Origin of the sequence: Bacillus inaquosorum KCTC 13429 (assembly GCF_000332645.1) — a bacterium.
Classification (GTDB): Bacteria; Bacillota; Bacilli; order Bacillales; family Bacillaceae; genus Bacillus; species Bacillus inaquosorum.
The window spans coordinates 1-56337 of the sequence record NZ_AMXN01000002.1; the positions used below are offsets into that span (position 1 = coordinate 1).

Sequence of the window (56337 nt, forward strand, 5' to 3'; positions counted from 1 at the left end):
TCGTAAGATGTATACACAGATCCTTGGTCACTATGTAACACGCAGTTCTGAGGCAGTGTTGGCAGCTGATCAAGTGTGTTTAAGACAAAGTCTGTGTCCTGCTTATCTCCAATCGTGAAAGCAATCACTTCTCCATTGTATACATCCAATATACTGGAAAGGTACAATTGTTTCTGTCCATAAGGCAAATACGTGATATCCGTTACTAGTTTTTCAAGAGGATGATCAGACTGAAAGTTCCGATCTAATATATTATCGACCACGGCATATGGCTGCCCATTCTTCTTGCGCCTTTTCACCTTAACCCGGCACTGCCACTGATTTTTCTGCATGATACGCTGAACCGTTTTATGGTTAATACGCATTCCCTTTTTTAATATAGCTGTAATTTTTCGATATCCATATCGATACTTGTGCTCTCGGCACAACGTGCCGATTTGTTTTTTCAAATGGCACTTGGTTGTTCGAATCGATGTGTATCCCCAGCCTTATGCCACCTAACCCATGTCTGAACCTGCGTCTTATTCTTGATATTCAATTCCTGCATGATCTCTTTCATAGGCACGCCTGCCAATCTCATTTCTACAGCCTCCTGTTTGACTTCAATCGGATAACTCACTCTTGTTCCCATACAAAAAACACCTCCAAGTCTTATTTCGGATAACAACTATCCATTTTCAAACTTGAAGGTGTTTTTTATTTGTCTCATCTTATGGGGTCAGTCCCATCCGAAAGGTGTTTTTTTGTTAATCATTCACTTTGGCAACCTTGATTAATCCGTCGATTCGCTTTGATTTGCTGAAGTATGCTTTAATCTTGTCGCCTTCTTTTATATCAGACAAATCCTGATTTAATTTTTTTCCGTTGAAGATAATTTTCGTGCCGTTTTCTGCTTCTCCATGATACTCTGAACCGTCAATTTCCGTCACTTTATATTCCTCGATGGTGTATTCCTCTTCTTCCGAGGACAAGGTTTGTCCAATTGCTGTCGGAACATCCTTCAGCTCAAGATCATTTATATACATATAACCGCCTGCAAGTAAAAGCAAAAGCACTAACAGAATGGTAATCTTGGTTTTTATTCTTCCCATTTTTAAACCTCCAGCCAATATGAATCTATTCATTCATATGAGTTATTCCTTTTTTTCATGAATAAAAAACCGTAAATTCTCGTAAATTATTAATATAACGATGCATAACGGGAATATGTTTCACATTTCTGCAAAAATTTCTTTTCTATAGATATACGAATTTATGTTCTGGTTTTGGGGGATGAACGTAAAAAAGATATAAAAAAGCAGCCTCCTGTTCAGGAAGCTGCTAGATCCTAATTCGTTTTTCGCATTTCGTTAAACGGGAAGAAAACAAACTTTGACTTACCCGCAATTTGTTTTTTCGTGAAGAGGCCAAGCCCGTTTCGGCTGTCCATTGAATTCCGGCGGTTATCACCCATCACAAAATACTTGTCATCAGGCACTTTAACCGGGCCGAAATCATCGGTCAAACGGTCATAGCCATCCTGCTTCGCTCTCTTTTTATTAGCTGCCAAATAAGGCTCGTCCACCTTTTTCCCATTGATATAGAGCTGGTCGCTTTTCATTTCAACCGTATCTCCAGGCAGGCCGATAATACGTTTGACATAGTGAACATCATCCCCGTTTAAAACGACGATGTCTCCTCTATCAAACTCGCCGATATATTTGACTGTCATATTGACAAAGACCCTTTCCCTGTTATGAAGTGTAGGATACATAGAGTCACCATCAACGACATACGGCGCAAAAATAAAATTGCGAATGAGCAAAGCGAGAACGACAGCAATCACAATTGCTTTTGCCCATTCTAACATTGATTTTTTCTTCGAAACATTTTCTGATTTCAACTGATTTCCTCCAATAAACAACGGTCTTCAATTTATGTTATCACGAATCGAAAAGAAATCCTATCAGGACCATTGAAGTGATTTTACAATCTATTAATCCTCATCTTCCACCCAAATCATGCCTATCTTTTTCTTGTCGATCACAGCTAGCCCTGCATCAAATGTTGCTTGAGAAATTGGACTCCAGCAATCGTATAATACACAGAGGCATCCGAAAAGTAATGAAAGAAATAATCACATAATTTCAGCAGAGATGGGCTTAGAAGAAAGACAGCTCGTATGCTAATCTTTAGATAATATATAAAAGGTTACGAGCAGCTCTTTTCATCTACTGCATTCTATTGATCGCCCAGTCCCATGGTGCTTTAAATTGATTCACATCATGAAGGTTACTGCAATGTTTGCGGCAGCCCATTTTACAGGTGACATATCCGGCCTGCATCCCGTTTTGCTTTCAAGATATTTTAAATATCATTGAAGCTCGAAAACAAGGATCAGCCTCCAAAAAATAGATCCAATATATTGCCGGCAGTTGAAGATTCTTTATTATAAAACTCTGAGTATCCACAATTCTTACAGTAAACCACGAGAAAACGGTTATTCTGAACGTCAAACAACTTCGATAATCCCGTACCGGTTGTGGCTATTTCTTTTTGGCCCGCTTCAGTGCTTCCGCATTTTATACAGCCTTTATTGTTCATATCGTCAAGCTCCCTTTCACAACATCACGTTTGTTTTGATTTATTTTACTACAAAATACCATTTTGATGAACCATGCAACTTTAAAGTTTTCTTAAATTTTATATATGAAATCCACAGAAATAAAAGCCGATTTTGCCTGCTTAACTCGAGTGACTGGCTAAAAAAGATGCAATGATTGAAGAATCCCCCCCTTTTCGCGACATCATAAAAAACATAAGTATTTTTATCAATAAGTTTACGCTTATTGACTCTAGCAATAATACATATAAAAAATAGAGAATTTGAAAGGAGACTCCGTGAATGATTGATTATCCCATTAATATAAACAACGTTTCCGGGAACAGTGTAGTAAACGTAGGCGGCGCTTTTACGATAAGACCATTAACTGTGTCCAAATCTGTGTTTGGTTCCGGCGGCTTGAATACTGGAATTGTCATTGAGAACAATTTTGTAAGCCAGTCCAAAATGATTAACAGTCAATTTTCCGATCAGCATGTGACCAAAACATTGTAATTTCTGTCTGCTTTAAGCAGATACAAAACTCCTCGTTAACCGGATAAACGTCTTTTTATTCACCGCCTCCAGCACTCAGGCGGTTTTCTATTGGATCATTTTTTTGCAAATAAAAAAGCTCCCCCGAGATGAGGAAGCCTTTTGCTGCCTATTAGCCTTCTACGCGAACTTCTTTCATGACGTCGCCATTAGACATGTTTTTCGCGAATTCTAGTCCGCTTGTTACTTTACCGAATACAGTGTGAACACCGTTCAAATGTGGCTGAGGTTCATGTACGATGAAAAATTGGCTGCCGCCAGTGTCTTTTCCTGCGTGTGCCATAGAAAGTGCACCCGCTTCATGTGTATGCGGGTTTCCTTCTGTTTCACATTTGATTGTGTATCCTGGGCCGCCTGTGCCAGTTCCGTGAGGACATCCGCCTTGGCTGACGAAGCCTGGAATCACTCGGTGGAATGTAAGACCGTCATAAAAGCCTTCGTTCGCAAGCTTTTCAAAGTTTGCGACAGTGCCCGGTGCAGCTTCAGGGTAAAGTTCAAATTCAATTTTGTTACCGTCTTCTAATAAAAAGTAACCTGTTTTCAATTGTATGCCTACTTTCTTTATTTTAATTTTCAAAGGAGATTATGTATGATAGGTTATAGCCTGTCTCTCCTTGTCGCGGCTATTATACCACACCTTTCGGGGGAAAACGAATCTCCCGGCTTTACAAAAAATAAAAATGAAACCTTGATCTCTTTATCTCCGTCTAACCTAACGGAACTGTATTTTCATCATGATCACAGGTCCTCGCAAAGCAGCTCTATCCAGCTGCTTGTGAAATTGAAGGAGGTCAAACTGCTTTGAAAAAAATATGGATTGGAATGCTGGCAGCGGCCGTTTTGCTGCTGATGATTCCGAAAGTCAGTCTCGCGGATGCCGCAGTTGGAGATGTCATTGTAACTCTGGGTGCTGATTTATCAGAATCTGATAAACAAAAAGTGCTTGATGAGATGAATATCCCTGATAATGCCACAATGGTAACCGTGACCAATAAGGAAGAACATGAATATTTAGGAAAATATATACCGAGCGCTCAAATCGGATCAAGAGCCATTTCTTCATCGTCAATAACCATTGCCAAAAAAGGCTCTGGACTGAATGTTGAGACGCATAATATCAGCGGCATTACAGATGAAATGTACCTAAATGCCCTGATGACAGCAGGTGTTAAAGATGCGAAGGTGTATGTTACAGCACCATTTGAAGTATCTGGGACTGCGGCTTTAACTGGATTGATTAAGGCGTATGAAGTTTCTTCTGATGAAGCGATTTCGGAGGATGTGAAGCAAGTAGCTAACCAAGAGCTTGTCACGACATCAGAGCTTGGGGACAAAATCGGTAACGAAAATGCAGCTGCGCTGATAGCAAAAATCAAAGAAGAGTTTGCTAAAAACGGTGTGCCTGACAATAAAGCTGACATTGAAAAACAAGTGGACGACGCAGCTTCTGATTTAAACGTCACACTTACAGACAGCCAAAAGGATCAGCTTGTATCCTTATTCAATAAAATGAAAAATGTTGACATCGACTGGGGACAGGTCGGTGACCAGCTTGATAAAGCGAAAGATAAGATTACGAAATTCATAGAATCAGATGAAGGCAAAAACTTCATCCAGAAAGTCATTGATTTCTTCGTATCTATCTGGAATGCGATTGTTTCTATATTCAAATAAAAAAAGCGCCGAGAAATCGGCGCTTTTTTATTGCTTTACACTCGTTTTAAAGGGCAGGTCAAGTTTGACAATATCCTCGTAAGTTTCTCTTTTCACGACTAAATGAGCTTCGCCGTTTTCTACAAATACAACGGCAGGTCTCGGGATTCGATTGTAATTGTTGGCCATGCTGTATCCGTATGCGCCTGTACAAAAAACAGCAAGAAGATCGCCTTCTTTTACTTCCGGCAGGTCAATATCCCAAATTAGCATATCCCCGCTTTCACAGCATTTTCCGGCAATCGATACCGTCTTATTATGCGCTTCTCCGATACGGTTGGCTGTTGCAGCTTCATATTTAGCCTGGTAGAGTGCAGGACGAATATTGTCGTTCATGCCTCCGTCTACAGCGACATACTGGCGGACACCCGGCACTTCTTTTTGAGAGCCAACCGTATAAAGGGTTGTGCCTGCGTCTCCCACGAGAGAACGGCCCGGTTCGATCCAAATTTCCGGAATGTCAAAACCGTAACGGGCAGCATTTGCTTTCACAGCTTCGATAATTTTTTCAACGTATTCAGTAGCGTGAAGCGGTTCATCTTCCTCCGTATAACGGATGCCGAAACCTCCTCCAAGATTCAAAACCTTGGATACAAACGAGTATGAATCTCTCCACTCGTCTAGTTTTTTGAAGATTTTTTCCGCTGCTAACACAAAACCGGCCGTATCAAAAATTTGTGAGCCAATATGGCAATGGACCCCCAGCAGCTGAATGTGTTCTGATTGTAATACTCGCTCAATCGCCCGTTCAGTTTGTCCGTTATGAAGGTCGAAACCAAACTTTGAATCTTCTTGACCTGTTGTAATATAGTCATGCGTGTGCGCTTCTACTCCGGGTGTGATCCGAAGAAGAACATCGATGGAGTGTCCCGTTTCTTTACATAAGTCTTCCAAAAGCGAAATTTCATAGAAATTATCAACCACAATGCAGCCGATGTGATGCTCAAGTGCCATTCGCAGTTCTTCCCTGCTCTTGTTATTCCCATGAAAGTGGATGCGTTCTGCCGGAAAGCCTGCGGCAACAGCTGTATAAAGCTCTCCCCCGGACACGACATCTAAAGAAAGTCCCTCTTCCTCAGCGAGCTGAATCATTGCGACTGATGAGAACGCTTTGCTCGCATATGCCACCTGTGCTTTCAGCCCTGCAGTAATAAATGCCTGCTTAAAGCTTTTAGCACGCTCACGTATTAAAGCCACATCATATACGTAAAGAGGCGTTCCATATTTTCCCGCTAAATAAAGAGCGTCCACACCTCCGATTTCTAAATGCCCATGTTGATTTTGCCTGCTTGTGCCATGTAAGAACAATGTCATTCCCTCTTTCTCCGCTTATGGGTGAAAAGGACAGTTTTATCGACTGTCCCTTCATAATTAAGACATACATTATCATACTCTACAGTCAGTTTCAATGCGATTATGAATTGGTAGGTTGTCTTAAGCGATTTCTTGGGTGAACGATACTAGGTCTTACTTTTGCACCAGGTTTTGCAGTGCGGATCAGTACCTGCCACAGCGCCTTGCCGTTAAAGGGAATCAGCGGCCATAAGTACGGTGTCTGGAGAGATTTGATGCTGGCCATGGCAATAATTAGCACTGTAAATCCAATTACTAGCCCTTTTATGTGAAATATGGCAACGAGTATCATGAGAGTAAGCCGGCCCATTTTGTTCGCCAAGCTTAATTCATAACTAGGCGTCGCAAAGGTTCCAATTGCCGCAAGTGAGACGTATAGAATCACCTCTGGTGAAAACAGGCCGACTTCAATGGCAATTTGTCCAATCAGCACAGCGGCAATGATACCCATGGCTGTCGATAAAGCGGTCGGGGTATGAATGGCAGCCATTCTGAGAAACTCGATTCCTAAGTCAGCTAAGAATATCTGCAGGATGATCGGGATATGCGTATTCTTATTTAAACCGATAAATTTCATATTCTCGGGCAGCAGGTCCGGCTGCAGCACAAAGAGAAACCAGATCGGGAGAAATATAGTGGATGCAATAATACCGAAAAATCTGACCCATCTTAAAAAAGTACCGACTGCAGGCGCCTGCCTGTATTCTTCAGCATGCTGGACATGATGGAACAAAGTCGTCGGGGTGATAATTACACTCGGCGATGTATCAACCATAATGATGACATGGCCTTCAAGTACATGATTAGCCGCCACATCCGGCCTTTCTGTATAGCGGACGAGCGGATACGGGTTGTAGCCTTGTTTAATGATGAATTCCTCTACTGTTTTGTCGGCCATTGTTAATCCGTCGACATCAATGGCAGCAACTTCTTTTTCAACGATGTCAACCAGATCCGGATCTGCAATATCTTCTATATAACAAATGCTCAGATCCGTTTTTGATCGCTCACCAACCTTTGTCATCTTGATGCGAAGACGTTCGTCTCTGATCCGGCGTCTGAGAAGAGCCGTATTGACGACGATATTTTCTACAAATCCGTCTCTGGCTCCCCTGACGACCTTTTCCGTATCGGGCTCTTCAGGGTTTCTGCCCGGATAGCTTCTAACGTCAATAATAAATGCGAAGCCTGCGTCTTCAACAATGACTGCAACTAGCCCCGACAACACTTGGTCAGTCGTTTCATCCAGCGTTTTTACTTTTTCAACCTGGGCGTTAAGCAGCCTGTTTTCGACGATATCGACCAGGTTATCAGCGTCCTCTTTCCGATTGTTAATGGCAACAAGCTCTCTCATTAAATGAATGATATAGGCGGTATCAGATAATCCATTTAAATAGTAAAGCTGTATTTCCTTGTCTAAAATGTTGAGCTTGCGAACCCCTACATCATAGCTGGTTCCCATTCCGACCCGATTTTTAAAATACGCTTCATTTTTGGCTGGATTCCGATAAACCCGGATTTTCTCTTCCTTGTGACCCGGCATGATACCCGCTCCTTTCTAAAATAAACTCGACCGCTTTCATGGTGATTGGCGACCCTTTTGAGATATCGTCTTTTCTCCCCATTTTGCCGATATCCCCGATGCCGACAATAAGCGGAAGATCAAGTTTATCAAGGCAATAGACTGTGTCTCCACTCATTCTATGTTCATCAAACTCCCTTTCTCCGCCTTTATCGACGCCGTATTCTGTTATTTCTCCATTGCGGTCAATGCTTACATCAACTCTGGTCCATTCAGCCTGATGGGTTTTTGACGCGACCGCAATCACACCGAGCACTTCAATTGACGGATGGGTGGCGACATAGGTAAGAGCGGCTTCTCCCGGACCCTCTCCTTGCAGGCCTGAGTCGTCAAACATGACAAATACGGGATCATACTGCGCTGAGGTGATTAGCTTGACAAGCTCCGCGCCGCTGCGGATGGAGGGGTTCCCTTTTGATTGTGAAATACATCGTCCCCCCACTTGTCTTGCGGCGTATTCAATTGTTTTAGCGGCATACACGTCCCCGTCTGTTACCAGTATGACCTTTCGCTTTGTCGTCATGTTGACATTATCCTTTCGGTTTGAAAATAACAGCTACGAGAAAGGCGAAGAGAATGGCGGCTGAGATACCGGCAGATGTCAGCTCAAAAATCCCCATGCCGATCCCAATAAATCCGTGTATATGCGCCTGATGCATGGCACCATGCAGAAGACTGTGGCCAAAGCTGACGATCGGAACAGTGGCGCCCCCTCCGGCAAATTCAATAAATTTATCGTAAATGCCGAAACCATCTAAAATCGCTCCTATAACGACAAAGGACGTCATGACGTGGGCTGGCGTCAATTTAAATACGTCTAACAGCAGCTGGCCAACAATACAAATAGCCCCGCCGCATACAAAAGCCAAAAGGTAGTCCATGTTAAGATGCACCTCCTGCACGCTCAAATACAACCCCGTGGGCGATGGTCGGGATGGTTTCTTTTTGCTGGACCATTGTCGGGCTTAACAACGCCCCGGTCGCCACGACAAATACACGGTTTAATTTTCCTTCTCTCAGCTGCTTAAAAATGTGAGAGTAGGTAACGACCGCTGAACATGCGCAGCCGCTCCCTCCGGCAAAGACCTGCTGATCCGGCGTATAAACCAGAAGCCCGCAATCATCATGCTTTGTGCCGACCGGATAGCCATCTTCTTTTAAGATGTCTTTTACGATGGGAGATCCGACGCCGGATAGGTCACCTGTCAGGATCAGATCATAGTCATCCGCTGTCCGGTTGAGGTCTTTAAAGTGCTGCTTAATCGTATCAGCTGCAGCCGGAGCCATGGCCGATCCCATATCAAACGGATCTGTAATTCCTAAGTCAGAAACCTTTCCGACAGTCGCGCTTGTGATTTGGATATCACCCGGTGTCTGACTGATGACAACAGCTCCGCTTCCGGTTACAGTAGACGTTGCAGTGTCCGGTTTTTGGCCGCCGTATTCCGTCGGATATCGAAACTGTCTTTCCGCTGTGGCATTATGACTGCTGGTGGCAGCGAGAGCCCTCTTGGCAAACCCGCCGTCAACTAAGGCTGATGCGACAGCCACCGTTTCCATTGATGTTGAACAAGCGCCAAACATACAAAGAAACGGAATTTTCAAGTGCCTTGCCACATAATTGGCTGTCACGTTTTGATTCAGCAAGTCGCCTGCCAGCAATAGATCAATATCATCTTTTTTTAGATTACTTTTTTGAAGCGCCGCGTTTACAGCGTCTTCCATCAGCTGGCGTTCAGCCATTTCCCAGCTTTTTTGATTACAGTGCATTTCGTCATAGGTTTTATCATATAAGGAGCCGAGCGGTCCGTCTTTTTCCTTTGGCCCAGCTGCTGTTCCCGCTGAGTTGACAAATAAGGGATTTTCAAATACCCAGGTTTGCTTTCCTGTTAATTTCATTTTCTTCTCCTCCTACGACATCAGTTTCTCAAAAGCAAACCGAATCATTCCGACGATGTAAGCAGCCACAACACCAAAAACGATGACATTTCCCGCCAGTTTAAACATGTTTGTCGCTACTCCGAGCACAAACCCTTCGCTTTTATATTCAAGAGCCGCGCTTGCCATGCTGTTGGCGAAACCTGTGACCGGTACGGCTGAACCGGCGCCTGCAAACTGCCCGATTCTGTCATAGATGCCGAACCCGGTAAGCAGGGCTGATAATAATATCAGCGTTGCCGCCGTTGGATTTCCCGCTGTTTTTTCATTAAAATCAAAAAAATGGATATAAAAATTCTGCAGACCTTGCCCGATCATACAGATCAGACCGCCTACCAGAAAGGCTTTTACACAGTTCCAGACGTAAGGCGGCTTAGGCTGATACGTTTTTACTTTTGATTTGTAGTTTTCTTTTATGTTTGTCATCTTGAAACCTCCTTATGAATGATCAATAAAATATAGCCAGTGAAATAAAGATCCCGCGATTTTTCCAATCACGATGGCCATTAACAGAATAATGATTTTACTTCTGAGCCCGATTCGTTTTGCCAAAATCGGCAGGACATTTAAAACCTCTGTAAGGGCAGCCGCAAGCATTCCGACAAACACACCTGCCAGCAGCCCGACCGGTACAGCAATCCATTTTGTTAAAAAAAGATGGTTCATATGAAGCGTCTCCCATCCCCCGCAAACAGCGCCAAGAATAACAGCCGCTTCATAAGCCTGAACGAATCTCATCGTTTTGGTGAGCTGCATCAGCCGCGGAATGATCCCCATTACGGTTAAAAAAGCAACGAAGCCAGCCCCCACCGTGATGCCTCCGCCGAGCCCGACAAAAATAATGAACAATACACTAGCGATCATGCAGATCCTTTATTGTTTCTTGATTCTCATGCATGGCCACATATTGGTCGAGATCAAGCTGATAGTTAAACATCTCAACCTCCAGCGGGCTGGGCTCTTCATTAAGGCGCTTTTTAAATATGTGGTTGAAAAACACGATCATCCCAAGTCCCAAACCGATGCTGTATGGGATTTGCAGCAAATATGGATAGTCATTCCTCTCTCCAGTTATGATTTCATAAAGTGCAATATGAACATCTCTCATGCTTACATCCTCATGAAAGTTCATGATGGCAAGACACGATCCGATAAACAAAAGCAGCCAGACACCAATAAACAGAACCGTTGATATTTGCCGTTTCCGGTACTGAATTTCAACAATGGTTTCTGCTCCGCCTACCGTTTGAACATCTAGTGTCGGATCTTGTAAATGAATGGCTTTGAGGACTTGTATGATATCCAGAATTACGATATTTTTATCTTTTTCGCTCACCTGATAGAGCGGCATAGCCGAAAGTTTCTTTTTCAGCTGAAGCTGTCCTTCAATTTGCGCGGCATCTCCAACCGTGATGATATCCCCCGGATGTGCCAGCACCCTGTGGCGAAGTCGGATAAATATACGTCGTTCCATCTTTGATCACCATCTTTCGGTGGTTATATATGTAGTATGTGGTTCGATTTTGTTCTCATTCATCCGCTTGAAAAGACCATAAATTACCACGCTTTTGCACACAAAAAAGCCAGCCTGCATCGCAGACTAGCTATCCGTATGATCCATTTGAACCTTGATCTGTTTTAATATTTTCTTTTCAAGCCTGGAAACCTGAACTTGAGAGATCCCGAGCCGCTCAGCAACCTCGGACTGCGTCTGGTCTTTATAATATCTGAGATAGACGATTAGTTTTTCCCTTTCCTCCAAATCGCTGATCGCTTCTTTCAGCGCAATCTTTTCAAACCACTTTTCTTCAGAGTTGTCAGCGATTTGATCAAGCAGGGTAATCGGATCTCCGTCATTCTCATAAACGGTTTCGTGAATCGAAGACGGAGCCCTTACTGCCTCTTGAGCGAGTACGACATCTTCTGCTTCAATCTCCAAATGATCGGCGATCTCCTGCACTGTCGGCACTCTGCCCAATGTTTTTGAAAGTTCATCCTTCGCGCGCCTGATTTTGTTTCCAAGTTCTTTTAACGATCTTGACACCTTTACGGTTCCGTCATCACGGATAAAACGCTGGATTTCACCAATAATCATCGGCACTGCATACGTTGAAAACCGCACATCATAGGTTAAATCAAATTTGTCAACAGATTTTAACAGCCCGATGCAGCCGATCTGGAAGAGATCGTCAGGCTCATAGCCTCTGTTTAAAAACCGCTGTACGACTGACCAAACAAGACGCATGTTTTTTTCTATGAGGAGGTCTCTTGCCTGCTGGTCGCCATTTTGGCTTTGCTTGATTAATTCCTTTACTTCATGATCCTTCAGCTGAGCGTTTTTGCCGTTCTTCTTAACCTCCACATCCATAACAAATCTCCTTAATTACAAAGCGCTTTGCTTTTTGATAAGTGCTTTGTTAAGCGAATCGTCGTTCCCATCTCAGGCGATGAATCGATACTGACATCATCCATGAAATTTTCCATAATGGTAAAGCCCATTCCAGAGCGCTCAAGCTCAGGCTTCGTCGTAAATAAAGGCTGGCGGGCTTCTTCAAGATCTGTAATGCCCATGCCTTCATCGCGAATAGTCAAATATACGACATGATCTTCCAGCGTCACTGAAATGTAAACTTTTCCGTCACAGTTCTCTTCATATCCATGGATAATGGCATTCGTCACAGCCTCTGACACGACTGTTTTGATTTCGGTCAGTTCGTCCATTGTCGGGTCTAGCTGGGCAATAAATGAAGCAACTGTCACACGGGCGAATGATTCATTCTGGCTGAGGGCAGAGAACTCGAGATGCATTTCATTTTTCATGATGCCACCCCCAGCGTCAGCAGCGCCTGCTGCTCGGATTGTTCAAATCGGATAATTTTAAACAGACCCGACATATCAAACAGCCGTTTCACCGCAGGAGAGATAGCGCAAACGACCATTTCCCCGCCAATTTGCTTAATTTGCTTGTATCTTCCTAAAATAACGCCAAGCCCCGAGCTGTCCATAAAGGAAAGATCCTCCAGGTTCAGCACAATATGGCGAATATCATCCTTCTCCAATGATTGAGTCACTTTTTGTTTCAGGGTTTCAGCCGTATGGTGATCGAGTTCGCCTGTTAATCGAATACAAAGCACAGATTCTTTGACATGCATGTCAATTCCAAGGCTCATGCTCATTCCTCCTTGATATGATCGGATAATGAGTGTTTCGATTTCGACGGAATGAATTCCTTCACCGTGACAAAACTAGTGGTCATTCGGCATAATTACTTAAATTTTGTCCAGTCTCCCATCGTCCGCTTCAAGAATGTTATGAACCCGGCTTTCTTCATATCTTCTTTAGCAGCAACAGGACTTTCAGCAAGCACTTCTCCATCCTTTTTCAGAACGAGAGTGCCAAGCTCTTGGCCTTTTTGAATCGGAGCAGTTACATTGTCATTCATTTTGATTTCTTTTTTCACATTGTTCATATCCTCGCCTTTTTTCGTCAATATTGAAATCGGCTCAGATGTAGTGAGTTCGACAAATTTTTGTTTTCCTTTTTTGACCTTTACTTTTGCTACTGTTTCATTTCGTTTATATAAAGGATGCGTTTCATATTGACTAAAAGCGAAATCAAGCATCTTTGTCACTTGCGCGTTTCTATCTTTAGGTGTGCTCGCTCCGAACACAACCGCAATGGCCCGCATGTTTCCTTTTTTAGCTGAAGCTGTCAGACAATATTTGGCCTCTCCTGTATAGCCTGTTTTTACACCGTCTACGCCAGGATAAAATTTGATAAGCCGATTCGTATTGACAAGCCAGAACTTTTTATCTGTATTTTCGCGCAGATAATCCTCATACGTACCGGTAAACTTCGTGATTGATTCGTATTTCAATAATTCCTTAGCCATGATTGCCATGTCATAAGCAGAGCTGTAATGCCCTTCCTCGGTCAGTCCGGTCGGGTTTTTGAAGGATGTGTTTTTCAAGCCAAGCTCTTTTGCTTTTTTATTCATTTTCCTAACAAATTCTTCTTCAGAGCCGGAAATGAATTCAGCCATTGCTACGGAAGCGTCATTCCCTGAAGCGATTGCGATGCCTTTCAGCATTTCTTCGACAGTCATTTCCTCACCGGGTTCAAGGAAAATCTGTGAGCCGCCCATTGAAGCCGCATGCTCGCTCGTACGGACCTTATCACTCATTTTGATTTTGCCTTCATCTAAAGCTTCCATAATCAAAAGCATCGTCATAATTTTCGTCATGCTTGCAGGCGCCAGTCTCTCATTGCTGTTCTTGTTGTAAAGCACTTTTCCTGTGTCACGTTCTATCAGCACCGCAGACTTCGCTTCATGAGCAAGCTCCGATGTACGTTTTCCGTCTTGTTTTGCAAATGCAGACGGTGCAAATGTAAGCAGCATTATACCAATCAACAAAGTGGATAAAAGACGTTTCATCTCAAAAGCCCTCCATTTCATAATCCTTTTTATTTTTTCCAAGCGGGATGGTTTTATACCCCACTGATGGAAAATGTTTCGTATCTTTTTTGGCATAAAAAAAGAGAGCTGCGTCCATGGGACACAGCTCTCTTTTGATTTTGCTCTGATTCAATTTTTATTCGTACTGAGCGACGACCGCTTTCACAAGCTGCAAGAATCCAGCTTTTACTTTTTCCGTCACTTCCATTACTTCATCGTGGCTTAAAGGCTGATCCAAAATGCCCGCTGCTGCATTAGAGATGCAGGAAATGCCAAGGACACGCATTCCCGCATGATTCGCTACAATGACTTCCGGAACAGTAGACATACCGACAGCGTCAGAGCCCATTGTTCTTAAGAAACGGACTTCTGCCGGTGTTTCGTAAGAAGGTCCTGTCACAGCGGTATACACGCCTTTTTGAATTGGAATGTTAAGGTCTTTCGCAATCTTTTCAGCCAGTCCGGATAGGTCTTTGTCATAGGCTGACGACATATCTGGAAATCTGGCGCCGAAATCGGCTTCGTTTGGCCCGATCAGCGGGTTCGTTCCCATAAAGTTAATATGATCGGTAATGATCATTAAGTCTCCCGCACGGAATTCAGTGTTGACGCCGCCAGCAGCATTAGTTACGATCAACGCTTCCACGCCGAGCGCTTTCATCACGCGTACAGGGAAAGTGACTTTCTCCATTGAATAGCCCTCATAAAAATGAAAACGGCCCTGCATCGCAATGACGGAAACTCCTTCAAGAGTCCCAAGCACAAGCTGTCCGGCATGTCCTTCAACAGTGGATACCGGGAATTCAGGTATGTCCTCATATTTCAGCTTGACCGGATTTTCGATTTCGTCTGCCAAAATGCCAAGACCTGAGCCTAAAATAAGGCCGATCTTCGGAGATTCCGGCAGGTTTTGTTTAATAAAAGCGGCTGCACGTTCGATTCTGTCTTTCAAGAAACAGTCCCCCTATTGTAATAAAGATAAAAAGCTTTTTCCGTATTTCGGTTTAGTCGTTTGGAAATTATCAGCGATCGTTGCACCGATATCAGCAAATGTATCTGCAAGCGGCAGCATTTGCGCTTTCTTATGTTTTTTGCTGTAAGCGAGAATCGGCACGTACTCGCGTGTATGGTCAGTTCCATGATGAATCGGATCATTGCCGTGGTCGGCTGTAATGATTAACAGATCGTCTTCTTTCATTTTCTCAAACACTTCCGGAAGCCGCGCATCAAATTCTTCAAGCGCGCGTCCGTATCCTTCCGGGTCACGTCGGTGTCCGAATAAAGCATCAAAATCAACAAGGTTCGCAAAGCTCAGACCAGTAAAGTCTTCTCCCAGCGTATCAATCACCTTGTCCATTCCGTCCATATTGGAAACCGTTCTCCGTGAAGAAGTAATGCCTTCTCCGTCATAAATATCAGAAATTTTTCCGATTGAGATCACATCTAAGCCGCTGTCTTTCAATTCATTCATAACAGTGCGGTCAAACGGCTTAAGCGCATAGTCATGGCGGTTTGGCGTCCGTTTGAATTGTCCGGGCTCTCCGACGAACGGCCGTGCGATAATGCGGCCTACCATATACTTCGGATCAAGCGTCAGCTCTCTCGCCGTTTCACAAATGCGGTACAGCTCTTCAAGCGGCACAACCTCTTCGTGAGCGGCAATTTGCAGAACAGAGTCAGCAGATGTGTATACAATTAAAGCCCCTGTCTCCATGTGCTCTTGCCCAAGTTCATCCAAAATCGCTGTGCCGGAGGCCGGCTTGTTTCCGATAATTTTGCGACCAGATCTCTTTTCCAGCTCCTGAAGCAGTTCATCTGGAAAGCCTTCCGGGAACACTTTAAACGGTTTATCAATGTACAAGCCCATGATCTCCCAATGGCCGGTCATCGTATCTTTGCCGTTTGACGCTTCTTGCATTTTTCCATAATACGCAAGCGGATGTTCCGTTTTTTCTACTCCTTTGATATCTCCAATGAGACCAAGGCCGAGTTTTGCCATATTCGGCATATGTAATCCATTCATATGCTCGGCAATATGCCCGAGCGTATTTGCACCTTCGTCATTAAAGTCAGCGGCATCCGACGCTTCGCCGATTCCGACTGAATCCATTACAATTAAAAACACACGATTATATTTGTATGCAGGCATCTTGAAAGCCTCCTTTTTTTCTATACGTCTATTGTATCGCTAAGAGGTCTGACAACTCAAGTATAAACCGTTTTCATTCCCGTTGACAATGCATTCGGAAATAATGAAAAACTTCAGTATTTTCTGTCGTTCTAAACAAAAAAGCCGCAGCCACCTGCGGCTAGGCGCGCGGATGAAACTGCTTGTACACATCCTTCAGCCTTGTTTTCGTCACATGCGTATAAATTTGCGTCGTGGATATATCCGCATGGCCGAGCATTTCCTGCACCGCTCTTAAATCAGCCCCGTTCTCAAGCAGATGCGTCGCAAAGGAATGCCTGAGCGTATGCGGGGTCAGCTCTTTTTTAATCCCAGCTTCCAGCGCGATTTTCTTCAGGTTTTTCCAAAATCCCTGGCGGCTGATCTGTTTGCCGTGATGATTTAAAAAGAGAGCGTCAGACACATTGTTCTTGAGCAGTTTCCCCCTGGCTTTTGTCATATATTCCTCAATGGCAGAAGCGGCTGCTTCACCGATTGGCACAATCCGTTCTTTTCTTCCTTTCCCGAAGCAGCGGACAAAACCCATAGATAAATGAACATCTGCCGTTTTCAATTCAATCATTTCACTGACTCGTATGCCTGTCGCATAAAGCAGCTCCAGCATCGCTTTATCCCGATAGCCGAAAGGGCTCGTCAGCTTAGGCGTGTCTAATAATCGCTCGACCTCATTGAGCGCGAGCACCTTCGGAAGCGCCCGCTCGGTCTTTTGTGTTTCGATATGAACGGAAGGATCCTTGTCCGTCACCTTTTCCCTGAGCAGAAATTGGTGAAAAGAGCGAATGGATGCCAAATGCCGTGCTGAAGTCTTGCCGGATTTCCCCGAGTCCTTCAAGTGCTTTAAATATTGAATAATATGTATACGGGTTACATGATTCCAATCCGTAACATGAAGGGTTTCTGTTAAATAAAGAGAATAGCTTTTCAAGTCACGTTCATAGGATACCACCGTGTTTTGGGAAAGCCCTCTCTCTACCATGACGTAGTGGATGAAATCCTTTATTTGATCTTTCACTCTTGATCTACTCCCCGTTTTGGTAAAAAAAGATCAACCGGTCGAACCATCCGCCTTTTTCATCCTGATCCATTTCAACAACTTTTACAGCGGAGCCTTCCGGTTTATCGTACCGATGATAGTTTTCATATTCTTGATTTACCCATATCATAGCATAATAGAACAGAGCGGTAAAACCGGTAAACAGGATGAAAACCTTCAATGCATCGAGAGTTGTTTTTAGGAATCTTCCCATGTCCTAATCGATCCTTTCCCTATGGTTCCAGTTATTTAACCATATGCCAAATCAGAAAGGTTTTATACATGGAAACAGCAAAAAACCCTTTCCCCAGGAGAAAAGGTTCGCGCTCGGCACCGTCTATTCAGCATCTTTTCCGTTACAGCGGTGGCAAATGCCGTGAAACGTCAATCTATGATCTTTAATCTTAAATTTCCAATCACGTTCAATGATTTCTTCCACGTCTTCTAGTAAATCTTCTTCAATTTCATCAACGGCTCCGCACTCCATGCACACTAAGTGGTGATGAAAGTGAGCTGCACCCTCTTTACGAAGATCGTAACGGGACACGCCGTCTCCAAAGTTAATTTTATCAACGACTTTTAATTCAGTTAATAATTCAAGCGTACGGTATACTGTTGCGAGACCGATCTCAGGAGATTTCTCTTTTACGAGGAGGTATACATCTTCTGCGCTTAAATGGTCTTCTTCATTTTCAAGCAGCACTCTTACTGTCGCTTCACGCTGAGGCGTAAGTTTGTAGCTAGATGAGTGCAACTGTTTCTTAATTCGATCAATACGGTTTTCCATGTCTTTCCCTCCTACGCCGCATTCCATGACTCATTATAACAAAATACGCGCAGAGTTCCAACTATAATTATTATAAACTGATAAATAAAACGATTTTTTCTTAATAATTATTTTAAAAAAGTCTCAATGTAAGCTTTTCCATTAATACAGGAGATAAATATGCTTCAAAGAGGGATGAGATCATCGCTAAAAACAGAATGACCAGAAGCACAAAGGCATATCGCCCGAACCATTGAATCGGCGCGTCATGCAGGCTTCGTTTAACGAACAGCTGCCTGATTAACTTTAAAGAAAACGCAATCGCACACGTGCCCATAATGAGATAAGCCGGAATAAGCAGTACATTTTGCGGCAAAACGGAGACAAAGGATAAGAAAAAACCGCTGATTCCCATCTGATTGACGAGAAATCCGACAGTAAAACCGACGACGATTCCTTTTAGAAAGATCATGATAAAAATAATCGGCATCCCAATGACGGAAATCCCCAATATCCACATCAGCCCTAAATACTTTACATTATGAAAGATACTTTGCCCAAACATATCAGATGAACTTGCCTGTTTTCCATCCGAAAGCTGTCCAAAAAATTGGCTTAAATAGTAATATAAATCTTCCTTCTGGCTGATGGTCATGCTGTTGACAATAATTGCGCCAAAAATGACACCCATGAAAAACAGCACTGAGACAAATATATAAAGAGAGAGATGATCTTTGACATGTCTGAGAAACATGTCTTTATAAGAGATTTTTCGCATACCGTTTCCTCCCGTCCGTTCTAGTGATTTGATTTAATAGATTGTATGAAAGAAACGGAAAAACATGCTCTTTTTCAAAAAGAAACGATAGAGAAGGATGCTAGGCGGCTTTTGTGGGCACAAAAAAATCCTTATCATCAAATGCTGTATGATCATAAGGATTCCTATGCTTTTTCTTATTCAAAATCTCTTTTTTGCTTTTTGTCATTCTTTCATGCGTGCTGAACGATGGTGCGCCTCCTCTTGATAATAAAACATCACGTCCGCCATTTCTCAACAGATGCTCCCGCTTCTTTTTCGCTCGGCTTTTTGCCATGCTGATCACTCCCTTATTTATTTTCACAGCAATTATAGCAAAAATGAACACATGATGAGAAAAAAACAGCACCTGTTATGCCAGGTGCTGTTTGACTTCATTTATTTAACTGCTGTAAGAGCTGCGTGCTCGACCGCAGCTGCTACCTCATGATGGACTTTTGAATCAAGCGGCTGAGGGACTACATCGCCTTGTTTTGTGCAGGCTGCGATGGCCTCTGCTGCTGCGACAAGCATATCATGATTGATCTCCTTGCTTTTTGCGTTGAGCGCTCCTCTGAAAATACCCGGGAAGCCAAGCACATTATTAACAGAACGTCCGTCCGCTGCATATGCGGCGCCAGCCTGCAGCGCGGCCTCCGGTTCAATTTCCGGCTTCGGATTTGATAAAGCCAAAATCACCTGGCCAGAGCGTACAAATGCTGGTTTTATTAACCCTGGAACTCCCGTTGTTGCAACGACAATGTCACATACTTCCATGAGCTCCTCGATGCTGGAAACTGCCTGTCCGCCGTATTGTTCGAGACGGTCCATTGCTGCCTCTGATTTGTCTGTGCCGTAAACAGCTTTCACGCCATAGGCCATAAACATCCGGCAGATGGCAACGCCTGCTGCGCCCAGACCGATTTGCCCCACTTTCGCTTCTTTCAGGTCAACACCCGCACTCCTACATGCCGAGATGGCAGCTGCCAGCGTCACAACAGCTGTACCATGCTGATCATCGTGCATAACAGGGATGTTCAGCTCCTCTTTTAGGCGGTCCTCGATTTCGAAGCAATGCGGCGAGCCGATATCCTCAAGCAGGATGCCGTTAAAACCTGGAGAAATATGCTTTACCGTTTTGATGATTTCTTCAGGGTCACTCGTATCAAGCAATATCGGAATGCCGCTAATACCCGCCAGCTGATCAAATAAAGCAGCCTTTCCTTCCATGACAGGCATGCCTGCGACAGAGCCGATATTCCCAAGACCGAGAATTGCCGTTCCATCTGTCACAATCGCAACAGAGTTGCTGATCGTTGTATAAATAGAAGCTTTTTCAGGTTCTTTTTCAATCAGACGGCACACGTCTGCAACACCTGGTGTATAGACACGCCCGAGCTCTGCCAATGAGCGGATCGGCATTTTGCTTTTCATTTGGATTTTTCCGCCTTCATGTGCGGACAGGACTTCATCAGATACGGTGTGAAGCCTGATCCCTTCTCCCAGGGCCTGTACAGCCGCGATCACTTCCTGAAGCTGTTCTTCATTCTCCACTTGAACGGTAATATTCCGCATTGTGTAATTGGGTCCGACTTTTACCGTCTCCACTTCACCAATATCCCCGCCCAGAAGGCCGATTGCCGTAGCCACCCTTCCAAGATTTCCGGGAACCGAAGGCGTTTCGATCATCAGTGTCCGAATCATGTGTTTCGCTATCATTCAGTGATCCTCCCCTATTAGCCTAGTTTTTCGGCTTTAACTGTATTGTTTTTCGTATACCATATAAATTTTCCTGTATAACCATAGATAATTGCAAGACCTATTGCAACAAAACTGAGCCACATAAACGGCAGATAAGAGAAGGTAGAAACACCTAAAATACCAGCCATGTAAATACCGTTATCAGACCAAGGAACCATACCTGAAGTCAATGTTCCCCCGACCTCTGCATTACGCGACAACACTCTTCTGTCCAGATGTAATCGATCATAGCTGTCTTCCATAATCTTCGGAGTCAAAATAAGGGATACATACATCGCACAGCCGAAGATGTTCGCTAAAAACGCTACAATCAGCGTAGACAAAGTGACATTGCCCGGTGATGTTAATTTCTTTTCAAACATAGAGACAATGACTTTTAGCACTCCGAGTTTCTCAAGCAGTCCGCCAAAACCAAGGCCAAAGATAATCACGACAAGGGAACTGAGCATTCCGACAATTCCGCCGCGGTTTAACAGGCCGTTCAAAAATTCAACATCTGTTTTAATAGAAAATCCGTTGTACGCTGTAGCAATCGCATCCGCAATATTCATGCCTTGGAAAACAGCTGCCCAGATTGCGCCAAGCAAAGCACCGATTACGATAACCGGCATAGACGGCTTTTTCATCGCCAATAAAACAATAACGACGACAGCCGGGATCAGCATCCAAATATGAATGTCAAACGTATTTTGCAAAGATGATTTCAAGAATTCCACTTTGTCAAGATCAATATTTTTCCCGCCGTACATAAAGCCGGTAATTGTAAATAAAATTGCCGTAATCACATATGCAGGTATTGATAAATAAAGCATTGCTCTCACGTGGTCCAATACATCGACTTTTGATAGTGAGGAAGCCAGAACTGTACTGTCAGAGAGAGGAGACAGCTTGTCCCCGAAATAAGCGCCTGAAAGGATAGCTCCCGCCACAAGAGGAAGCGGAATTCCCAATCCTTCTCCAATTGCGATCATGGCGATGCCGGCAGTTCCGACTGTTCCCCAAGACGTTCCTGTAGCTACAGACATGATTGAACAAATAATTAACGTGGCCAGTAAAAAGATACTAGGGTGAATAAATTCTAATCCGTAATAAATCAGTGTCGGCACAACGCCTCCGGCAATCCATGTTCCAATGAGCGCCCCCACTGAAACGAGAATCAGAACGGCTTCAAGGCCGTTTGATATTCCATGCAGAATTGCATTTTGCATATCTTTATAAGAATAACCGAGTCTGATACCGAGAATCATTGCAATAAACCAGGAAATGAAGAGCGCAAGCTGTATCGGCAAGTCTAAAAAGACTGTAAACGACATGACAAGTGCTAAAAATGATCCTAGTACAATAATAATTTCGAATAGTGTTGGCAGTCTTACATCCTTCAAAAGAAGTCCCCCTTCATGTAAAAAGCTAAAACGCTTTCAATAAATAGTACAACACGTATACTATACTTCCTCATCCCTATGTTGTAAACAGCTTATTCATCCGACTATCCGGAGATGAATAAGCTGTATTTTGTTCAAATTTTATTTTTCTAATAGTTCTTTCCCTGCAATCCCTGGTTTTGTCATCTCATATGGATTTAAAATAATATCCAATTCTTCTTCTGTCAGCACATCATGCTGCAGGCAAAGATCACGGACTGATTGGCCTGTCATAATCGCTTCCCTTGCGATTCGGGCAGCCGCTTCATATCCAAGATGCGGATTTACTGCAGTGATCACTCCTGCGCTTTTTTCCACGTATTGCTTCAAGCGTTTTTCGTTGGCCTCGATGCCTTTTAAGCAATAGTCAGTGAACGAACGGAAGCCGTTGTTCATGATGCTGATGGATTGAAGCAAATTAAAGACAAGCACTGGCTCCATGACGTTCAATTCAAGCTGGCCGGCTTCAGAAGCAAGGCAGATAGTATTGTCATTTCCAATGACCTGGAACGCAATTTGGTTGATCAGCTCCGCCATCACCGGATTGACTTTGCCTGGCATAATGGATGATCCCGGCTGACGTGCTGGCAGAGTAATTTCCGCAAGTCCGGCGCGCGGGCCTGATGCCATTAAGCGAAGGTCGTTTGCGATCTTCGACATGTTCATCATGCAGACTTTTAATGCTGCTGATACCTCTGTATAGGCATCCGTATTTTGTGTGGCATCAACAAGGTGATCAGCTCCGACAAGAGGAAGCCCGCTGATATCAGCAAGGTGCTTCACAACCTGTTTGATATATTCAGGATCTGCGTTCAGGCCTGTACCGACAGCAGTTGCGCCCATGTTGACTTCATACAGATGCTGGCGCGATTGCTTGATTCGTTTGATATCACGCTCGAGAACACGGCTGTATGCTTCGAATTCCTGGCCAAGACGAATCGGAACAGCGTCTTGCAGGTGTGTCCGTCCCATTTTTATAACAGAATCAAACTCCTGTGCTTTTTGTTTGAACACACTATGCATGTCTTCCATTGTTTTCAGCAGTTTTTCCAAGAGATTCAATGTGGAAATATGAATCGCAGTCGGGAACACATCGTTTGTCGACTGTGACATATTCACATGTGTGTTTGGGCTTAAATGGATATAGTCTCCCTTTTTATGCCCCATGATTTCAAGCGCCCGGTTTCCGATAACCTCATTCGCATTCATGTTCATAGAAGTTCCGGCACCGCCCTGAATCGGATCGACGATAAACTGATCGTGCCATTTGCCTTCCAGAATCTCGTCAGCGGCTTGTACGATAGCTTGGCCAATTCCTTCATACAGCCGTTTCACGTCCATGTTGGCAAGAGCCGCAGCTTTTTTTACAATCGCCAGCGCGTTAATCATTTCTTCATGGATCTTGTATCCCGTAATCGGGAAGTTTTCAGAAGCACGGAGCGTCTGGATTCCGTAATAAACATCCGCTTCAATTTGTTTTTCCCCAAGGAAGTCTTTTTCCACGCGGTATTCTTTTTGGCCGTTTAACATAATCTTTAACCTACTTTCTCTTTGTTGGTTATGGTTTCTGACATTTTACAGGACAACGTCATCAGCAATCGGCGTTTCCATAATTCTCTTGACGACAGGAAGATCCGAAGACTGGCCGAGTGCCCACATCAATTTTGGCACGATTGCTTCTGTGTTCATATTTCTGGATCGGATAATTAAGTCTTGGTTGACTCTGCGGCCGACCTCGTAAATGCTCATGTCTTCCCCTTCTTCCAGACATTGAGTCGTGATCACGACGACGATGCCGCTTTCAATCAGCTCATTCATTTTTGACAAAATGTCTCTGCCTTCAAACGGCACGCCTCCGCTGCCATAGCTCTCAATGACAATTCCTTTGTACATGCTTTTCAGAGCATCAAACATTTCAGGCTTTAAGCCCGGATGCAGCTTCAGCAGACATACATCTGTGCATAGTGAAGTATCAACTGTGAAAGTGTCATTCTCAGGTTCCGTTACTTGTTTGTTGTATTCGATCCCGTCTTCATTGATAAAAGCGATATATGGGTAATTGATGCTTTCAAATGCGTCGTAGCTTTTCGTTCTTAATTTGATCGCACGCGTTCCTTGAATGACTCTGCCGTCAAACACAACATAAACGCCGCCCACGCCTTCACAGGCAAAGCGAATGGCGTCTGTGATATTTTTTTTGGCGTCCGTTTTTTGGAACGTGATCGGGATCTGCGAGCCAGTGATGACAATCGGTTTTTTGGCATGCTGCAGCATATACGATAATGCGGCAGATGTGTAGGCCATTGTATCTGTACCGTGAGTAATAACAAATCCGTCATAGGCATCATAATTTTCCTTAACGGCATCTGCTATTTCCACCCAGTATTCAGGCTGCATATTGGTGCTGTCTATATTCATAAGCGACTGAGTTTCCATCGTGTAATCGTTATCAAGTTTTGATACGTAACTTAATAATTCATCAGCCTTGACTCCGGGAGCCAGCCCATTTTCCCCTTCAACTGAAGCAATCGTTCCCCCAGTTGTCAACATCAATAATTTTTTCATACCATGCACCTCTTCACTGTATCTAAAGATGGGTTGCGAGAAGGTATTCGCTTTTCGCATACTTTTAATGCAATTATAGACACGGAAAATAAAATACGCAAGACATTATTATTCAATTCGCGTACACTTCCTAATACCTATATGATATAATCAGCTCAAGGTGAAAAAGGAGCGGAAGTTCATGAATCTAGATCGTTTAACTGAATTGAGAAAAAAGAAAAATTGGTCGCTTCAATATACAGCTGACCTTCTGGGTATCGCAAAAAGCACATATGCCGGCTACGAGTCAGGCTACCGCCGGCCTTCGCTTGAGGCACTTGCCATGCTGGCTGATCTCTTTGACACAACGTGTGATGAACTTTTGGGCCGCGAGAAACAAAAGCAGACTGCCCCTCAGACCATTGAATTGACCACGTGGAGCAGTCTTGACTTTCACATTTCTGTTGATGGCAAGCCGCTGAGTGAAGACGAAATCATCCAGCTGATCACCTTTATCCGGACAAAAAGAAAAGTACAGGAGGAACTGAGTTAATTTTTAACTCACGGTTTAATTTTTCCGTAAGTTCCTCCTCCTCCGGCTTTCAATTCCAGCTTTCCGGATCTCGCTTTTACAATAAGCGCCGCGGTTTTCGGCGGGACAACGCGAGCCAAATCTTCTTCTGCAGCCTCATGAAGAACAGCCATTTCTGTTCCGAAGGCTTTTTTTAGTTTGTCCAGCGTTTTCGGACCGACACCCGGAACAAATTGCAGCGGGACCTGATGAACATATCGCGGACGCGAGACGCGAACTTCAGCCTGATCACTCAATTCACGCAATCTTTCGCTGACTCCCTTGGTAAATCTGGCATTTCCGCAATTCGCGCACGCCGTTTCCCCGCTCACTGCAGGTTCTCCGCACGCTTCACAAGCCGTCTGATAATATTTCCCCAATAGCGGGTCCAAGCCGTAATTTGCGGCAATTGTTCTGTCACCCTGTCCTCTTAATGCAAGAGCAAATTCAGTAAAATCAGCTGACTGTACATATAGTTCATTATATTCTCTGCCGATTTTCCCTAACGAATGCGCATCAGAATTTGTTAAAAAAGGATACTGATTCAATTCAGATACGTGGGAAGCCATGTCTGTATCACAGCTTAGCCCAAGCTCCACCGCATCTATCATAGAGGGATCAAAAACCTCGGTTAAGCTTGATTTAACCCCTTTTCCATATAAGCTTTTATGCGGTGTAAAGATATGGGCGGGGATAAACAGCCCGCCCATTTCCTTCACTTTTTTTTGCAGGTTCAAGCCCGTTTCATATATCCGCTGGGAGCTTAAATGAATATTTTTCAGCCGCGCTGACAGCCAGTTTGAAAACTGTTTCATATCGGCCAGCGTCGGCATAAAGACGAGCACATGGATTGGCCCGCTGCAGGCTTCATCATAGATCTCCAGCTCGCTCCCCAACAAAAGAGTCGTGCTGCGGTAGCGAATCCCACCGCCGTCAAGCTCACGATATTTTCCGGATGAAATGCCTTCCTCAAGCTCCAGGATGACTTCCGGAGAATGACAGTCAATAATACCAAAAAGTTCAATCCCTTTATGTTCACTGGCTTCAACCAAAATTCGGTCCAGCGTCAGTGTTTTGGCGCCTGTTATTTTGACAGCCCTTCCCGTAAAGGTCCGGCCGATATGAATGTGCAAATCCGCGTAAATCTTTTTCATTTTTGTGCTTGGAGCGCTTCTTTCAGTTGAAGATACTGGATCGCATAGGCTGTTTTAGCATCATATACTTCACGCGATTCAACCAGCTTCAGCGCCTCTTCAAGCGTCACCTCCATCACTTCAACAAACTCGTCCTCATCAAGCTCCCGTTTTTCTTCGAGTGCAGAAAGCTCTTCAGCAAGAAACACGTGAACGATTTCATCAGCAAAGCCAGGCGAAGTATAAAACGCAGTGATTTTTGTCAGTTTTTTCGCTGTATAACCCGTCTCCTCTTCAAGCTCCCGAAGTGCCGTATACTCCGGCTCCTCTCCTTTTTCAAGCTTGCCGGCCGGAATTTCAACGATCGTCCGTTCAAGCGGCTTACGGAATTGTTTCACCATGACGATTTTCCCTTCATCCGTGACAGCTAATATCGCTACAGCTCCAGGGTGTTTCACAATTTCACGTTTACTCGCTTTGCCGTTTGGCAATTCGACGTCCTCTACATAAAGATCAATGACTTTACCTGAAAAAATTTGTTCTTTGGCAATTGTTTTTTCTTCTAATGGTTTCATTTCTCCATCTCCCGTTCTGTCTCTATATGATGCCCCATACATTTTATCATACTAGAGAAAAGGGGGCTTCTTCGTGAAAGTGCACCGTATGGCAAAAGGTGTTATCTTAGTCGGAAAAGCATGGGAGATTCGGGCGAAGTTAAAGGAGTACGGACGCACATTCCAATATGTGAAAGATTGGGTCTCTAAGCCGTAAAAGTTGAAACTTAAGCTCCTTTATATTACGGTCAATACAAAGCCTAAAAAAAGGAGTGTGCACATGAGAAAGCGCAAACTGGGTACATCTGATTTAGAAATAAGCGAAGTCGGACTCGGCTGTATGTCTCTTGGAACTGACAAAAACAAAGCTTTGTCCATTCTGGATGAAGCCATCGAGCTTGGGATCAACTATTTGGACACAGCAGATTTGTATGATCGCGGACGCAACGAAGAAATCGTCGGTGATGCGATCCAAAACAGACGCCAGGATATTATTTTGGCAACGAAAGCGGGAAACCGCTGGAATGACGAAAGCGAAGGTTGGTATTGGGACGCTTCAAAAGTTTACATAAAAGAAGCAGTAAAAAAGAGCCTTACGCGGCTGAAAACGGATTATATCGACCTTTATCAGCTTCACGGCGGCACGATAGAGGACAACATTGACGAAACAATTGAAGCGTTTGAGGAATTAAAACAAGAAGGCGTGATCCGTTACTACGGCATTTCTTCTATCCGCCCGAATGTGATCAAAGAATATGTAAAAAAATCAAACATCGTCAGTATTATGATGCAATACAGCCTGTTTGACAGACGCCCTGAGGAATGGCTTTCGCTTTTAGAGGAACATCAAATCAGCGTTGTCGCCAGAGGTCCAGTTGCCAAAGGGCTCTTAACTGAAAAACCGCTTGAACAAGCGGCGGACAGCATCAAACAAAAGGGATACCTGTCCTATTCGTTTGAGGAATTAACACATGCCCGCAAGGCGATGGAGAATGTTGCTCCCGATCTTTCCATGACAGAAAAATCACTGCAGTATCTATTAGCACAGCCGGCTGTCGCCTCAGTAATTACAGGCGCCAGTAAGATTGAGCAGTTACGGGAAAACGTTCAGGCTGCAAACGCACGGCGTTTAAGCGAAGAGGAAATCAAAGCGCTCCAATCTCATACGAAACAAGACGTTTACGAAGCGCACCGCTCATAACAGAAAAACCAGCACCCTGTATGGGTGCTGGTTTATTTATATTGATGCCAATCCATTTGGCTTTCATTAAGGAGTTCTTCAAAGCTTTTGTTTTTTTCGATCTCTTTTTTCTTTCTGATCTGTTCTGCTTTTTCTCTTTCCTGCCTCTTTTCATCCTCTTCCTTCAATTGGCTCTTCATCTCCATAAGTTTTGCTTTGATGTCGGATTGAAGGTCGTCTTTTAACTGGTGTTTGTCAGCGGATTTTTGTTTTTTCATGTACGCTTCCCCCGTGTTTTGTTTTGAGGCCAGTTTATCACGGAGCATACAGACTGAACAAGCGGACTCTCTTCTGAAAACTTTTTTGATCAGCACAGCACTATTTAGGTATAATGATTTCAAATATAAATTTCCTGTATTTAGTTGAAAGGTGCTGTGACTTTTGAAGAAAATCCTTTTGGCCATTGGCGCTCTCTTAACCGCTGTTATTGCAATCGGAGTTGTTTTTTCAAATATAATTCTGTTTATCAGGAAAAAGACAGATGAAGACATTATCAAAAGAGAGACAGACGACGGACATGATGTGTTTGAATCATTTGAACGAATGGAGAAAACCGCTTTTGTGATACCATCCGCTTACGGGTATGATATAAAAGGATACCATGTCGCACCGCATGACACACCAAACACCATCATCATCTGTCACGGGGTGACGATGAATGTGCTGAATTCTCTTAAATATATGCATTTATTTCTTGATCTTGGCTGGAATGTGATTGTTTATGACCATCGCCGGCACGGACAAAGCGGCGGAAAGACGACTAGCTACGGGTTTTATGAAAAGGATGATCTCAGCGAGGTTGTCAGCTGGGTCAAGAACAAAACAGATCATCGCGGATTGATCGGAATTCACGGCGAATCAATGGGAGCTGCGACTGCCCTGCTTTACGCTGGTGAACACTGTGATGATGGCGCTGATTTTTATATTGCCGATTGCCCATTCGCACGTTTTGATGAACAGCTTGCCTATCGGCTGAAAGCGGAATACAGGCTCCCGGCTTGGCCGCTGCTCCCCATCACCGACTTCTTTTTAAAGCTGAGGGGGGGCTATCGCGCACGCGAAGTTTCTCCGCTTGCTGTCATTGATAAAATTGAAAAACCGGTCCTCTTTATTCACAGTAAGGATGATGACTATATTCCGGTTTCTTCAACCGAACGGTTGTATGAAAAGAAACCCGGACTGAAGACGCTGTATATTGCCGAGAACGGTGAACACGCCATGTCGTATACAAAAAACCGGGACACATACCGAAAAACGGTGAAGGAGTTTTTAGATAAAATGAAAGATTCAACAGAATAAAAAAGCGAAAGGCCCCTTCGGCTCTTTCGCTTTTTCCATTTCATAAAACGTCGGTAATGCCATCCATATTTTCTCTGATCCATTCAATCGCAAGATCTATCGTTGTAAACTCCTGCGTTTCGAATGTCATTTCATCCTGCAATAGCCAAACATCTTTCTTGATGGATTCTGCTCCTCCGATTGACCAGTGGAGCAAGGTATAGGGATGGTTTTGATTCAGGAAGGATACCCACGTTTTATTCTGTGCTGTGTTCTTCATTGACTTCAGCTTTTGTTCCACGTTTCGTGTCTCCCTACTTTACTAATATGCTCATTCTGGGGCTGAGCATTTCAGCCGGGCTTTTCAGCGCCAGCGTTTTGGCTTTTTCATTGTAATCGATCGTCATTTGATCGTCAAAAAACACTTTTTGCGACGATTGGATATAAAGCGGGATGCCGTTCGTTTCCAGCTGCTCGCACTGTCCTGTTAATTCTTCTGCCAGCCAGATTGTCGGTACACCGCTTACCGCGCAGCCGCATCCTTCTGCATCGTAACGAAGCTGGGCTTTTTTTCCCGGGTTGGCGTCAAACGCCTGCTGCAGTGCCTGTTTTGCTGCATCTGTCACATGTATGTTCATAAGGTGAGACCCCCGTTTTCATCATTTTCGCTATTGTAGCATACAACGCTTCCATTCGCATTGTTTCTGCCCTCTTTCCAGCGCTTCGCATTTTCTTCTGCAGTCTTGATCCAATCATCTTTCCCTTGTATGTACTGATGGATGCTGTTCGGATGCTGGGCCGCCAGCCGTTTTTTGAGAACGGCGTATTCTTTCGCTACTTCTGGATGAGCCCGGAGATAATCTCTGAATAACAGATGCCTTTTTATTGCAGGATTCCCTTTTTCGTACATATGGACATGATGAGTGCGTTTATTTCCGCCCTTTTGGAAATAACGCCTCCCAGCTATGCCGTTTTCTCCTTTCGGTGTATAGCCGATTGACTTCATTTGTGTATCATATTGGCTCACAGCTTCAATGCTTCTGACTTCAATTAACATATCAATGATTGGCTTTGCCGCCATATCCGGTATCGATGTGCTTCCGATATGATGAACAGCAATGATCTCCGGTCCGAACACAAGCTTCAGCCGCTCCTTTTCTTCACTGAAAAGTTCCGCCCATTTTTCATTGTAGTGAATGACTTTAACATTTCTTTTCGGATACAAATAAAAGACAGACAGCAAAAGACCCTCCGTCGCTTTCACAGTTTCGACCTTCTGAAATCCCGCCTGTGTATAGAGCGACACGGCTGGTTTATTTTTCTCGGCTGTGACTACCTCGATTTTCTCAGCGTCTTCGTTTTGAGCAATGACAAATTGCAGAAGTGCTCGTCCAATCCCTTTTCTGAAACCGTCGGGATGCACAACAAGCCTGCAAATCGTTAGATGATGCATGTTTTTCTCATATGAAATGACACCGATCAGTCTGCCGTCTTTCCGATATCCCGCAAACTGTTCATGAGATGCTTGAATATCCTTTGCCTTCTCTTGTAAGGCGGGAATACCGTCAAAACCGATTAGCTCTGCTTCTTTTATGTAGGCGGGCTGCTGTACGGCAATAATCTCACGCGCTGTGATGTCTTCCTTATGCTGAAGAAATTCAATCATTCGTGATCTCCTGAAAACAGCCGCTGCCTCTCGACTTTTGTGACGCGGACTGCATACGACTCGTACCAAACGCTTTTTCCTTTTTCTTTTGCCGCTTGATGTTCAGTGTGATGCTTCCAGTGGTTAATTGCATTCATACTGTCCCAGTAGGAAACCGTTATGCCTCTTCCATCCGCTTCACGAACGCTTTCGACGCCTAAAAATCCGGGCTGACCCGCCGCAAGTGATACCATCCGTTCCGCTGTTTCTCCATATCCTGTATCATTTTCACTTTTGACAGAAGAAAAAATGACCGCATAGTAAGGAGGCTCAGGTGTTTTTGATAAAAAATCCATCATATTTCCCCCTTCATATGTTTTTGACAAACAGTACCCTGTCTTGGCCCGGGCCATCGTAGTTTGCAAACACTGAGATGCCATTTACCGTTTTGGTGCCCTTTTTAATGTCAAAACCCAATTTTGTGTGATACGCGATTGATACCTTATTCACCGGTGAAGTGACGCACTTTACCCGGGTGCAGCCTCTTTGTTTTACTGTTTCAATAAATACATCGTATAATTGTTTACCAATTTGCATTTTTCTGAAATCCGGATGCACACCGGAAAAATGGATGTATGCCGTTCCAGGGTCCGATTGCGATTGAAATCCGATTAAAAATCCGGTCATGCTGTTATGTTCAGATGTGATAAAGCTTGTGTCTTGAAAATGCTCAAAAAATAATCTCGGCAATTTTTCTTTCAGCTGTCTGCCGCCCCACCATTCATTCATTACAGACGTTACCATTTCATAATCTGAAGACGTGATTGTTCGAATATCCATTACGATTTGATCTCCCTCCGTCTGGCAAAACGAATGTCAGCTCTTTTTTCTCACAATATAAAAATTATATTTTGCCTGACTGGAATTGTAAATGCCTTCTTTCCTGTATCATACGTTTCCAGACTGCCGAGGGAACAATGTTTGATATTTTTACACATATTTCTCCCCCCCAGTGCAGGAGGGAGAGACTTCACAGCACAATATCAAGCACTTGATCAAGCTTCAGCTTATACAGCTGATCCTCGTCTCCTTTTATCCATACTGTTTTTTCAAACTCTTCATACCGGCAGATTTTTCCGGTACAGCGGACAATTTCACCGTCCTGAAAGCAGCTGACAGTGATATCCTGAGCAAACTCCATCGCGGCGCAAAGCGTTTGATTCATCTCCTCCAGCTTATCAGGATCAAGGATCGGCTTTGGCAGCTTCTGTTTATGGCGCTTTCTCTCAAGCAGGCTTTGTTTATGTTCCGGCAGAAACATCCTGCTTCCTTCCCACAGCAGGTTGCCTCTTTTTAAATGGTCGTTCATTTATAGTGACCTCCTATTTTAGCCGCACGTTCAAATGCCTGGCCTGCCGCTGTCAGTGACGCCGCCCGGATGATGGCTGTGTCGCCGAACCGGTTCTTAATGCCGTCCATCACATAGCCGAGGCTCATTTTCTTTGCATAATCCTGAAATAAATTGAGCTGCCATATGTCATCAGATGAGAGCTGAGACAGATTGACCCCGAGGCGGCGGACAGGCTTCCCGTCCCAAAACGTAAGAAACAGCCGGCATACAGCCTCATATACATCCTGCGTAGAATTAGTTGGCTCCGCCAGCTTCACTTGCCGGTTGAAGCCCGTCGGCCAATCAAAATCAGCCCCCCGGCAGCTCACTGACACCGTCTGCCCCATTACTCCGGCGTTTCGGCTTCGCCTGCACACTTCTTCACTCAGCTCCAGCAACACGACTTTGATTTCTTTGTCAAAGTGTTCGTAGTCTTTTGGGAGAGTCATTCCATGGCCAATCGCCTTTTGCCCGTCCAGAGATGAAGTTGATACAGGGGAATAGTCGATCCCGTTCGCCGTCATCCACAGCACGTGGCCGTTAATGCCCCATTTCTTTTTTAAAAGATCGAGCGGAAAAGCCGCGAGCCCGCCGATCGTACTGATGCCCATTCGGTTTAAATGATGCTTCATGCGGCTCCCGACGCCAAACATGCTGCCCACCGGAAGCGGCCACATATCAGTTTTCATATTTTCTTTCGTTAAGGTAAAAATACCGTTCTTATTCTTTTTGGCAAAATTGTCGCACGCGATTTTGGCTAGCGCTTTGTTAGGACCGATTCCGACCCGCGCATAAATGCCGATCTCCCGCATGATTCTGCCCTGAATGCTTGTCGCGATCTCCTCCGGCGTCCCAAACAGCTTCTGGCTGCCTGTAATGTCCATGAATTGTTCATCGATGGAATACGGCTCCACAAGGTCTGTATATTCCTCTAAAATGGCCGTGATTTGCAGTGATACATCAATGTACCGCTGCATACGGGGCCGGAGCACAACAGCTTCAGGGCACTTTTCCTGCGCCTCCCACAGCCGCGAAGCATTCGCCACACCCTTTTGTTTCGCCAGCGGGCAGGCAGCCAATACGACTCCGCCCCTTCTTTCAGGATCACCCGAAACAATGACGGGCCTATTTTTCAAATGTGGATTTTCCGCTTTCTCTACAGATGCATAAAACGATTGCATGTCAACGAGAAAAATCACTTTTCCTTTCATCATACACACCTCTAAAAAAGAACTTATGTTCGCTTTTTCTATTATATGCGAAAATATGTTCGTTTTATACTGGTAAATGATTCTTGTCTGACAGAAAATATGATCCAAGGGTGTGAGAGAAGAAAAACATTTAGTAGAATAAAAGCGAAGCATAAAGATAGGAGAGTCATAATGGAGAAATTTGTTGAAAAAATGATGGGGCAGGCACTGCGTCAATACGGCAGAAATGTTGCCATAGATCCGTTAAGCCCGTACGAAAAACAAAGCCTGAAAGCCGCCTTAGAAGAGAGACGGAATGAAGAACCCGATGAGGATCTGCATGCGCATATAGAAGATATCATTTATGACTATGTCACAAATCAAGGACTGTTCTCTTAAACGCTGGTCAAAAGAAAACAGAGGCGCACAGCGCCCCAATCAGACTGTCAGTTCTTTCAGCCGCTGATGCGGCTTCCCTTTGAAAACACCGCCGTGAAATAACAGGCTCAAGCGTGTCATACTGCAGAAGGGCTTGCAGAGAAAGAAAAGCAGGCTTTTCTCACGCTCCATAGATTGATATGGCCTGACAAATCCCCGGCGTAAAAATCACCCGAATGCTCCTCAAAATAAGGCCGCCGCTCCAGTTCGCGTAAATCTTGATCTCATGTCCGGCATCACTGAGCATTTCCGGAACTTGATCCACATCATGATAGGTTGACATCACTGCCTTTAATGTTTCAAACGGACCTCCGTATTCTTCCATGCCCTGCCGAATCGTTTTAAAATGTCTAGCATTCCAGCATCAATTAATATTGTCCTTTTACCCCAGATAAGCGTCAGACATATCGTCATTTTCCTTCCGAATGCTTTAACCTCAATTTCAATGATGTCCACACATGGTAAAATGTCAATAACAAAATATTTTGAATTCTCTATTGGAGAAGGGAATTTTTTCATATATGATAGGAAAAGATTCTTACATACAGGAGAGAATACGATTTATGAAGAAATGGAAAAATATCCACCCAATCAGCTGGACAATTATAATCGGAACCATTTTCGGCAGAATGGCCACATCGATGAGTATCCCTTTTTTAGCGATTTATTTAACAGCCATCCAAGGCGCATCAGCGTCCTATGCAGGGCTGGTCATTGCCGCAAGCTCATCAGTCGGCATCCTTGCAAGCTTTTACGGCGGATATATCTCGGACAAATTTGGCAGAAAAAACATGATGCTTGTGTCCATTTTCGGCTGGATGCTGGTATTTGCAGGATTTGCGGCGGCATCTCATCTCTGGGTGTTTTTTGTGGTAAACGCATTAAACGGTCTTTGCAAATCACTGTTTGAGCCAGCTTCAAAGGCTTTGCTGTCTGATATGGCAGAAGAAAAAAACAGACTACTTGTTTTTAATTTACGCTATGCAGCTATTAATATCGGCGTTGTCTTCGGACCGGTACTCGGCCTGTATTTCGGCTCATCTCAATCGACCGCACCCTTTTTGGTGCCCGCAGTCATTTACGGACTATACGGACTCGTGCTTGCCATCCAATTTAAAAAACATCCATCCTCATCAGCATCAGGCCAGTCCCGAAATATGAGCGTGCGGGAAGCATTTATGGTGACGCAAAAGGATCATCTTTTTACAATTGCTTTGGTCGGCATTACACTATGTACCTTTGGCTACTCACAATTCAGTTCAACATTTCCGCAGTATATGGCGCAGAACCCCTTGATCGGCAATGGAACGAAGCTGTACGGGTTGATGCTGACATTAAACGCAATCGTTGTGTTGGCAACGCAGTTTCCCATCGTCCATTTTGCAAAACGTTTTTCGCCGCTTCGCTCCCTGATGCTCGGTAATGTGATGGTTAGTGTCAGCATGGCCATTTTCACCATATCACACGGTGTTTCATCCCTTGTTATAATCGTGGTTACATTTACAATCGGCGAAGTGCTTTTATTCTCTATGATGGATTTGTTTGTAGACCAGATTGCAAAACCAGGATTAAAAGGCACTTATTTCGGGGCAATCGGTTTTTCACAGCTCGGAAACGTCATCGGCCCCTGGGTCGGGGGTATATGTATAGACCTATTTGGCGCTGGCCGGCCGATTTTTATTTTTTCTGTCTTGAGCGGCATCACCCTGCTCGGTCTGCCATTTTTAGCGTTTGCCTATCGGCAGATGAAAACGGAAATGACAAAACACCGGTCCGCGCTGGAAAAGCCGCTTTAAACAAAAAAACGGGAGAGAACCAATCTCTCCCGCAAAAATGAGGTGATGCACATGAATATAGGTGATGTGATGTTTCAGTTTTTCGTATTTATCGTGTTTGCCGCTGTCATCTTTGCAGCTGTTACAGGCTTCAAGTATGCGAAGAACCGAAAAGCGCAGCTGGATCGCATTGAGAAAAAGCTTAACAGCCTGCCCGAAGATCACGATTAACCACTTGGGGCAGTGAGCTCTACCTTAATCCGATCCGGCCTTTTTGAAACTCTTTATAGCCAAGTTCTTTTAAGAACCATCCCCAAAACCATCGAGACGTTTCCAAATCAGAGACATACAGTTCAATATGATGCACGATATCATACCCGCCTTACCAGCACTTCTTCAACCTTATGCCCGTCTCCCTTACGCAAAATGAGATCTGACCTGAATTTAGTCGGCAAGATATTTTCATATAAATTCGGCCGGTTGACACTCTCCCAAATCGAGGCCGCCATCTCGTCAGCCTCCTGATCAGACAAGTCTTTAAATTTATGAAAATAAGAATCGGGATTTTGAAAAGCTGTTTCCCGAAGCAGACGAAAACGCTCTAAATACCAAGTGAAAATCCGGCTTTCTTCCGCATCCACATAAATCGAAAAATCAAAGAAATCGGAAACAAAAATACGCGGATTTTCCCGGTCATCCTCCAAGGTGGGCGACTGAAGAACATTAATACCTTCAATAATCACAATATCGGCCTGTTCTACAACCTCGAACACACCTTCCTCGCGGTCATAGGTGAGATGGGAATACACCGGAGCCTTTACTCTGTCTTTTCCTGATTTTAAGTCATTCAAAAATTCGAGCAGCGCCTTTACGTCATAGCTTTCGGGAAACCCTTTTCGTGACATCATATTTTTCTTTTTCAGCTCGGCAGTAGGAAATAAAAAACCATCTGTCGTGATAAGGCTCACTTTAGGACGATCCGGCAAACGCGAAAGCAGCTTCTGCAATATCCGCGCCGTCGTGCTTTTCCCGACTGCCACACTGCCGGCGATGCCGATAATAAACGGAATTTTGGCTGAATGAGGGTGCTTTAAAAAAACATTGACATGCTTATTGCGTTCGGCCGCAGACTTAACATGCAAATGAAGCAGGCGAACAAGCGGAATATAGATCGTTTCCACTTCTTCAACAGATAGATAATCATTCAGCCCTTCCACGGCTTTTGCCTCTTCTTCAGAAACAGCAATCGACAAATGTCCCCCAAAACCAGACCAAGACTCACGATTGTGCTTTGTATATAAAGTATGTAAGTTAAGCTCTTTATTTTTCACTGTTTACACCTGACTCTCTGAAGGTTAAAACCCTTACAAAGATTGTAACGGAAAACCCTTTCACTGTCTGCTTATTTTTTCAGCAAATCCGCACCGATTCGGTTATACGCGGCCATTTCTTCTTTTGGAACCATGCTCCCTCCCGTTCCCCAGACGACATGTACGGCATGTTCCATGTTATATTTCTGACTATAACGCCTTCCCTCTTCTGTCGAAAAAAGCTGAATCGGCCCGAACATGCCGGCAAGACCAGAGGGCTCTAAATATTTATTTTCAGATACAGCCAGCATATGAAGCAAGGTATAAAGCGTATTGTCCTTTACCGTATAACAGCCGCTCAGAAGAGGTTCGATCAGCTTGCCGACAAATCCTGACGGCCTCCCTACGGCAAGCCCGTCAGCAGCCGTCCGATTATCCAGGCCGATATCCTGGACAGAAATCTTCTCGTGAAGGCCGGAATAAAGCCCCAACAGCATACACGGTGAATGAGTCGGCTCCCCGAAAAACACATGAACATGGTCTCCATATAAAAGCTTCAGCCCGAATGCCACACCACCCGGCCCTCCGCCGACGCCGCACGGCAGATACACAAACAGCGGCGTCTCAAGACTCGGTTGTATATTCATACAGTCAAGCTGGGTTTTTAATCGGCTTGCAGCAACAGCATATCCTAAGAACAGCTGACGGGAATGTTCATCATCAATGAAATAACAGAATGGATCTTGTTCCGCCTGCCGTCTCCCTTCTTTCACCGCTTCACTGTAATCTGATTCATACTCCATGACGGTGACACCCTTTTGGCGAAGGAGATCCTTTTTCCACTGCTTAGCATCGGCGGACATATGCACTGTCACACGAAACCCGAGTTTGGCACCGATGATGCCGATGCTTAACCCCAGATTTCCTGTCGAACCCACAGCAATCGAATAGCGCGAGAAAAACGCGGCAAACCGCTCTTCATGTAAGATGCGGTAATCATCGGTTTCCTGAAGCATTCCTTCTTGAAGCGCCAGCTTTTCAGCATGCTTTAATACTTCATAAATCCCGCCCCGCGCTTTAATCGATCCTGAAATCGGAAGCTCATGGTCGCACTTTAAAAGCCATCTTCCCGGAAATGGCTGCTTGTATGCCGCTTCCAGCTTTTCCTTCATATGCTGCATCTCAAAAAGCGGAGACTCGATCATTCCTTTGGCACCTTTCGTCTCAGGAAACACCTCAGCAATATAAGGAGCAAACCGCCGCAGCCTTTTTTCCGCCTCTGCTATCTCACTTTCCCACTCATCTGCATCGAATAACGGGCCCTCTTTCTTGCCCGGATTTGCCCAGAATACAGGCTCTCCATCAATCAGTTTCTGAATAAACGGATCTTTGAGCAGAACATGAAGGGCTTCTTGATTGATTGACATCCAATGGTTTCTCCCTTCCTCTATAAAAACTGCCTGTGACTATGCCAACAAACCAACTCGCTACAGGCAGTTCCATCGTTATTTTTTCATGAGTACCCGTCCTGCCAGCTTTTCAACGAGAGCTGGAAACAACTGATACAGCTTGGTGCCGGCATTCATTAAACGCGGAAGATTGATCTCCCGTTTGTTGGTTAAAATAGCAGCTGTAATTTGAGCTGCCACGTCATCAGGGTCAAGCATCCACCGGCCTACATTTTTGACGTAGTCCCCGTCTTTATCAGCAATGGAAAAAAAGTCCGTCTGAATCGGTCCCGGATTGACTGTTGTCACATAAATGCCGGTTCCCGAAAGCTCCATCCGCAAAGCGTTTGAGTAGCCGAGCACGGCATGTTTTGTCGCAGAGTAAAGACTCGACTTCGGTGTTGCAATTTTCCCTGCTTGAGAAGCGATGTTGATGATATGGCCCTTTTTTTGCTCAAGCATATGCGGAAGCACCGCTTTTGTACAGGCGATCAAGCCAAAGACATTCACATCAAACATCGCTTTCATGTCATCCAGTGTCGAGTCTAAAACCGTTTCAAATATACCGAAGCCCGCATTGTTGATCAGTACATCAACCGAGCCGATCTGATTGCGGACACGGTCGATATCCTCTAGGCGGCCGACATCCAGAGGAAAAATCTCACACTGTCCGCTCCATTCCTCGGTTATTTTCCTTTTGATTTCAATCAAACGATCCTCACGTCTTGCCGACAGCAGGACATGGGCTCCTTCAGCAGCGCATAAATATGCAATTCTTTCACCAAGCCCTCCTGAAGCGCCGGTTATCCAAATCCGCTTTCCCGCTATATGTTTCACCCATTTCACCTCTTCATTGTTCTAAAGTATGCAGTATTTCCTTCCCAATATGACGTGATGGCTTCTTCAGCCGCCAACACATCAAGATGCCCTGCCGTTTCTGACATCGTTAAAAATAATTCCTTTTCATACACAGCAGGAAAAAGCTGCTGGCAGACCTGAAAAGCAGTCATCGGCTTTTCATCCAGCATGCGCCGCACATCCTCCGTCCTGTTCCTCTGTTTGTCAAAACGCTTCTCAATCAGCGCCTGAACGCTGGTGATTGTCTCGCCGTGACCGGGAAACACGATTGTTGGATCAAGTTCAGACAGCCTTCCCAACGACCGCTGATAATCGACTAAAGGCTTTGACCTTATGTCTCCCGCTTTCGGCGCTTCCAGAATCGGGTTAGACGAGCTGTTGGCCAGCAGAAGATCGCCGCCAAGCATTCTACCGCTTTTTTCATGGAAAAGAACGATATGCGATTCAGCATGTCCAGGCATCTCCAAAACCGACCAGCCCTCAAGCCCATCAATACTCATACCTTCTCTGACTGTTTTCGTCAGGGATCTCGTACAGGAAAATGCGTACGCGGACCGAATCAGCTTTTCCGACTTCCCCGTATCAAAAGGAACACCTAATTCTGGCAGCAGCTTTTGAAAAAAACATTTTTGCCAATCCATAAAAGCCTGATCTCGGCTGATATAAGGTTCGTTAAACGGATGTCCGATCACTTCGATTTCATCAGAAAAGACATCAAGCAGGCCTGCATGATCAGCGTGATGGTGAGTCAGTACAACCTGCTCGATATCTGACATTTTCACATTTACAGCGGCAAGCTGCTCTTGAAGGGCTCTGACAGCCTCCTTTGTATTCGGCCCGGCATCGATAAGTGTCAGCGCATCGCCTTTTACTAGATACACGAGAACATCGCCGACAGCAAATGGCGTCGGGACACGGATCGCAATTACATCTGAAGTTGTCATCCTTTTGCTCCTTGTCTTCATTCATTATTCATATTTTAGCTTTTTCTCGGTCTTGTGTCATTATTGCCGAATGAGAACGGACCTTTTTGAAAAAGCTATTGACATTAGCTTGTCCACCATTGCATAATGAACAACAAACTAAAACGAGAACCATTGGAACGCTATGACGAGGAATAGTATACAAGACAATGGCCAAAGAGAGCGATATCCCCGGCTGAAAGGTATTGCGGCCCGCTTGTTTGTAGAACCTGCCCTCAGAGCGGTTAGGAAAACCTAAACGTTTCCCGCGTTACGGGATTTGAGCTGAGCATAATCTGTGCTAATGAGGGTGGTACCGCGAACCTTTTCGTCCTTTACGTGATGAAAAGGTTTTTTGTTGTTCTAATAGAAGGAGGATATCAATGAAAAAGATAGGATTTGTCGGCGCCGGGTCCATGGCAGAAGCAATGATCAACGGTATTTTGCAAAGCGGCATCACAAAACCAGAACATATCTATATCACAAACCGCTCAAATGATGAGCGTCTGATTGAATTAAAGGAAACGTACGGTGTGCGTCCATGCAGAGATAAAAATGAGTTTTTCACTCAAACCGATATCATCATCCTCGCTTTTAAACCGAAGGACGCGGCGGAAAGCATTGACAGCATCCGTTCGTATCTCAAGGACCAGCTTGTAATTTCAGTACTTGCAGGCCTTACCATTGAAGCCATTCAGCACTATTTTGGCAGAAAGCTCGCGGTCATTCGCGTCATGCCTAATACTTCAGCAGCCATCAGAAAATCAGCAACCGGATTTTCCGTAAGCGCTGAAGCAAGCCAGGATGATATCACCGCAGCAAAGGCTTTATTGGAAACAATCGGCGATGCCACACTTGTTGAGGAACAGCATCTTGATGCTGTCACGGCGATCGCCGGCAGCGGTCCGGCCTACGTGTACCGTTATATTGAGGCAATGGAAAAAGCGGCGCAGAAAGTAGGATTGGATGAGGAAACAGCAAAAGCACTCATTTTGCAGACAATGGCAGGGGCAACAGATATGCTCCTTCAAAGCGGCAAACAGCCCGCACAGCTCCGTAAGGAAATCACAAGCCCGGGAGGCACAACAGAGGCAGGTCTTCGCGCTTTACAGGACTCCCGCTTTGAAGAAGCGATTATTCACTGTATTGAAGAAACTGCTAAACGCAGCGCTGAAATCAAAAAGCAGTTTGCCGGTGCCGCCTTAGAGAGGCATTCATAGTGTAAACACAAAGACAGAAGGCACAATGCCATCTGTCTTTTGTTTTTCCTAAAACAGCTTACCGGCAGTTTCTGATTGTTTTAATAGCGCGGAGATCGTAAATGAAAGCAAGTCGGGAAGCACTTCAAAGGAATAAGGCAAATACAGTCTTTCCGTCCATTTGTGCGGGTCTTTTCCAGCCGGGCCGACATTTAAAACCGGTACATATAAAGCCTGGTCTTTGCCGCTTGGCAGCGAATATCCTCTGTTAAAGAGCGGCATATTGCTTGTGTACGCATCAACCTCCTGCTTTTCGAGCTGCAGATAGCTTAAGTCTGAAAGTCCAGGAAAATATTGAACCTCCCGTAACGCAATGCCGTATCTGTCAGCCGCATATTGCATAAGCTGGTCAGCTGTATTCCTGATCAACTGATCGTCCTTTGAAGAAACCGCCGGATAAAACGGCGGGCTGTAAAAAAGAACAATAAGCGGCGCATCCTCCTTACAAAGTGCAGCAAGCTCAGATACAATTTTCGTCGAAAAATCCCTGTCTCCAAGATCTCCCCTGTTGGCAAAGGCATAATTCAGAACCCGCTCGGTTTCAGAGTTTCCAGCACGCTTTTTCGCACGCGCGATCAGCTCATCAAATGTCAAAACAGAGACAGCACGTTCCATCGGCGTAAATGACTCAAATTGCTGAAAATCCTGTGTTTTCTTTCGAATGTTCGCAGTTATTTCCTCCGCCGCCTGTTCGGCGGTTTTAAGCAGCATCTGATGCAGTTCACTAGCCGATCGTTTCATTGACAGCACATTAAATAACGTGACAGCTGTATGCGGTGTCTGAACAGAATACGCCTCTTTCAAGTCCTTTTGCATTAAGTTTACCGGCGGCGGAGTGACTTCACCATCAACCTTTTCGCAATAATCCGCATTCAGCTCAAGCAAGCGGCTGATCTCAGATACCATTAAATTGGCATTTATTCCTGAAAACGGCTCTCCGACATGAGTTTCAATCCCCTTGCAGAAAAATCCCGCAAGCACCTTGCCAATGCTTCCTGAGTAAAAATATTGCTGCTGGTCGCCGGGAAATTTTTCAAACATCGGTTCAGCATTCAGGCAAGCTGTTAATGTGATATCATACTTTTTCTCCATTTCCTTCAGTACAGGAACCGCTTCAATCATGCCTCTTGAATTCACTTCCTCGTCAGGAACCGTAATCAACAGCAGATTGCCTTCAAATTGGCCGTTCATTGCCCGCTCCAGCATCGACAGCTGAACCGCAAGCCCTGCTTTCATATCCATCGTCCCTCTTCCGAACAGCCAGTCGCCGCTTTCAGCGTCTGTTCTCACACGCTCCGGAAGCAGCTCTTTTTTCTCTAAAAAGGAGCTCAACAGCTCAGCAGGCTTACATGCCATATGTTTGAATTCTCCATAATCCTCTATGTCCACGACATCAAAATGACTCAGCAAAAGCACTGTCTTTTTGACATTCTTCTTTTTGACAAGAGCCGTAAGAAAGGATCTGCCGTCGTCCATCGTATGAAGTATTACATCATCTGGATGTTTTTGAAAATAAGGCTTGTCCTTCAAAATAAAATAAAGATATTCTGCAAGCGCTGCCTCTCCCTTCGAACCGGTGATGCTTTCGTATTGCACAAGAGAAGTTAAAAGGGTCAGCAATTCGTCCTTCGTCTGCCAATTCATCGATTTCCGCCCCTCCTATGTATAAAAACGCTTCTAGCTTGAAAAATAAGATGATTCCCTGTCTATTATACAGAAATGTTTGACAAAAACGGATCTTTTGAGCAGTTTATATGACGTGAAAGAAATGACTTGATATAATCAATCTCTAAAAACCTTACGGGAGGCGAAAGAAATGGTCAGAAAATTATTCACACCTATTACAATTAAAGATCTGACGTTAAAAAACCGCATCGTCATGTCGCCAATGTGCATGTATTCTTCTCATGAAAAGGACGGAAAATTGACGCCGTTCCACATGGCACATTACATATCACGCGCAATCGGCCAGGTCGGACTGATTATTGTGGAGGCATCAGCGGTTAATCCTCAAGGGCGAATCACAGACCAAGACTTAGGAATTTGGAGTGACGAGCATATTGAAGGCTTTGCCAAACTGACTGAACAGGTCAAAGAACAAGGCTCAAAAATCGGTATTCAGCTTGCCCATGCCGGCCGTAAAGCAGAGCTTGAAGGAGATATTTTCGCTCCATCGGCGATTGCGTTTGACGAACAATCAGCAACACCTGTAGAAATGTCAGCAGAAAAAGTAAAAGAAACGATCCAGGAATTCAAACAAGCGGCAGCCCGCGCAAAAGAAGCCGGCTTTGATGTGATTGAAATTCATGCGGCGCACGGATACTTAATTCACGAATTTCTATCTCCGCTATCCAACCATCGTACAGATGAATACGGCGGCTCACCAGAAAACCGCTATCGTTTCTTAAGAGAAATCATCGATGAAGTCAAACAAGTATGGGACGGCCCTTTATTTGTCCGTGTATCTGCTTCTGACTATACAGACAAAGGCTTAGACATCGCCGATCACATCGGTTTTGCAAAATGGATGAAGGAGCAAGGTGTTGACTTAATTGACTGCAGCTCAGGCGCCCTTGTTCATGCAGACATTAATGTATTCCCAGGCTATCAGGTCAGCTTCGCTGAGAAAATCCGTGAACAGGCTGACATGGCAACTGGTGCTGTCGGCATGATTACAGACGGTTCAATGGCTGAAGAAATTCTGCAAAACGGACGTGCCGACCTTATCTTTATCGGCAGAGAGCTTCTGCGAGATCCATTCTTTGCAAGAACTGCTGCAAAACAGCTTAATACAGAGATTCCGGCCCCTGTTCAATACGAAAGAGGCTGGTAATGTCCAAAAGAGATATCCTCAACCGGATATCTCTTTTTTTATTTTTTAGAGAAACGATCAGCTCAGGTTCTCCGTCTCCCTAGTAGAACCAATTAGAGGAGATGACTCCAATGAACTCAGCTTGGATGGAAAAGACATATACAATTGACGGATGTGCGTTTCATACACAACACCGGAGAGGATCAAGCGGTGTAACGATTGTCTTTGAGGCCGGCTACGGTACTTCTTCTGAGACGTGGGAACCATTAATGGCGGACATTGATGATGAATTTGGCATTTTCACATATGATCGGGCAGGAATAGGGAAAAGCGGACAAAGCAGCACTAAACGAACAGCTGAACAACAGGTGAAAGAATTGGAGAGTTTGCTTAAAGCAGCAGATGTAAAACCTCCTTATTTGGCTGTTTCTCACTCATACGGAGCTGTGATCACCGGTTTATGGGCCTGCAAAAACAGGCGCGATATTATCGGCATGGTCCTCCTTGATCCAGCTTTAGGAGATTGCACAAGCTTCTCCTTTATTCCTGAAGAAATGCACAAAGCATACACAAGAAAGATGATGCTTGAGGGCACACATGCAGAATTTTCAAAAAGCCTGCAGGTTCTAAAACAACAGCAAGTCCATTTAGGAAACATGCCTCTCCTTGTGTTGTCATCAGGTGAACGGACTGAGAAATTCGCTGCTGAACAGGAGTGGCAAAACCTGCACAGCAGCATATTGTCTCTATCTAATCAAAGCGGCTGGATTCAAGCTAAAAACAGCTCGCACAACATCCATCATGATGAACCTCATATCGTTCATTTGGCTATTTATGACGTATGGTGCGCAGCGTGCCAGCAGGCCGCTCCCCTTTACCAGGCAGTCAATTAACATAAAAAAGACCGGGCTGTAAAACGCCCGGTCATTTATGTTATTTTGTTTCACGATGAAGGGTATATTTCTTTAAACGCGGTGAATATTTTTTCAGCTCTAAACGGTCTGGGTTGGTGCGTTTATTTTTTGTTGTGATGTAATTTCGGTCTCCCGTTTCAGTGCAGGCTAAAGTAACATTTACTCTCATATTAACATCTCCTTATAAAGCGTAATGATTACGTTTTATTATACAATGTAATCTCAGATTGTCAAATAAGAGTTTTTTTCAGCCACGTGGGACGTTTACCTCTAAGAAATCATACGCCGCCACGCTGTTTGGGAAAACGTCTGCCGCTTCTTTTTGAAGCTCCAGAGAGGCATCTCCCTGATATCTGGCGCTGATATGGGTTAAAATGAGCTGCTTTGCCCCGGCTTCTTTCGCTGTTACAGCTGCTTGTTCCGTTGTACTGTGAAAATAATCATAAGCAAGTTTCCTATCTTCCTTAGCAAATGTCGCTTCATGAACAAGCACATCACAATCCCTTGCAAGCTCTTTTAACTTGTCACTTACTCTCGTATCTCCGGAAAACACCACAGCCCTTCCCTTTTTAGGAGGCTCCAGAAAATCATTTCCATTGATGATGCGTCCGTCTTCAAGCTTTACCGTTTCGCCTTTTTTGATTTTTTGATACACAGGTCCGGGCGGGATGTTCATTTCCTTTAATAAATCCGCCTTTAAGGAACCAGGCACGTCTTTTTCCTGCACGCGGTATCCGAAGGCTTCCACTCCATGAATAACAGATACTGCCGTGACAATAAACTGATCGTCTTCAAACACGATTCCTTCTTCGATTTCCTTGATCACAAGCGGATATGTCAAATGGGTTTTCGTGACGGCAAGGCTTGTTTCAATAAAAGCCTTGATGCCTTTTGGCCCGTACACTGTCAGCTCGTCTTCACCGCCTTGAAAGGAGCGGCTCCCCAGAAGCCCTGGAAGCCCGTAAACATGATCGCCGTGCATGTGGGTAATGAAGATTTTTTCTATTTTACGAGGTTTAATCGTTGTATGTAAAATTTGATGCTGTGTGGCTTCCCCGCAGTCAAACAGCCATATCGAACGCCTTTCTTCAAGCAATTTTAATGCCACCGACGTTACGTTTCTCGCCTTGGCGGGAATGCCCGCTCCCGTCCCTAAAAAAAGTAATTCCACATTTCCTTCCTCCTACTAGAGCTAGTTACCTACAAGAATACAGGATCATGCGACAAATGTGAATCTTGCCTCTGAAAGGAACAATCCTTTCGTTCTAGAAACATTTTTACGGCATTCAGCAAAAAATGGGCTGAAATGTTTGCTTTCGTTGAATTTTAGATTTAAAATGAAGGAAATATACGGGGTGTACTAAAATAAAGCTTCGAATAAAGTGAGGTACTTTTAGTGAAAACAAACCAACAACCAAAAGCAGTAATTGTCATATTCGGTGCAACGGGAGATTTAGCAAAACGAAAACTGTATCCGTCTATTCACCGTTTATATCAAAACGGACAAATCGGAGAAGAGTTTGCAGTTGTAGGAGTTGGAAGAAGACCTTGGTCTAATGAAGATCTTCGCCAAACCGTTAAAACATCCATATCCTCATCTGCAGATAAACATATAGATGATTTCACGTCTCATTTTTACTATCACCCGTTTGATGTGACAAATCCTGGCTCTTATCAAGAGCTTAACGTATTGCTTAACCAGCTGGAAGATACATATCAAATTCCGAACAACAGAATGTTCTACTTGGCAATGGCTCCTGAATTCTTCGGGACAATTGCAAAAACATTAAAATCAGAAGGTGTTACAGCAACAACAGGCTGGTCCCGCCTTGTCATTGAAAAGCCGTTCGGCCATGATCTGCCAAGCGCACAGGCACTAAACAAAGAAATCCGCGAAGCGTTTACAGAAGATCAAATTTACAGAATCGACCATTATTTAGGCAAACAAATGGTTCAGAACATTGAAGTCATTCGATTTGCCAATGCGATTTTCGAACCGCTTTGGACAAACCGCTATATCTCAAATATTCAAATTACATCAAGCGAATCACTTGGCGTTGAAGACCGTGCAAGGTATTACGAAAAATCAGGCGCTCTGCGCGACATGGTGCAAAACCACATTATGCAAATGGTTGCCCTTCTTGCAATGGAGCCGCCGATCAAATTGAACACAGAAGAAATCCGAAGCGAAAAAGTGAAGGTTCTGAGAGCTCTGCGCCCTATTGCAAAAGACGAAGTGGATGAGTACTTTGTGCGCGGACAATATCAAGCCGGTGAAATTGACGGTGTATCGGTTCCTGCTTATACAGATGAGGATAATGTCGCTCCTGACTCAAATACAGAAACGTTTGTTTCAGGCAAGCTCTTGATCGACAACTTCAGATGGGCTGGTGTTCCATTCTATATCCGCACCGGAAAACGAATGAAAGAAAAGTCCACAAAAATCGTGGTTCAATTTAAGGACATTCCGATGAACCTGTACTACGGTAATGAAAACAATATGAATCCGAACTTGCTCGTCATCCATATTCAGCCTGACGAAGGCATTACGCTTTACTTAAACGCTAAAAAGCTTGGGGGGGCAGCACACGCGCAGCCAATCAAACTGGATTACTGCAGCAATTGCAATGACGAGATGAACACCCCTGAAGCATATGAAAAATTAATTCACGACTGTCTTCTTGGCGATGCAACAAACTTTGCTCACTGGGATGAAGTTGCCCTATCTTGGAGCTTTGTCGATTCCATTTCTGAAACATGGGCAGCAAACAAAACTTTGTCTCCTAACTACGAATCAGGCTCTATGGGACCGAAAGAATCAGATGATCTTTTGGCGAAAGACGGCTTGCACTGGTGGAATATATAAAACGAGAAAAGCCGAAAATGCTTATGAGCATTTTCGGCTTTTTTTGCAGCTGTCAAGACTGCCATATCCCTTAAGACATTCTTTAATAACAAAAACCCCCGAAGCCTAAAGACTTCGGGGGTTTCTATTGATCACTTCATCCATTCAGTATGGAAGATACCTTCTTTATCAGTACGCTCATAAGTATGGGCGCCAAAGTAGTCACGCTGTGCTTGGATTAGGTTTGCAGGCAGTACAGCTGTACGATAGCTATCATAGTAAGCTAATGCGCTTGAGAATGACGGCACCGGCACACCTTGGGCAACTGCAAGTGAAATCACTTGGCGAAGCGCTCCTTGGTAGCTTTCCACAATATTTTTGAAGTAGCTGTCTAGAAGCAGGTTATCAAGCTCAGGTTCGCGATCGTAAGCTTCTTTAATCTTTTGAAGGAATGCTGCACGAATGATGCAGCCGCCGCGGAAGATCATAGCGATTTCGCCATATTTCAGATTCCAGTTATATTCTTCAGAAGCAGCTTTCATTTGGGCAAATCCTTGCGCGTAAGAACAAATTTTACTCATGAACAGCGCTTTTCTGACTGCTTCAATCAGCTCTTCTTTATTTTCTGTAACAGGCTTCACTTCTGGCCCTGAAAGAATGCCGCTCGCTTTCACACGTTCTTCCTTCATAGCTGAGATAAAACGTGCGAATACAGACTCAGTAATAATCGGAAGCGGAACACCTAAGTCAAGCGCGCTTTGGCTTGTCCATTTTCCTGTTCCTTTTTGGCCTGCTTTATCAAGAATCACATCAACAAGCGGTTTGCCTGTTTCTTCGTCTTTTTTCGTAAAGATGTCAGCTGTAATCTCAATCAGGTAGCTGTCAAGCTCACCTTTATTCCATTCAGCGAAAACTTCGTGAAGCTCATCAGCTGAAAGGCCGAGCACCTGTTTCAGAATGAAGTAAGATTCAGAAATCAGCTGCATATCTCCGTATTCAATACCGTTGTGGACCATTTTCACATAATGGCCGGCACCGTCTGGACCGATATATGTGGTACAAGGTTCTCCGTCAACTTTTGCAGAAATCGCTTCAAGAATCGGCTTCACAAGCTCATGTGCTTCTTTTTGTCCGCCTGGCATGATAGAAGGCCCTTTAAGCGCTCCTTCTTCTCCGCCGGAAACGCCTGTTCCGATAAAATGAATGCCGCTTTCAGCGAGCTCTTTGTTACGGCGCTGTGTATCTTTATAGTATGTATTACCGCCGTCAATTAAAATATCATCCTTTTCTAGATGAGGAAGAAGAGATTGAATTGTCGCATCTGTTGCAGTTCCCGCTTTAACCATTAATAAGATTTTGCGCGGTGTTTCCAAGGATTGGACAAACTCTTCAATGCTGTATGTGCCAACAACATTTTTGCCTTTTGCCTCCTGCAGAAACTCCTCAGTTTTACTGCTTGATCTGTTGTAAACAGAAACAGAAAATCCCCGGCTTTCGATATTTAAAGCCAGATTTTTACCCATGACCGCAAGACCGATAACTCCGATTTGTTGTTTTGACATATTCTAACGTCCCTTCTGCAAACGTTTAATCATTTTAAAATTTAAATTAAAATAAAATGATATTTATAATAAAGAAATTACCATACTTCCACCCTTTTTTTCAAGCTATTCAACTTTTCTTTTCATCCTGAAAAAAATCTTTATTAAAGCTTGTTCCCTTCGTTTTGCTCTCCTCTTTTTTTATCTTTGCCCCTTTTCTGATCAGTTTGGAGCCGTACTTATCATTCAGCTTTTCCATCATCTGCTGAATTGGTTCATCCTTCGCATCTTCATTAAAACTGAACAAATCGAGCTGCTTATAGGCCTGCTCTTTTTCCACCAAATCAGTTCCGGTAATGCCAAGCAGCCTGACAGGATTTTTATTCCAATGTTTAAAAAAGAGGTGCTCCGCTTCTTTCATAATTTCATTTTTTTGATCGATCGGATTTTTCAGCGTGATGCTTCTCGTGATGGTTTTCCAATCTGCATATCTAATCATAATAAAAAGCTTCGAAGCCATGACTTCCTTGCGCTGTAAGCGGTCACTGACGGAAGCGGCCAGTTTTCTGAAAACGCCTAACAGCTCTTCTTCATCACTAGAATCATGTGAAAGTGTCGATGAGTTGCCGACGCTTTTAAATTCGTAAATGCGCTCCGGGTCAACTGGCGCATGGTGAATGCCATTTGCTTTATTTTTAAGGCGCGGCCCGTTGATGCCCAGCAGACGTTTCAGCGAGTGTTCATCAGCTGCCGCTAGCTCTCCAATCGTATGAATGCCGAGTCCCTTCAGCTTTTCCGCTGTCTTTTTGCCAACTCCGTGCATCTCTCCCACAGGAAGCGGCCAAAGGATATCAGGCACTTGTCTCTTTCTTAAAATCGTGATGCCAAGCGGTTTTTTCATATCTGACGCCATCTTAGCAAGAAATTTATTCGGCGCGATTCCTATGCTTGACGGAAGCAGCAGCTCTTTTTGCAGCCTGCTTTGGATTTCTTTTGCCGTCTCCAAAGCGCGGCTGCTGTATGGTGTATCAGTCATGTCCATATAGCCTTCGTCGATGGAGACAGGCTCCACCAAGTCAGTATATTCACGAAGGATGTTAAACATCGCTCTTGAAGAGCTTCTATAGCGGTCAAAGTTCGGCGGAAGAACGATGAGCTCAGGACAATTGCGCTTCGCTTCCCAAACCGGCATCGTTGTTTTAACGCCGCGCGCTCTTGCTTCGTAGCTGCATGTCACCACGATGCCCTTTCGCTCCTTTACGTTTCCGGCAACTGCGACCGGCTTCCCCCGGAGGGCCGGGTCATATGCCATTTCCACCGATGCATAGAAGCTATTCATATCAATATGGAAAATAATTCGGCCATTTCCCGGCATAAATAAAACTCCTTTTCGTTCATTAGACAACGGCTTGTACATATAGTAAAATGAAGGTATTGAATGGATGTGATTACAATGTTTGTGGAATCGATAAATGACGTTTTATTCTTAGTCGATTTTTTCACAATTATTCTTCCGACTCTGACGGCAATCGGGATTGCATTCCTCTTACGAGAGTGCCGTGCCGGCGAGCAATGGAAATCAAAACGAACAGATGAACATCAGACGGTCTTTCAAATTAACCGAACAGACTTTCTTATTATTATATATCATCGCATTACAACTTGGATACGTAAAGTCTTCCGCATGAATTCGCCTGTGAACGATGATGAAGACGCCAGTTCTCTTCTTTTATAAACCGCATTTATAAAAAGGAGGAGAACAAATTGTTAAAAACATATCAAAAACTTTTGGCTATGGGTATCTTTTTGATCGTATTATGCTCGGGCAATGCTGCATTTGCCGCGACTAATCAGGTGGGAGGCCTCAGCAACGTCGGTTTTTTCCACGACTATTTAATCGAACCGTTTTCTGCTCTGCTTAAGGGTGTTGCCGGGCTGTTTCACGGAGAATACGGACTGTCTATTATTCTCGTCACCATTATTGTGCGTGTCGTTGTACTGCCTTTGTTTGTCAATCAGTTTAAAAAACAGCGCGTGTTCCAAGAGAAAATGGCGGTTATTAAACCTCAGGTTGACAGCATTCAGGCAAAAATAAAAAAAACGAAGGACCCGGAAAAACAAAAAGAACTGCAAATGGAAATGATGAAGCTTTATCAAGAGCACAATATCAATCCGCTTGCCATGGGATGTCTCCCAATGCTGATTCAGTTTCCTATTGTGATTGGGTTTTATTACGCGATTCGCTCTACACCTGAAATTGCATCACACTCGTTTTTATGGTTCAGTTTAGGACAATCTGACATTCTCGTGTCTCTTAGTGCGGGAGCTATGTACTTTATCCAAGCCTATGTCGCTCAAAAACTGAGCGCGAAATATTCCGCTGTCCCGCAAAACCCGGCGGCGCAGCAATCTGCAAAACTGATGGTGTTCATCTTCCCTGTGATGATGACGATTTTCTCGCTTAATGTTCCGGCAGCCCTTCCGCTGTACTGGTTCACAAGCGGGCTGTTCCTGACAGTGCAAAACATCGTCCTTCAGATGACGCATCATAAAAGTAAAAAGACAGCCGGTCTTACTGAGCCGGTCAAATAATGAAACAACCCCGAGCAAAAAGCCGGGGTTGTTTTTTTGTATCTTACCACTGTCATGGCTGACGCGAAAATGGTCATCCTAAAAAACAGCCGTATCGTTTAAAAAGTATCAAATCGGGAATACCTTTACTCACATCTAAATGAAAGGAGTATAAACGTGACAGATCGCGCTGAGCAAAAAAATAGTTCTGTGCCTGAAGGAATCTGGATCATGAGGCAAACTTGGAATGATGTCTTATTTGCCCACTGGCCTGTTGATGCTTCTAACCTTCGGGCGATGATTCCGCCGGTTTTAGAATTAGATACATATAACGGACAAGCTTGGATCAGCATGCTTCCCTTTATGCTCACGAATCTGAGGGCGCGTTTTCTTCCTGCCATTCCCGGTGCGCGTGCATTTCCTGAGCTTAACCTCCGCACCTATGTCACGTATAAAGGCAAGCCCGGCATTTATTTTTTCAGCTTAGATGCTGATCATCGGCTGGCAGTCCTGGGCGCTCGCACGTTCTTTCATTTACCTTATTTTTACGCGGATATGAAAGCTGAAAAAAACGGTGATGGCATTGACTATGTCAGCAAGCGGAGAGGCGACGGAGAGGCAGCATTTCGCGCCGCATACCGGCCCATTTCAGCTCCTTTTACAGCGGAAGAGGATTCCCTCGATTATTGGCTGACGGAACGATACAGACTCTACACCACTTATCGAAACAAGCTCTATTACGAAGACATTCATCATCATCCTTGGCTTCTGCAACATGCCGAGGCCGAGTTTTCGGTCAATACGGTGGCTGAAGCGCACGATATATCATTGCCAGATTCAGACCCTTTGCTTCATTACGCTAAAAAACAGGACGTGTTATTTTGGCCGCTTAGGCAATGGCGCTGAATGCAAGAAAAAACCCGATGCGGGCAAGCGCACTCGGGTTTTCCTTTTTTATTTCGCTGCCTCTTCAATAATGGCAACAACCATTTCTGCCGTTTTAACGAGTTCTTCGATCGGCATTTTTTCATTCTTTGTATGAATTTGCTCGTAACCGACAGCAAGGTTGACCGTCGGAATGCCATGACCTGCAATAACGTTCGCGTCGCTTCCGCCGCCGCTTGTTTGCAGCTCGCTTGGCCGTCCGATTTTAGCAGCCGCTTTTTTCGCGATTTCAACTACTTGGTCGCCGTCTTGATATTTGAAGCCCGGATACATCACTTCAATTTCGACTTCTGCGCGTCCGCCCATATCAGCAGCAGCCTCTTCAAATGCAGCTTTCATTTTTTGAACCTGAGCTTCCATTTTCTCAGGAACTAAAGAGCGTGCTTCAGCAAGAATATGGACTTCGTCGCATACAATGTTTGTTTGTGTGCCGCCTTCAAACCGGCCGATATTTGCTGTTGTTTCTTCATCAATACGGCCCAATGGCATTTTTGAAATGGCTTTGCTAGCGATTGTAATCGCTGAAATGCCTTTTTCAGGTTCAACCCCGGCGTGTGCGGTTTTCCCGTATATTGCCGCTCTTACCTTCGCTTGTGTCGGCGCGGCCACAATAATATTTCCGACTTTTCCATCTGAGTCAAGGGCATAGCCGTAGGATGCCGTGATCATAGAACGGTCAAGCGCCTTTGCTCCGATCAGGCCTGATTCCTCACCTACAGTGATGATGAATTCAATCGTGCCGTGCTCAATGTTTTCTTCTTTCAGCACTTTAATCGCTTCAAACATAGCAGCCAGCCCTGCTTTATCATCAGCGCCTAAAATCGTAGTGCCGTCTGTTTTGACATAGCCTTCCTCAACAACCGGTTTTACGCCGTTTCCGGGTACAACTGTGTCCATATGAGATGTAAAATAGATCGTATCTGCTTGTTTTGTCCCTTTTAATGTGCAGATCAGGTTTCCCGCTCCGTGGCCAGTGATATCCATTGTATCGTCTTCTTTAACGTCCACACCTAAATCAGAAAATTTTTGTTTCAGCACTTTGCAGATTTCTGCTTCGTGTTTTGTTTCTGAGTCAATTTGGACAAGCTCTAAAAATTCTTCCAGCAGGCGTTTTTCATTCACCATTTGTAAGTCCCTCCATGTTAAAGCGGTATGTTACCGTGCTTTTTTTTCGGTCTCTCTTCTGTCTTATGTGCAAGCATGTGAAAAGCTTGAATCAGTCTTTTCCTTGATTCTTCCGGCAAAATGATGTCATCAACCATTCCGCAGGCCGCCGCTTTGTATGGACCGGCGTTTTGCTTTTTGTATTCAGCGGTTTTTTCGCATTTTGTCTTTTGCGGGTCGGCTGAAGCTTTTATTTCTTTTTCATACAAAATCGATGCCGCACCTTCTGAACCCATCACTGCGATTTCAGCATTCGGCCATGCAAACACAAGGTCCGCTCCGATTGCTTTGCTGTTCATAGCGACATAGGCGCCGCCATACGCTTTTCTGATAATGAGCGTGACTTTTGGGACGGTCGCTTCTGCATAGGCAAACAATAATTTTGCTCCGTGCCTGATAATTCCGTTATGCTCCTGCTGAACACCGGGCAGAAACCCCGGAACATCCTCGACAGTTAACAGCGGTATGTCAAAGGCGTCGCAAAAACGGATGAACCTCGCTGCTTTATCTGCAGCGTCAATCGTCAGGCTTCCCGCCAGATGCTTCGGCTGGCTCGCAACGATGCCGATCGTTTTTTCACCCAGCCTTGCAAACCCGATAACAATGTTTTTCGCAAAAAACGGCTGAATTTCAAAAAAAGACTGCGGATCAGCCAGCTCCTTAATTACCGTCCGCACATCATACGGTTTTGTCGTGTCAGCGGGCACGAGACGGTTTAATAACGGTCTGGAGGCCTCTTTCTCAGGTAGCGGCGCTGCTGTCTGGCCATTCAGCGGCAAATAAGACAGCAGTTTTTTCACTCCTGTCAGAACCTCCTTCTCCGTATGTCCGGAAAAGTGGGCGTTTCCGCTGACGGCATTATGTATTCCCGCTCCACCTAAACTCTCCGCATCAACCTGTTCTCCTGTCACTTTTTCAATTACCTTCGGCCCGGTAATAAACATCCGGCCGGTCTGTTCAGCCATAAATATAAAATCTGTGAGTGCCGGAGAATACACAGCGCCTCCAGCACACGGCCCTAAAATAACCGATATTTGCGGAATGACTCCGGAGTATAAGACATTTCGGTAAAATATGTGACCGTATCCATCTAATGATACCACACCCTCTTGAATTCTCGCACCACCTGAGTCATTCAGCCCTATAATCGGCGCCTTATTTTTCGCAGCCAGATCCATCAGTGCGCAGATTTTTTTGGCGTGGGTTTCGCCAAGCGCCCCGCCGAACACTGTGAAGTCTTGCGCAAATACATATACAGAGCGGCCATCAATTGTGCCGTACCCTGTCACGACTCCATCCCCTAACATACGCTGTTCTCTTGTTAACACTTGACTTTCCATGAAGGGATTCAACTCGATAAAGCTATCCTGATCAAGAAGAAACGTGATCCTTTCCCGAGCGGTGAGCTTTCCCTTTTGCCGCTGCTGAACCAGCTTTTCATGTCCTCCGCCTTGTTCTGCCTGCCTGCGTCTCGTGTATAAATGATCAATATGCTCATTCATGTTCAACGGTTTGGACTCCTTTCGGCTCGCATAGCTCTACAAGAATGCCATTTGTTTCCCGCGGAGAAAGAAATGCGATCTTTTTCCCATTAGCTCCCTGTCTTGGATACTTGTCAATCAATTGAACTTGCCGGTCAGACAATGCTTGCAGCTGTTCAGATAAGCCGGTGCACAAAAACGCAACATGATGCAGCCCCTGCCCTTTCTTCTCCAAAAACAAACGGACGGGGCTGTCAGGTGTCAACGGTTCTATCAGCTCCAGCTTGACGCTTCCCGCTTGAAAAAAAGCAACATTCACCTTTTGC

At 44.5% G+C, this 56337-nt stretch carries 65 protein-coding genes and 3 pseudogenes (1 of these 68 only partly in view); 16 read left to right on the forward strand and 52 right to left on the reverse strand.

All coding sequences use genetic code 11. From position 1 onward, the window contains the following. The 4 genes and pseudogenes from BSI_RS0120815 to BSI_RS16650 form a co-directional block, all read right to left on the reverse strand. Positions 1-631: pseudogene (locus BSI_RS0120815) on the reverse strand (IS3 family transposase); the annotation flags it as partial. Between the two features lie 115 nt (positions 632-746). Further along, positions 747-1091 carry a hypothetical protein gene (locus BSI_RS16660; RefSeq protein WP_003236697.1) on the reverse strand — a complete coding sequence of 115 codons (345 nt, stop codon included), beginning with the start codon at positions 1089-1091 and terminating at the stop codon, positions 747-749. A gap of 236 nt (positions 1092-1327) precedes the next feature. Continuing rightward, positions 1328-1882, reverse strand: coding sequence for a signal peptidase I sipS (sipS, locus tag BSI_RS16655; protein WP_003236699.1), 555 nt, complete (start codon positions 1880-1882; stop codon positions 1328-1330). A gap of 494 nt (positions 1883-2376) precedes the next feature. Further along, positions 2377-2583, reverse strand: coding sequence for a zinc ribbon domain-containing protein (locus BSI_RS16650; protein WP_003236703.1), 207 nt, complete (start codon positions 2581-2583; stop codon positions 2377-2379). A 301-nt stretch (positions 2584-2884) separates the two neighbouring features. Here BSI_RS16650 and BSI_RS16645 point away from each other — a divergent pair, with 301 nt between their 5' ends. Further along, positions 2885-3097, forward strand: a complete 213-nt coding sequence (locus BSI_RS16645; protein ID WP_003236705.1) for a spore germination protein — start codon at positions 2885-2887, stop codon at positions 3095-3097. Between the two features lie 151 nt (positions 3098-3248). On the opposite strand, the gene BSI_RS16640 is transcribed toward BSI_RS16645, so the two are convergent. Continuing rightward, complete coding sequence (locus BSI_RS16640) at positions 3249-3680, reverse strand: peptidylprolyl isomerase (protein ID WP_003223931.1); 432 nt, start codon at positions 3678-3680, stop codon at positions 3249-3251. A 257-nt stretch (positions 3681-3937) separates the two neighbouring features. Between BSI_RS16640 and BSI_RS16630 the strand changes: the two genes are divergently transcribed. Then, positions 3938-4810, forward strand: a complete 873-nt coding sequence (locus BSI_RS16630; RefSeq protein WP_003236710.1) for a DUF1002 domain-containing protein — start codon at positions 3938-3940, stop codon at positions 4808-4810. 27 nt (positions 4811-4837) lie between these two features. Here BSI_RS16630 and lysA read toward each other — a convergent pair whose 3' ends face one another. From lysA to ansA, 23 genes are all read right to left on the reverse strand, one after another. After that, a complete protein-coding gene (gene lysA / locus BSI_RS16625) occupies positions 4838-6157 on the reverse strand; it encodes a diaminopimelate decarboxylase (RefSeq protein WP_003236712.1) in 1320 nt (439 codons plus the stop codon). A 106-nt stretch (positions 6158-6263) separates the two neighbouring features. Continuing rightward, entirely contained in the window at positions 6264-7745 is a 1482-nt protein-coding gene (gene spoVAF, locus BSI_RS16620) for a spore germination protein SpoVAF (protein ID WP_032731866.1), read from the reverse strand. Then, the gene (gene spoVAEA, locus BSI_RS16615; RefSeq protein WP_003236716.1) at positions 7690-8307 is read right to left on the reverse strand and encodes a stage V sporulation protein SpoVABEA; all 618 of its coding nucleotides are present in this window, start codon (positions 8305-8307) and stop codon (positions 7690-7692) included. Before spoVAEA ends, spoVAF begins: the two co-directional genes overlap by 56 nt. Positions 8308-8314: 7 nt before the next feature. Next, positions 8315-8665 carry a stage V sporulation protein AE gene (gene spoVAE / locus BSI_RS16610; protein ID WP_003236718.1) on the reverse strand — a complete coding sequence of 117 codons (351 nt, stop codon included), beginning with the start codon at positions 8663-8665 and terminating at the stop codon, positions 8315-8317. 1 nt (position 8666) lies between these two features. Beyond that, positions 8667-9683, reverse strand: a complete 1017-nt coding sequence (gene spoVAD / locus BSI_RS16605) for a stage V sporulation protein AD (protein WP_003236720.1) — start codon at positions 9681-9683, stop codon at positions 8667-8669. Between the two features lie 12 nt (positions 9684-9695). Next, entirely contained in the window at positions 9696-10148 is a 453-nt protein-coding gene (gene spoVAC, locus BSI_RS16600; protein WP_003236723.1) for a stage V sporulation protein AC, read from the reverse strand. Between the two features lie 12 nt (positions 10149-10160). Next, positions 10161-10586 carry a stage V sporulation protein SpoVAB gene (gene spoVAB, locus BSI_RS16595; RefSeq protein ID WP_003236725.1) on the reverse strand — a complete coding sequence of 142 codons (426 nt, stop codon included), beginning with the start codon at positions 10584-10586 and terminating at the stop codon, positions 10161-10163. Then, complete coding sequence (gene spoVAA, locus BSI_RS16590) at positions 10576-11196, reverse strand: stage V sporulation protein SpoVAA (RefSeq protein ID WP_019258805.1); 621 nt, start codon at positions 11194-11196, stop codon at positions 10576-10578. Before spoVAA ends, spoVAB begins: the two co-directional genes overlap by 11 nt. Positions 11197-11322: 126 nt before the next feature. After that, a complete protein-coding gene (gene sigF, locus BSI_RS16585) occupies positions 11323-12090 on the reverse strand; it encodes an RNA polymerase sporulation sigma factor SigF (protein WP_003236728.1) in 768 nt (255 codons plus the stop codon). 11 nt (positions 12091-12101) lie between these two features. Beyond that, positions 12102-12542 (reverse strand): anti-sigma F factor, encoded by a 441-nt coding sequence (spoIIAB, locus tag BSI_RS16580; RefSeq protein WP_003236730.1) that lies wholly within the window; start codon positions 12540-12542, stop codon positions 12102-12104. Next, positions 12539-12892 (reverse strand): anti-sigma F factor antagonist, encoded by a 354-nt coding sequence (gene spoIIAA, locus BSI_RS16575; protein ID WP_003223957.1) that lies wholly within the window; start codon positions 12890-12892, stop codon positions 12539-12541. Before spoIIAA ends, spoIIAB begins: the two co-directional genes overlap by 4 nt. A gap of 95 nt (positions 12893-12987) precedes the next feature. Continuing rightward, on the reverse strand, positions 12988-14157 hold the full coding sequence (gene dacF / locus BSI_RS16570) for a D-alanyl-D-alanine carboxypeptidase DacF (RefSeq protein WP_003236733.1): 1170 nt from the start codon (positions 14155-14157) through the stop codon (positions 12988-12990). A 157-nt stretch (positions 14158-14314) separates the two neighbouring features. After that, a complete protein-coding gene (locus BSI_RS16565) occupies positions 14315-15130 on the reverse strand; it encodes a purine nucleoside phosphorylase I, inosine and guanosine-specific (protein ID WP_003236738.1) in 816 nt (271 codons plus the stop codon). Positions 15131-15142: 12 nt separating this feature from the next. Continuing rightward, positions 15143-16327 (reverse strand): phosphopentomutase, encoded by a 1185-nt coding sequence (deoB, locus tag BSI_RS16560; RefSeq protein WP_003236741.1) that lies wholly within the window; start codon positions 16325-16327, stop codon positions 15143-15145. A 160-nt stretch (positions 16328-16487) separates the two neighbouring features. After that, positions 16488-17378 carry a site-specific tyrosine recombinase XerD gene (gene xerD / locus BSI_RS16555; RefSeq protein ID WP_003236743.1) on the reverse strand — a complete coding sequence of 297 codons (891 nt, stop codon included), beginning with the start codon at positions 17376-17378 and terminating at the stop codon, positions 16488-16490. A 7-nt stretch (positions 17379-17385) separates the two neighbouring features. Continuing rightward, positions 17386-17613, reverse strand: coding sequence for a YqzK family protein (locus BSI_RS16550; RefSeq protein ID WP_003236745.1), 228 nt, complete (start codon positions 17611-17613; stop codon positions 17386-17388). A 123-nt stretch (positions 17614-17736) separates the two neighbouring features. Then, complete coding sequence (gene fur, locus BSI_RS16545) at positions 17737-18186, reverse strand: ferric iron uptake transcriptional regulator (RefSeq protein WP_003236746.1); 450 nt, start codon at positions 18184-18186, stop codon at positions 17737-17739. A 112-nt stretch (positions 18187-18298) separates the two neighbouring features. Beyond that, entirely contained in the window at positions 18299-18943 is a 645-nt protein-coding gene (gene spoIIM, locus BSI_RS16540; protein ID WP_003236747.1) for a stage II sporulation protein M, read from the reverse strand. Between the two features lie 100 nt (positions 18944-19043). Further along, on the reverse strand, positions 19044-19259 hold the full coding sequence (gene brfA, locus BSI_RS16535) for a ribosome rescue factor BrfA (protein ID WP_003236749.1): 216 nt from the start codon (positions 19257-19259) through the stop codon (positions 19044-19046). Positions 19260-19360: 101 nt separating this feature from the next. Continuing rightward, positions 19361-20680, reverse strand: a complete 1320-nt coding sequence (locus tag BSI_RS16530) for an NAD-dependent malic enzyme (protein ID WP_003236751.1) — start codon at positions 20678-20680, stop codon at positions 19361-19363. A gap of 17 nt (positions 20681-20697) precedes the next feature. After that, a complete protein-coding gene (mleN, locus tag BSI_RS16525) occupies positions 20698-22104 on the reverse strand; it encodes a malate-H+/Na+-lactate antiporter MleN (RefSeq protein ID WP_003236753.1) in 1407 nt (468 codons plus the stop codon). A 141-nt stretch (positions 22105-22245) separates the two neighbouring features. Then, complete coding sequence (aspA, locus tag BSI_RS16520) at positions 22246-23673, reverse strand: aspartate ammonia-lyase (protein ID WP_003236755.1); 1428 nt, start codon at positions 23671-23673, stop codon at positions 22246-22248. A gap of 45 nt (positions 23674-23718) precedes the next feature. Beyond that, positions 23719-24708: an asparaginase gene (gene ansA / locus BSI_RS16515; RefSeq protein ID WP_003236757.1), complete on the reverse strand. Its 990-nt coding sequence runs from the start codon at positions 24706-24708 to the stop codon at positions 23719-23721. A gap of 181 nt (positions 24709-24889) precedes the next feature. On the opposite strand from ansA, the gene ansR reads away from it, so the two are divergent. After that, positions 24890-25240, forward strand: a complete 351-nt coding sequence (gene ansR, locus BSI_RS16510) for an HTH-type transcriptional regulator AnsR (RefSeq protein ID WP_003236759.1) — start codon at positions 24890-24892, stop codon at positions 25238-25240. A gap of 8 nt (positions 25241-25248) precedes the next feature. Here ansR and BSI_RS16505 read toward each other — a convergent pair whose 3' ends face one another. Next, positions 25249-26412, reverse strand: a complete 1164-nt coding sequence (locus BSI_RS16505; protein ID WP_003236760.1) for a TIGR00375 family protein — start codon at positions 26410-26412, stop codon at positions 25249-25251. Continuing rightward, positions 26409-26966: an ADP-ribose pyrophosphatase gene (nudF, locus tag BSI_RS16500; RefSeq protein WP_003236762.1), complete on the reverse strand. Its 558-nt coding sequence runs from the start codon at positions 26964-26966 to the stop codon at positions 26409-26411. The genes BSI_RS16505 and nudF overlap by 4 nt, the downstream gene beginning before the upstream one ends. A gap of 73 nt (positions 26967-27039) precedes the next feature. Between nudF and mciZ the strand changes: the two genes are divergently transcribed. Beyond that, positions 27040-27162, forward strand: a complete 123-nt coding sequence (gene mciZ, locus BSI_RS16495) for a Z-ring formation inhibitor MciZ (protein ID WP_003236763.1) — start codon at positions 27040-27042, stop codon at positions 27160-27162. Between the two features lie 63 nt (positions 27163-27225). Next, complete coding sequence (locus BSI_RS16490; protein WP_003236764.1) at positions 27226-28146, forward strand: aldo/keto reductase; 921 nt, start codon at positions 27226-27228, stop codon at positions 28144-28146. A 32-nt stretch (positions 28147-28178) separates the two neighbouring features. Here BSI_RS16490 and BSI_RS16485 read toward each other — a convergent pair whose 3' ends face one another. Further along, positions 28179-28403 carry a YqkE family protein gene (locus BSI_RS16485; protein WP_003236765.1) on the reverse strand — a complete coding sequence of 75 codons (225 nt, stop codon included), beginning with the start codon at positions 28401-28403 and terminating at the stop codon, positions 28179-28181. Positions 28404-28566: 163 nt separating this feature from the next. Here BSI_RS16485 and BSI_RS16480 point away from each other — a divergent pair, with 163 nt between their 5' ends. Further along, positions 28567-29484 (forward strand): alpha/beta hydrolase, encoded by a 918-nt coding sequence (locus tag BSI_RS16480; RefSeq protein ID WP_003236766.1) that lies wholly within the window; start codon positions 28567-28569, stop codon positions 29482-29484. Positions 29485-29524: 40 nt separating this feature from the next. Here BSI_RS16480 and BSI_RS16475 read toward each other — a convergent pair whose 3' ends face one another. The 7 genes and pseudogenes from BSI_RS16475 to BSI_RS16445 form a co-directional block, all read right to left on the reverse strand. Continuing rightward, positions 29525-29764, reverse strand: a complete 240-nt coding sequence (locus BSI_RS16475) for a YqkC family protein (protein ID WP_003236767.1) — start codon at positions 29762-29764, stop codon at positions 29525-29527. 13 nt (positions 29765-29777) lie between these two features. Beyond that, positions 29778-30101, reverse strand: coding sequence for an iron-sulfur cluster biosynthesis family protein (locus BSI_RS16470; protein WP_003226552.1), 324 nt, complete (start codon positions 30099-30101; stop codon positions 29778-29780). Continuing rightward, positions 30098-31129 carry a bifunctional GNAT family N-acetyltransferase/GrpB family protein gene (locus BSI_RS16465; RefSeq protein ID WP_003236768.1) on the reverse strand — a complete coding sequence of 344 codons (1032 nt, stop codon included), beginning with the start codon at positions 31127-31129 and terminating at the stop codon, positions 30098-30100. Before BSI_RS16465 ends, BSI_RS16470 begins: the two co-directional genes overlap by 4 nt. Then, positions 31122-31467 (reverse strand): annotated as a pseudogene (locus BSI_RS16460) (antibiotic biosynthesis monooxygenase family protein). The gene BSI_RS16465 and the pseudogene BSI_RS16460 overlap by 8 nt, the downstream one beginning before the upstream one ends. Before the next feature lie 10 nt (positions 31468-31477). After that, complete coding sequence (locus BSI_RS16455; protein ID WP_003236770.1) at positions 31478-31948, reverse strand: GNAT family N-acetyltransferase; 471 nt, start codon at positions 31946-31948, stop codon at positions 31478-31480. 190 nt (positions 31949-32138) lie between these two features. Further along, positions 32139-32477 (reverse strand): YolD-like family protein, encoded by a 339-nt coding sequence (locus BSI_RS16450; protein WP_003236771.1) that lies wholly within the window; start codon positions 32475-32477, stop codon positions 32139-32141. Beyond that, on the reverse strand, positions 32474-33712 hold the full coding sequence (locus BSI_RS16445; protein ID WP_080030791.1) for a DNA polymerase IV: 1239 nt from the start codon (positions 33710-33712) through the stop codon (positions 32474-32476). The genes BSI_RS16450 and BSI_RS16445 overlap by 4 nt, the downstream gene beginning before the upstream one ends. Positions 33713-33880: 168 nt before the next feature. Between BSI_RS16445 and BSI_RS16440 the strand changes: the two genes are divergently transcribed. Continuing rightward, the gene (locus tag BSI_RS16440) at positions 33881-34087 is read left to right on the forward strand and encodes a YqzH family protein (RefSeq protein ID WP_003226541.1); all 207 of its coding nucleotides are present in this window, start codon (positions 33881-33883) and stop codon (positions 34085-34087) included. A 160-nt stretch (positions 34088-34247) separates the two neighbouring features. On the opposite strand, the gene BSI_RS16435 is transcribed toward BSI_RS16440, so the two are convergent. Then, on the reverse strand, positions 34248-34451 hold the full coding sequence (locus BSI_RS16435) for a hypothetical protein (protein ID WP_003236777.1): 204 nt from the start codon (positions 34449-34451) through the stop codon (positions 34248-34250). 238 nt (positions 34452-34689) lie between these two features. Between BSI_RS16435 and BSI_RS16430 the strand changes: the two genes are divergently transcribed. After that, entirely contained in the window at positions 34690-35922 is a 1233-nt protein-coding gene (locus BSI_RS16430) for an MDR family MFS transporter (RefSeq protein ID WP_003236779.1), read from the forward strand. Between the two features lie 51 nt (positions 35923-35973). Further along, a complete protein-coding gene (locus BSI_RS16425) occupies positions 35974-36132 on the forward strand; it encodes a hypothetical protein (protein WP_003236781.1) in 159 nt (52 codons plus the stop codon). 25 nt (positions 36133-36157) lie between these two features. Here the strand turns inward: BSI_RS16425 and BSI_RS22945 are convergent. The 5 genes and pseudogenes from BSI_RS22945 to BSI_RS16405 form a co-directional block, all read right to left on the reverse strand. After that, positions 36158-36268: pseudogene (locus BSI_RS22945) on the reverse strand (VOC family protein); the annotation flags it as partial. 4 nt (positions 36269-36272) lie between these two features. Then, positions 36273-37232, reverse strand: a complete 960-nt coding sequence (coaA, locus tag BSI_RS16420) for a type I pantothenate kinase (RefSeq protein WP_003236785.1) — start codon at positions 37230-37232, stop codon at positions 36273-36275. 71 nt (positions 37233-37303) lie between these two features. Continuing rightward, positions 37304-38638 carry a D-serine ammonia-lyase gene (gene dsdA / locus BSI_RS16415; protein ID WP_003236788.1) on the reverse strand — a complete coding sequence of 445 codons (1335 nt, stop codon included), beginning with the start codon at positions 38636-38638 and terminating at the stop codon, positions 37304-37306. Positions 38639-38716: 78 nt separating this feature from the next. Beyond that, a complete protein-coding gene (locus BSI_RS16410; RefSeq protein WP_003236791.1) occupies positions 38717-39496 on the reverse strand; it encodes an SDR family NAD(P)-dependent oxidoreductase in 780 nt (259 codons plus the stop codon). 5 nt (positions 39497-39501) lie between these two features. Further along, entirely contained in the window at positions 39502-40461 is a 960-nt protein-coding gene (locus BSI_RS16405; protein ID WP_003236794.1) for an MBL fold metallo-hydrolase, read from the reverse strand. 401 nt (positions 40462-40862) lie between these two features. Between BSI_RS16405 and proC the strand changes: the two genes are divergently transcribed. After that, a complete protein-coding gene (gene proC / locus BSI_RS16400) occupies positions 40863-41699 on the forward strand; it encodes a pyrroline-5-carboxylate reductase (RefSeq protein WP_003236795.1) in 837 nt (278 codons plus the stop codon). Positions 41700-41747: 48 nt separating this feature from the next. Here proC and BSI_RS16395 read toward each other — a convergent pair whose 3' ends face one another. Next, positions 41748-43382 carry a M20/M25/M40 family metallo-hydrolase gene (locus BSI_RS16395; protein ID WP_003236797.1) on the reverse strand — a complete coding sequence of 545 codons (1635 nt, stop codon included), beginning with the start codon at positions 43380-43382 and terminating at the stop codon, positions 41748-41750. 172 nt (positions 43383-43554) lie between these two features. Here BSI_RS16395 and namA point away from each other — a divergent pair, with 172 nt between their 5' ends. Then, positions 43555-44571 carry an NADPH dehydrogenase NamA gene (gene namA / locus BSI_RS16390; protein ID WP_003236798.1) on the forward strand — a complete coding sequence of 339 codons (1017 nt, stop codon included), beginning with the start codon at positions 43555-43557 and terminating at the stop codon, positions 44569-44571. 110 nt (positions 44572-44681) lie between these two features. Next, positions 44682-45443, forward strand: a complete 762-nt coding sequence (locus BSI_RS16385) for an alpha/beta fold hydrolase (RefSeq protein ID WP_003236800.1) — start codon at positions 44682-44684, stop codon at positions 45441-45443. 40 nt (positions 45444-45483) lie between these two features. On the opposite strand, the gene rpmG is transcribed toward BSI_RS16385, so the two are convergent. Then, positions 45484-45633, reverse strand: coding sequence for a 50S ribosomal protein L33 (gene rpmG, locus BSI_RS16380; RefSeq protein ID WP_003226511.1), 150 nt, complete (start codon positions 45631-45633; stop codon positions 45484-45486). Between the two features lie 78 nt (positions 45634-45711). Further along, a complete protein-coding gene (gene rnz / locus BSI_RS16375) occupies positions 45712-46635 on the reverse strand; it encodes a ribonuclease Z (RefSeq protein ID WP_003236802.1) in 924 nt (307 codons plus the stop codon). Positions 46636-46860: 225 nt separating this feature from the next. On the opposite strand from rnz, the gene zwf reads away from it, so the two are divergent. Continuing rightward, positions 46861-48330 carry a glucose-6-phosphate dehydrogenase gene (zwf, locus tag BSI_RS16370; protein ID WP_003236805.1) on the forward strand — a complete coding sequence of 490 codons (1470 nt, stop codon included), beginning with the start codon at positions 46861-46863 and terminating at the stop codon, positions 48328-48330. A 131-nt stretch (positions 48331-48461) separates the two neighbouring features. Here the strand turns inward: zwf and gnd are convergent, their stop codons facing one another. Together gnd and BSI_RS16360 are read right to left on the reverse strand one after the other, a co-directional pair. Further along, on the reverse strand, positions 48462-49871 hold the full coding sequence (gene gnd, locus BSI_RS16365) for an NADP-dependent phosphogluconate dehydrogenase (protein WP_003236806.1): 1410 nt from the start codon (positions 49869-49871) through the stop codon (positions 48462-48464). A 109-nt stretch (positions 49872-49980) separates the two neighbouring features. Further along, entirely contained in the window at positions 49981-51225 is a 1245-nt protein-coding gene (locus tag BSI_RS16360; protein ID WP_003236808.1) for a DNA polymerase IV, read from the reverse strand. Between the two features lie 72 nt (positions 51226-51297). Here BSI_RS16360 and mifM point away from each other — a divergent pair, with 72 nt between their 5' ends. The 3 genes from mifM to BSI_RS16345 all read left to right on the forward strand — a co-directional run bounded on the left by mifM (position 51298) and on the right by BSI_RS16345 (position 53327). Then, complete coding sequence (mifM, locus tag BSI_RS16355; RefSeq protein WP_080010842.1) at positions 51298-51585, forward strand: membrane protein insertion/folding monitor MifM; 288 nt, start codon at positions 51298-51300, stop codon at positions 51583-51585. 29 nt (positions 51586-51614) lie between these two features. After that, positions 51615-52442, forward strand: coding sequence for a membrane protein insertase YidC (locus BSI_RS16350; RefSeq protein ID WP_003236812.1), 828 nt, complete (start codon positions 51615-51617; stop codon positions 52440-52442). 156 nt (positions 52443-52598) lie between these two features. Then, on the forward strand, positions 52599-53327 hold the full coding sequence (locus BSI_RS16345; RefSeq protein WP_003236814.1) for a YqjF family protein: 729 nt from the start codon (positions 52599-52601) through the stop codon (positions 53325-53327). Positions 53328-53375: 48 nt separating this feature from the next. Here the strand turns inward: BSI_RS16345 and BSI_RS16340 are convergent, their stop codons facing one another. The 3 genes in view from BSI_RS16340 to mce are tightly spaced (at most 17 nt apart) and all read right to left on the reverse strand, a layout consistent with a single transcriptional unit that may run on beyond the window. Beyond that, entirely contained in the window at positions 53376-54491 is a 1116-nt protein-coding gene (locus BSI_RS16340) for a tripeptidase T (RefSeq protein ID WP_003236816.1), read from the reverse strand. 17 nt (positions 54492-54508) lie between these two features. Continuing rightward, entirely contained in the window at positions 54509-56032 is a 1524-nt protein-coding gene (locus BSI_RS16335) for an acyl-CoA carboxylase subunit beta (RefSeq protein WP_080030809.1), read from the reverse strand. Beyond that, a protein-coding gene (mce, locus tag BSI_RS16330; RefSeq protein ID WP_003236820.1) for a methylmalonyl-CoA epimerase crosses the window boundary here: on the reverse strand, positions 56025-56337 show its 3' portion. The gene runs 110 nt beyond the window's last position; only the last 313 of its 423 coding nucleotides appear in the window; the start codon falls outside the window, past its right edge — the gene reads right to left on this strand; the stop codon is at positions 56025-56027. Before mce ends, BSI_RS16335 begins: the two co-directional genes overlap by 8 nt.

Excerpts from the sequence above, each read along its gene's own strand:
- BSI_RS16660 (WP_003236697.1), bottom strand. The coding sequence starts at position 1,091 with ATGGGAAGAATAAAAACCAAGATTACCATTCTGTTAGTGCTTTTGCTT.
- BSI_RS16650 (WP_003236703.1), bottom strand. The coding sequence starts at position 2,583 with ATGAACAATAAAGGCTGTATAAAATGCGGAAGCACTGAAGCGGGCCAA.
- BSI_RS16645 (WP_003236705.1), top strand. The coding sequence starts at position 2,885 with ATGATTGATTATCCCATTAATATAAACAACGTTTCCGGGAACAGTGTA.
- spoVAF (WP_032731866.1), bottom strand. The coding sequence starts at position 7,745 with ATGCCGGGTCACAAGGAAGAGAAAATCCGGGTTTATCGGAATCCAGCC.
- spoVAEA (WP_003236716.1), bottom strand. The coding sequence starts at position 8,307 with ATGACGACAAAGCGAAAGGTCATACTGGTAACAGACGGGGACGTGTAT.
- spoVAE (WP_003236718.1), bottom strand. The coding sequence starts at position 8,665 with ATGGACTACCTTTTGGCTTTTGTATGCGGCGGGGCTATTTGTATTGTT.
- spoVAD (WP_003236720.1), bottom strand. The coding sequence starts at position 9,683 with ATGAAATTAACAGGAAAGCAAACCTGGGTATTTGAAAATCCCTTATTT.
- spoVAC (WP_003236723.1), bottom strand. The coding sequence starts at position 10,148 with ATGACAAACATAAAAGAAAACTACAAATCAAAAGTAAAAACGTATCAG.
- spoVAB (WP_003236725.1), bottom strand. The coding sequence starts at position 10,586 with ATGATCGCTAGTGTATTGTTCATTATTTTTGTCGGGCTCGGCGGAGGC.
- spoVAA (WP_019258805.1), bottom strand. The coding sequence starts at position 11,196 with ATGGAACGACGTATATTTATCCGACTTCGCCACAGGGTGCTGGCACAT.
- sigF (WP_003236728.1), bottom strand. The coding sequence starts at position 12,090 with ATGGATGTGGAGGTTAAGAAGAACGGCAAAAACGCTCAGCTGAAGGAT.
- spoIIAB (WP_003236730.1), bottom strand. The coding sequence starts at position 12,542 with ATGAAAAATGAAATGCATCTCGAGTTCTCTGCCCTCAGCCAGAATGAA.
- spoIIAA (WP_003223957.1), bottom strand. The coding sequence starts at position 12,892 with ATGAGCCTTGGAATTGACATGCATGTCAAAGAATCTGTGCTTTGTATT.
- dacF (WP_003236733.1), bottom strand. The coding sequence starts at position 14,157 with ATGAAACGTCTTTTATCCACTTTGTTGATTGGTATAATGCTGCTTACA.
- deoB (WP_003236741.1), bottom strand. The coding sequence starts at position 16,327 with ATGCCTGCATACAAATATAATCGTGTGTTTTTAATTGTAATGGATTCA.
- BSI_RS16550 (WP_003236745.1), bottom strand. The coding sequence starts at position 17,613 with ATGGGAAGATTCCTAAAAACAACTCTCGATGCATTGAAGGTTTTCATC.
- fur (WP_003236746.1), bottom strand. The coding sequence starts at position 18,186 with ATGGAAAACCGTATTGATCGAATTAAGAAACAGTTGCACTCATCTAGC.
- spoIIM (WP_003236747.1), bottom strand. The coding sequence starts at position 18,943 with ATGCGAAAAATCTCTTATAAAGACATGTTTCTCAGACATGTCAAAGAT.
- brfA (WP_003236749.1), bottom strand. The coding sequence starts at position 19,259 with ATGGCAAAAAGCCGAGCGAAAAAGAAGCGGGAGCATCTGTTGAGAAAT.
- BSI_RS16530 (WP_003236751.1), bottom strand. The coding sequence starts at position 20,680 with ATGATAGCGAAACACATGATTCGGACACTGATGATCGAAACGCCTTCG.
- aspA (WP_003236755.1), bottom strand. The coding sequence starts at position 23,673 with ATGTTAAACGGCCAAAAAGAATACCGCGTGGAAAAAGACTTCCTTGGG.
- ansA (WP_003236757.1), bottom strand. The coding sequence starts at position 24,708 with ATGAAAAAATTATTGATGTTGACAACTGGGGGAACGATTGCTTCAGTT.
- ansR (WP_003236759.1), top strand. The coding sequence starts at position 24,890 with ATGAATCTAGATCGTTTAACTGAATTGAGAAAAAAGAAAAATTGGTCG.
- BSI_RS16505 (WP_003236760.1), bottom strand. The coding sequence starts at position 26,412 with ATGAAAAAGATTTACGCGGATTTGCACATTCATATCGGCCGGACCTTT.
- nudF (WP_003236762.1), bottom strand. The coding sequence starts at position 26,966 with ATGAAACCATTAGAAGAAAAAACAATTGCCAAAGAACAAATTTTTTCA.
- BSI_RS16490 (WP_003236764.1), top strand. The coding sequence starts at position 27,226 with ATGAGAAAGCGCAAACTGGGTACATCTGATTTAGAAATAAGCGAAGTC.
- BSI_RS16485 (WP_003236765.1), bottom strand. The coding sequence starts at position 28,403 with ATGAAAAAACAAAAATCCGCTGACAAACACCAGTTAAAAGACGACCTT.
- BSI_RS16470 (WP_003226552.1), bottom strand. The coding sequence starts at position 30,101 with ATGAACATACATGTGACAGATGCAGCAAAACAGGCACTGCAGCAGGCG.
- BSI_RS16465 (WP_003236768.1), bottom strand. The coding sequence starts at position 31,129 with ATGATTGAATTTCTTCAGCATAAGGAAGACATCACAGCGCGTGAGATT.
- BSI_RS16455 (WP_003236770.1), bottom strand. The coding sequence starts at position 31,948 with ATGGATATTCGAACAATCACGTCTTCAGATTATGAAATGGTAACGTCT.
- BSI_RS16450 (WP_003236771.1), bottom strand. The coding sequence starts at position 32,477 with ATGAACGACCATTTAAAAAGAGGCAACCTGCTGTGGGAAGGAAGCAGG.
- BSI_RS16445 (WP_080030791.1), bottom strand. The coding sequence starts at position 33,712 with ATGATGAAAGGAAAAGTGATTTTTCTCGTTGACATGCAATCGTTTTAT.
- BSI_RS16440 (WP_003226541.1), top strand. The coding sequence starts at position 33,881 with ATGGAGAAATTTGTTGAAAAAATGATGGGGCAGGCACTGCGTCAATAC.
- BSI_RS16435 (WP_003236777.1), bottom strand. The coding sequence starts at position 34,451 with ATGGAAGAATACGGAGGTCCGTTTGAAACATTAAAGGCAGTGATGTCA.
- BSI_RS16430 (WP_003236779.1), top strand. The coding sequence starts at position 34,690 with ATGAAGAAATGGAAAAATATCCACCCAATCAGCTGGACAATTATAATC.
- BSI_RS16425 (WP_003236781.1), top strand. The coding sequence starts at position 35,974 with ATGAATATAGGTGATGTGATGTTTCAGTTTTTCGTATTTATCGTGTTT.
- dsdA (WP_003236788.1), bottom strand. The coding sequence starts at position 38,638 with ATGTCAATCAATCAAGAAGCCCTTCATGTTCTGCTCAAAGATCCGTTT.
- BSI_RS16405 (WP_003236794.1), bottom strand. The coding sequence starts at position 40,461 with ATGACAACTTCAGATGTAATTGCGATCCGTGTCCCGACGCCATTTGCT.
- proC (WP_003236795.1), top strand. The coding sequence starts at position 40,863 with ATGAAAAAGATAGGATTTGTCGGCGCCGGGTCCATGGCAGAAGCAATG.
- BSI_RS16395 (WP_003236797.1), bottom strand. The coding sequence starts at position 43,382 with ATGAATTGGCAGACGAAGGACGAATTGCTGACCCTTTTAACTTCTCTT.
- namA (WP_003236798.1), top strand. The coding sequence starts at position 43,555 with ATGGTCAGAAAATTATTCACACCTATTACAATTAAAGATCTGACGTTA.
- BSI_RS16385 (WP_003236800.1), top strand. The coding sequence starts at position 44,682 with ATGAACTCAGCTTGGATGGAAAAGACATATACAATTGACGGATGTGCG.
- rpmG (WP_003226511.1), bottom strand. The coding sequence starts at position 45,633 with ATGAGAGTAAATGTTACTTTAGCCTGCACTGAAACGGGAGACCGAAAT.
- gnd (WP_003236806.1), bottom strand. The coding sequence starts at position 49,871 with ATGTCAAAACAACAAATCGGAGTTATCGGTCTTGCGGTCATGGGTAAA.
- BSI_RS16360 (WP_003236808.1), bottom strand. The coding sequence starts at position 51,225 with ATGCCGGGAAATGGCCGAATTATTTTCCATATTGATATGAATAGCTTC.
- BSI_RS16340 (WP_003236816.1), bottom strand. The coding sequence starts at position 54,491 with ATGGTGAATGAAAAACGCCTGCTGGAAGAATTTTTAGAGCTTGTCCAA.
- BSI_RS16335 (WP_080030809.1), bottom strand. The coding sequence starts at position 56,032 with ATGAATGAGCATATTGATCATTTATACACGAGACGCAGGCAGGCAGAA.